The 57671-nt window shown below is 41.0% G+C and carries 48 protein-coding genes (2 of these 48 cut by a window edge); 27 read left to right on the top strand and 21 right to left on the bottom strand.

The window, feature by feature from the left end; translation table 11 throughout:
* From BV214_RS03830 to BV214_RS17110, 4 genes are all read left to right on the top strand, one after another.
* On the top strand, positions 1 to 268 hold the final stretch of the coding sequence (locus BV214_RS03830; RefSeq protein WP_086476164.1) for a gliding motility-associated C-terminal domain-containing protein. 887 nt of this gene lie to the left of the window's left edge; the window shows 268 of its 1155 coding nt (coding positions 888-1155); the start codon falls outside the window, past its left edge; it ends in the stop codon at positions 266 to 268.
* Positions 269 to 577: 309 nt separating this feature from the next.
* Positions 578 to 1312, top strand: a complete 735-nt coding sequence (locus BV214_RS03825; protein WP_086476163.1) for a M15 family metallopeptidase — start codon at positions 578 to 580, stop codon at positions 1310 to 1312.
* Between the two features lie 309 nt (positions 1313 to 1621).
* Positions 1622 to 2386 (top strand): M48 family metalloprotease, encoded by a 765-nt coding sequence (locus BV214_RS03820; protein ID WP_086476162.1) that lies wholly within the window; start codon positions 1622 to 1624, stop codon positions 2384 to 2386.
* Between the two features lie 134 nt (positions 2387 to 2520).
* Positions 2521 to 2688, top strand: coding sequence for a DUF6747 family protein (locus BV214_RS17110; RefSeq protein WP_317045160.1), 168 nt, complete (start codon positions 2521 to 2523; stop codon positions 2686 to 2688).
* 105 nt (positions 2689 to 2793) lie between these two features.
* Here BV214_RS17110 and BV214_RS03815 read toward each other — a convergent pair whose 3' ends face one another.
* A complete protein-coding gene (locus BV214_RS03815; protein WP_086476161.1) occupies positions 2794 to 3189 on the bottom strand; it encodes an ankyrin repeat domain-containing protein in 396 nt (131 codons plus the stop codon).
* Positions 3190 to 3415: 226 nt separating this feature from the next.
* On the opposite strand from BV214_RS03815, the gene gpmI reads away from it, so the two are divergent.
* The 3 genes from gpmI to BV214_RS03800 all read left to right on the top strand — a co-directional run bounded on the left by gpmI (position 3416) and on the right by BV214_RS03800 (position 6749).
* Positions 3416 to 4933, top strand: coding sequence for a 2,3-bisphosphoglycerate-independent phosphoglycerate mutase (gene gpmI / locus BV214_RS03810; protein WP_086476160.1), 1518 nt, complete (start codon positions 3416 to 3418; stop codon positions 4931 to 4933).
* Between the two features lie 78 nt (positions 4934 to 5011).
* Positions 5012 to 5830, top strand: a complete 819-nt coding sequence (map, locus tag BV214_RS03805) for a type I methionyl aminopeptidase (protein WP_086476159.1) — start codon at positions 5012 to 5014, stop codon at positions 5828 to 5830.
* Positions 5831 to 5975: 145 nt separating this feature from the next.
* The gene (locus tag BV214_RS03800; RefSeq protein ID WP_086476158.1) at positions 5976 to 6749 is read left to right on the top strand and encodes a class I SAM-dependent methyltransferase; all 774 of its coding nucleotides are present in this window, start codon (positions 5976 to 5978) and stop codon (positions 6747 to 6749) included.
* Here BV214_RS03800 and BV214_RS03795 read toward each other — a convergent pair whose 3' ends face one another.
* From BV214_RS03795 to BV214_RS03760, 8 genes are all read right to left on the bottom strand, one after another.
* Positions 6750 to 7781, bottom strand: a complete 1032-nt coding sequence (locus tag BV214_RS03795) for an FAD:protein FMN transferase (RefSeq protein ID WP_086476157.1) — start codon at positions 7779 to 7781, stop codon at positions 6750 to 6752.
* The gene (locus tag BV214_RS03790) at positions 7759 to 8118 is read right to left on the bottom strand and encodes a Na(+)-translocating NADH-quinone reductase subunit F (protein ID WP_086476156.1); all 360 of its coding nucleotides are present in this window, start codon (positions 8116 to 8118) and stop codon (positions 7759 to 7761) included. Before BV214_RS03790 ends, BV214_RS03795 begins: the two co-directional genes overlap by 23 nt.
* 102 nt (positions 8119 to 8220) lie before the next feature.
* Positions 8221 to 9528 carry an NADH:ubiquinone reductase (Na(+)-transporting) subunit F gene (gene nqrF, locus BV214_RS03785; RefSeq protein ID WP_086476155.1) on the bottom strand — a complete coding sequence of 436 codons (1308 nt, stop codon included), beginning with the start codon at positions 9526 to 9528 and terminating at the stop codon, positions 8221 to 8223.
* 2 nt (positions 9529 to 9530) lie between these two features.
* On the bottom strand, positions 9531 to 10271 hold the full coding sequence (nqrE, locus tag BV214_RS03780) for an NADH:ubiquinone reductase (Na(+)-transporting) subunit E (protein ID WP_086476154.1): 741 nt from the start codon (positions 10269 to 10271) through the stop codon (positions 9531 to 9533).
* Positions 10272 to 10295: 24 nt separating this feature from the next.
* Positions 10296 to 10943 carry an NADH:ubiquinone reductase (Na(+)-transporting) subunit D gene (locus BV214_RS03775; RefSeq protein ID WP_086476153.1) on the bottom strand — a complete coding sequence of 216 codons (648 nt, stop codon included), beginning with the start codon at positions 10941 to 10943 and terminating at the stop codon, positions 10296 to 10298.
* Between the two features lie 3 nt (positions 10944 to 10946).
* Positions 10947 to 11702 (bottom strand): Na(+)-translocating NADH-quinone reductase subunit C, encoded by a 756-nt coding sequence (locus tag BV214_RS03770; RefSeq protein ID WP_086476152.1) that lies wholly within the window; start codon positions 11700 to 11702, stop codon positions 10947 to 10949.
* Between the two features lie 2 nt (positions 11703 to 11704).
* Complete coding sequence (locus tag BV214_RS03765) at positions 11705 to 12973, bottom strand: NADH:ubiquinone reductase (Na(+)-transporting) subunit B (RefSeq protein ID WP_086476151.1); 1269 nt, start codon at positions 12971 to 12973, stop codon at positions 11705 to 11707.
* Between the two features lie 2 nt (positions 12974 to 12975).
* Positions 12976 to 14325, bottom strand: coding sequence for a Na(+)-translocating NADH-quinone reductase subunit A (locus BV214_RS03760; protein WP_086476150.1), 1350 nt, complete (start codon positions 14323 to 14325; stop codon positions 12976 to 12978).
* A gap of 150 nt (positions 14326 to 14475) precedes the next feature.
* Here BV214_RS03760 and BV214_RS03755 point away from each other — a divergent pair, with 150 nt between their 5' ends.
* The 3 genes from BV214_RS03755 to pruA all read left to right on the top strand — a co-directional run bounded on the left by BV214_RS03755 (position 14476) and on the right by pruA (position 18590).
* Positions 14476 to 15720 carry a type IX secretion system plug protein gene (locus BV214_RS03755; RefSeq protein ID WP_086476172.1) on the top strand — a complete coding sequence of 415 codons (1245 nt, stop codon included), beginning with the start codon at positions 14476 to 14478 and terminating at the stop codon, positions 15718 to 15720.
* A gap of 449 nt (positions 15721 to 16169) precedes the next feature.
* Positions 16170 to 16556, top strand: a complete 387-nt coding sequence (gene apaG / locus BV214_RS03750) for a Co2+/Mg2+ efflux protein ApaG (protein ID WP_086476149.1) — start codon at positions 16170 to 16172, stop codon at positions 16554 to 16556.
* A gap of 405 nt (positions 16557 to 16961) precedes the next feature.
* The gene (gene pruA, locus BV214_RS03745) at positions 16962 to 18590 is read left to right on the top strand and encodes an L-glutamate gamma-semialdehyde dehydrogenase (RefSeq protein ID WP_086476148.1); all 1629 of its coding nucleotides are present in this window, start codon (positions 16962 to 16964) and stop codon (positions 18588 to 18590) included.
* Positions 18591 to 18695: 105 nt separating this feature from the next.
* Here the strand turns inward: pruA and BV214_RS03740 are convergent, their stop codons facing one another.
* The 4 genes from BV214_RS03740 to BV214_RS03725 form a co-directional block, all read right to left on the bottom strand.
* Entirely contained in the window at positions 18696 to 19925 is a 1230-nt protein-coding gene (locus tag BV214_RS03740; RefSeq protein WP_086476147.1) for a multiheme c-type cytochrome, read from the bottom strand.
* 108 nt (positions 19926 to 20033) lie between these two features.
* Positions 20034 to 23342: a VCBS repeat-containing protein gene (locus BV214_RS03735; protein ID WP_086476171.1), complete on the bottom strand. Its 3309-nt coding sequence runs from the start codon at positions 23340 to 23342 to the stop codon at positions 20034 to 20036.
* A gap of 90 nt (positions 23343 to 23432) precedes the next feature.
* The gene (locus BV214_RS03730; protein ID WP_086476146.1) at positions 23433 to 25301 is read right to left on the bottom strand and encodes a RagB/SusD family nutrient uptake outer membrane protein; all 1869 of its coding nucleotides are present in this window, start codon (positions 25299 to 25301) and stop codon (positions 23433 to 23435) included.
* 11 nt (positions 25302 to 25312) lie between these two features.
* Positions 25313 to 28561, bottom strand: a complete 3249-nt coding sequence (locus tag BV214_RS03725) for a SusC/RagA family TonB-linked outer membrane protein (protein ID WP_245806739.1) — start codon at positions 28559 to 28561, stop codon at positions 25313 to 25315.
* A 609-nt stretch (positions 28562 to 29170) separates the two neighbouring features.
* On the opposite strand from BV214_RS03725, the gene BV214_RS17055 reads away from it, so the two are divergent.
* Positions 29171 to 29299, top strand: coding sequence for a hypothetical protein (locus BV214_RS17055; RefSeq protein ID WP_262483062.1), 129 nt, complete (start codon positions 29171 to 29173; stop codon positions 29297 to 29299).
* Here the strand turns inward: BV214_RS17055 and rsmG are convergent.
* Positions 29296 to 29931 (bottom strand): 16S rRNA (guanine(527)-N(7))-methyltransferase RsmG, encoded by a 636-nt coding sequence (gene rsmG / locus BV214_RS03720; protein WP_086476169.1) that lies wholly within the window; start codon positions 29929 to 29931, stop codon positions 29296 to 29298. The two genes, BV214_RS17055 and rsmG, sit on opposite strands and share 4 nt — an antisense overlap.
* A gap of 116 nt (positions 29932 to 30047) precedes the next feature.
* Here rsmG and BV214_RS03715 point away from each other — a divergent pair, with 116 nt between their 5' ends.
* Together BV214_RS03715 and BV214_RS03710 are read left to right on the top strand one after the other, a co-directional pair.
* Positions 30048 to 31148 carry a fatty acid desaturase family protein gene (locus tag BV214_RS03715; RefSeq protein ID WP_086476145.1) on the top strand — a complete coding sequence of 367 codons (1101 nt, stop codon included), beginning with the start codon at positions 30048 to 30050 and terminating at the stop codon, positions 31146 to 31148.
* 16 nt (positions 31149 to 31164) lie between these two features.
* Positions 31165 to 32349: a pyridoxal phosphate-dependent aminotransferase gene (locus BV214_RS03710; protein ID WP_086476144.1), complete on the top strand. Its 1185-nt coding sequence runs from the start codon at positions 31165 to 31167 to the stop codon at positions 32347 to 32349.
* 157 nt (positions 32350 to 32506) lie between these two features.
* Here BV214_RS03710 and BV214_RS03705 read toward each other — a convergent pair whose 3' ends face one another.
* Complete coding sequence (locus tag BV214_RS03705; protein ID WP_086476143.1) at positions 32507 to 33997, bottom strand: TrkH family potassium uptake protein; 1491 nt, start codon at positions 33995 to 33997, stop codon at positions 32507 to 32509.
* 1 nt (position 33998) lies between these two features.
* Complete coding sequence (trkA, locus tag BV214_RS03700; protein ID WP_086476142.1) at positions 33999 to 35348, bottom strand: Trk system potassium transporter TrkA; 1350 nt, start codon at positions 35346 to 35348, stop codon at positions 33999 to 34001.
* Between the two features lie 430 nt (positions 35349 to 35778).
* Between trkA and ubiE the strand changes: the two genes are divergently transcribed.
* On the top strand, positions 35779 to 36507 hold the full coding sequence (gene ubiE / locus BV214_RS03695; RefSeq protein WP_086476141.1) for a bifunctional demethylmenaquinone methyltransferase/2-methoxy-6-polyprenyl-1,4-benzoquinol methylase UbiE: 729 nt from the start codon (positions 35779 to 35781) through the stop codon (positions 36505 to 36507).
* A 96-nt stretch (positions 36508 to 36603) separates the two neighbouring features.
* Positions 36604 to 37311 carry a type IX secretion/gliding motility protein PorT/SprT gene (gene porT / locus BV214_RS03690; RefSeq protein WP_086476168.1) on the top strand — a complete coding sequence of 236 codons (708 nt, stop codon included), beginning with the start codon at positions 36604 to 36606 and terminating at the stop codon, positions 37309 to 37311.
* A 3-nt stretch (positions 37312 to 37314) separates the two neighbouring features.
* Here porT and BV214_RS03685 read toward each other — a convergent pair whose 3' ends face one another.
* A complete protein-coding gene (locus tag BV214_RS03685; RefSeq protein ID WP_086476140.1) occupies positions 37315 to 38040 on the bottom strand; it encodes a TrmH family RNA methyltransferase in 726 nt (241 codons plus the stop codon).
* 75 nt (positions 38041 to 38115) lie between these two features.
* Here BV214_RS03685 and tamL point away from each other — a divergent pair, with 75 nt between their 5' ends.
* The 10 genes from tamL to BV214_RS03635 all read left to right on the top strand — a co-directional run bounded on the left by tamL (position 38116) and on the right by BV214_RS03635 (position 50791).
* Positions 38116 to 40659 carry a translocation and assembly module lipoprotein TamL gene (tamL, locus tag BV214_RS03680; protein ID WP_317045159.1) on the top strand — a complete coding sequence of 848 codons (2544 nt, stop codon included), beginning with the start codon at positions 38116 to 38118 and terminating at the stop codon, positions 40657 to 40659.
* Positions 40660 to 40719: 60 nt separating this feature from the next.
* Positions 40720 to 41787 carry a class II fructose-bisphosphate aldolase gene (gene fbaA, locus BV214_RS03675; protein ID WP_086476138.1) on the top strand — a complete coding sequence of 356 codons (1068 nt, stop codon included), beginning with the start codon at positions 40720 to 40722 and terminating at the stop codon, positions 41785 to 41787.
* Between the two features lie 15 nt (positions 41788 to 41802).
* Positions 41803 to 42669 (top strand): acetyl-CoA carboxylase, carboxyltransferase subunit beta, encoded by an 867-nt coding sequence (accD, locus tag BV214_RS03670; RefSeq protein ID WP_086476137.1) that lies wholly within the window; start codon positions 41803 to 41805, stop codon positions 42667 to 42669.
* A gap of 183 nt (positions 42670 to 42852) precedes the next feature.
* The gene (gene rpsO, locus BV214_RS03665; RefSeq protein ID WP_086476136.1) at positions 42853 to 43122 is read left to right on the top strand and encodes a 30S ribosomal protein S15; all 270 of its coding nucleotides are present in this window, start codon (positions 42853 to 42855) and stop codon (positions 43120 to 43122) included.
* A gap of 235 nt (positions 43123 to 43357) precedes the next feature.
* Positions 43358 to 45589 (top strand): polyribonucleotide nucleotidyltransferase, encoded by a 2232-nt coding sequence (locus BV214_RS03660; protein ID WP_086476135.1) that lies wholly within the window; start codon positions 43358 to 43360, stop codon positions 45587 to 45589.
* A gap of 184 nt (positions 45590 to 45773) precedes the next feature.
* Entirely contained in the window at positions 45774 to 46637 is an 864-nt protein-coding gene (locus BV214_RS03655; protein ID WP_086476134.1) for a sigma-70 family RNA polymerase sigma factor, read from the top strand.
* A 347-nt stretch (positions 46638 to 46984) separates the two neighbouring features.
* Positions 46985 to 48220 carry a DEAD/DEAH box helicase gene (locus tag BV214_RS03650; protein ID WP_086476133.1) on the top strand — a complete coding sequence of 412 codons (1236 nt, stop codon included), beginning with the start codon at positions 46985 to 46987 and terminating at the stop codon, positions 48218 to 48220.
* Positions 48221 to 48338: 118 nt separating this feature from the next.
* Entirely contained in the window at positions 48339 to 48998 is a 660-nt protein-coding gene (gene rpe / locus BV214_RS03645; protein ID WP_086476132.1) for a ribulose-phosphate 3-epimerase, read from the top strand.
* Positions 48998 to 49990 (top strand): YpdA family putative bacillithiol disulfide reductase, encoded by a 993-nt coding sequence (locus BV214_RS03640; protein WP_086476131.1) that lies wholly within the window; start codon positions 48998 to 49000, stop codon positions 49988 to 49990. The genes rpe and BV214_RS03640 overlap by 1 nt, the downstream gene beginning before the upstream one ends.
* A gap of 234 nt (positions 49991 to 50224) precedes the next feature.
* Positions 50225 to 50791: a hypothetical protein gene (locus tag BV214_RS03635; protein ID WP_223883368.1), complete on the top strand. Its 567-nt coding sequence runs from the start codon at positions 50225 to 50227 to the stop codon at positions 50789 to 50791.
* 48 nt (positions 50792 to 50839) lie between these two features.
* Here the strand turns inward: BV214_RS03635 and BV214_RS03630 are convergent, their stop codons facing one another.
* Positions 50840 to 52363 carry a GH3 family domain-containing protein gene (locus BV214_RS03630; protein ID WP_086476129.1) on the bottom strand — a complete coding sequence of 508 codons (1524 nt, stop codon included), beginning with the start codon at positions 52361 to 52363 and terminating at the stop codon, positions 50840 to 50842.
* Positions 52364 to 52516: 153 nt separating this feature from the next.
* Here BV214_RS03630 and BV214_RS03625 point away from each other — a divergent pair, with 153 nt between their 5' ends.
* Positions 52517 to 53188: an ankyrin repeat domain-containing protein gene (locus BV214_RS03625; RefSeq protein WP_086476128.1), complete on the top strand. Its 672-nt coding sequence runs from the start codon at positions 52517 to 52519 to the stop codon at positions 53186 to 53188.
* Between the two features lie 75 nt (positions 53189 to 53263).
* A complete protein-coding gene (locus tag BV214_RS03620; RefSeq protein ID WP_086476127.1) occupies positions 53264 to 54139 on the top strand; it encodes a glycerophosphodiester phosphodiesterase family protein in 876 nt (291 codons plus the stop codon).
* Positions 54140 to 54203: 64 nt separating this feature from the next.
* Here BV214_RS03620 and BV214_RS03615 read toward each other — a convergent pair whose 3' ends face one another.
* The 3 genes in view from BV214_RS03615 to BV214_RS03605 are tightly spaced (at most 2 nt apart) and all read right to left on the bottom strand, a layout consistent with a single transcriptional unit that may run on beyond the window.
* Positions 54204 to 55649 carry a PHP domain-containing protein gene (locus BV214_RS03615; RefSeq protein ID WP_140157712.1) on the bottom strand — a complete coding sequence of 482 codons (1446 nt, stop codon included), beginning with the start codon at positions 55647 to 55649 and terminating at the stop codon, positions 54204 to 54206.
* A gap of 2 nt (positions 55650 to 55651) precedes the next feature.
* Positions 55652 to 57142, bottom strand: coding sequence for a sodium:solute symporter family transporter (locus BV214_RS03610; RefSeq protein ID WP_086476125.1), 1491 nt, complete (start codon positions 57140 to 57142; stop codon positions 55652 to 55654).
* Positions 57139 to 57671, bottom strand: the 3' portion of a protein-coding gene (locus BV214_RS03605) for a dihydrodipicolinate synthase family protein (protein ID WP_086476124.1). It continues 391 nt past the right edge of the window; the window shows 533 of its 924 coding nt (coding positions 392-924); the start codon falls outside the window, past its right edge — the gene reads right to left on this strand; the stop codon is at positions 57139 to 57141. The genes BV214_RS03610 and BV214_RS03605 overlap by 4 nt, the downstream gene beginning before the upstream one ends.

Below are 57671 nucleotides of genomic sequence, written 5' to 3'. Positions count from 1 at the left end.
TCCGAATGGGGATGGGGTAAATGATTTTCTTAAACTGGAAGGTCTAGAATCATCCAAAGACTACATGCTAAGGATCTTTGATAGGAATGGACTAAAAGTCTACGAAGAAAAGAACTATACCAACGGTTTTACGGGCTACTCCAATATTAACAACCTAGTCATTAATCGGGATCAAGGCCTTCCAAATGGTGTCTATTTCTACATTGTGGATATGAAGGACCTCAATAAAAGCCATCAGGGGTATTTGTATTTGGAAAGGGCAAGGTAGGTTATAGAGTATTGAGTACAGAGTAGTGAGTAGTGAGTGTACTTCCTAAACAATTTTCCCCTAAAATAAACCTGTCAGATCCCACATTGTTGGGTGGAGCCCGCGTTTCAAAAGCCATCCGCAATCGGGAACTTATCTCAATATAGTGAATCAACTCACTTAAGAATTTCCAGTTAAAACCAACAACTTTACCTTCAATCCAGCGTTTATTCTTAGGTATTGTTATATTTAGAAACTTAACGGACTATCTGGCAGTGTTATGGTGTTAGATAGCGTAGATAAATACAACTATTAAAACCGTATTGCCCTATGCAACGAAGAACCTTCATTAAAAAAACCGGGTATACTGGCTTGGCCCTTTCAGTGATGCCTGGTCTTACCCTTTCCCAGGATCCCGAATATTCCCTGGAAGAATTAATGGGAAAAAAAGACATACCCTTGTTTGGGAAGGATATTAATCTTAGAAAAGACGCCCACGATGCCTTTGTGGAAATGAGGAAGGCAGCCTATGGGGACGGAATAGATTTAAAAGTAGTTTCCAGTTTTAGAAGCTTCTACCGGCAAGATGCCATTTGGGAACGAAAATACCTTCAGAACACCAATGAAAAGGGTATGACAAACCTTGCAGCCATAGAAAAGATAATAGAATACTCTACCATTCCGGGTACTAGCAGACACCATTGGGGGACCGATGTGGATATTATTGACGGCTACCGTAAAACCACTGGTAGCGTACTAAGTCCCCAAAAATTTGAAGAGGGAGGTCCCTTTGCGCTATTTAAACAATGGATGGACGAAAATGCCAATAAGTTCGATTTCTACCTAGTCTACACCAACGATCCAAAACGCAAGGGTTTTAAATACGAGCCTTGGCACTACAGCTACGCCCCTATTTCCAAACCCATGCTAAAAGCATTTCGCAAAAAGAATATCGCCAAATTGATTATGCAGGAAGACATAATTGGAAAGGAACACTTTACCTCTGGATTTCTAAAAAGCTATATACAAGACCATATTTTAGATATAAATTCCGCCCTACTGTAACCATATTTTTCGTAAATTGTTACCTAAGCACCAGAACTATTTAGAGGTGAATATTCTATAGCGGCTTGCTATATGTATTCAGGCATTAAGGGCAATCTTAAGGAGCTGCTGGGTCGTTTTTTTCAAAGGATTTAAATACAATTGTAGGGGTTTCCCATCTACTAATGCAAGCTTCCTTTGGAGATCTACGGCAAGCACCGTGGGCAAGGGAATACTCAGAACTAGTAGCACTTAGATTATTTTAACGCCCTATCTGCAAAAGCAGGGGGAAGATCAGGATTGTTGTGGCGATATCAATGCTTGACAATTATGGGAAGGAATTGGAGATTCAGGATTTTAATTGGCGTGGCCATTGTGGCCTTCGCCTATATACAGCGCTGTACCAATAAGGAGGAAAATCCGTATACCGGCAGGGTGCAAAACATTAGCATGAGTACGGAACAGGAAATTGCAATTGGCCTACAAAGTGCCCCGGAAATAGCCCAGCAGTATGGCGGACTCTATCCCGATGATCAGTTGCAAAACTATGTGGATCAAGTGGGGCACAAATTGGTGAATAACAGTATTGCAAGTGAAACTCCCTACCGCTACGAATTTCACTTACTGGCAGATAACCAGACCATCAATGCCTTTGCGCTTCCCGGAGGACAGGTATTTATTACCTATGCCCTTTTTTCCAAATTGAACGAAGCCCAACTGGCTGGCGTTTTGGGGCACGAAATAGGCCATGTAATAGGCAGACATTCCGCCGAAAGGATTGCCGAGGGCAACTTTTGGAAAACCGTCTCCGTAGGGGCTTCCGTAGGAGCGGATGCCGGGGATATTGTAGGTCGTATAGGACAGAACACCTTGCTAACCAATGGTAGGGAAGACGAGCTAGAAAGCGATGATCTAGGAGTCCTATTAATGCTTCGCTCCGGATACAACCCACAAGAAATGATTCGCGTCATGGAGATCTTAAAGGAAGCCGCTGGCCCCAATAGGGTACCCGAATTTAAAAGTACCCACCCTGACCCGGACAATAGGATCGAAAAAATTAAAGCAGCGATTAAAAAACACCAAAACAAACTATAAGGGTGATGCATCCGTTGGGTTCCATGCAATAGTTTCTCAATATTTTTTTGTAACTTGCATAGATTCCCAAATACTTTACCCTTTACCAATTTAACCCTTATAGCTTTGATTATCACCAATCTAAAGACAACTATATGGGAACACTATTACACCTTAAGAACCTTTACGTAGGGGCATTTGAACAATGCAGGCCGTTAATTGCCGTATTCCTTTTAAAACTGTATTCCGTTTTTTGCTTCATTATGTTATCCCTGGCATTGTATGCCTTTATGTACAGATTATTTACAGGCTTTGATTTTTAGCATTCAAGGAGCCCTCTATTTGTACATTTAGCAAATTCTAGAAACCAAAAGGACCTATCGTTTCCTTACGATAGGTCCTTTTGGTTTTAGGCAACAGCCTACGTTCTATTTCATAGAATGGGCATTAATAACCGCCAGCGCTTCCTTGGCATTGGAAAGTTCGGCATGCTTTTTTGCATTATAGCCACTTTCGCACCTAATGCTTGGATCAGCACCATTGTCCAATAAGAGTTTTACTATTTCAGCCTTGTTGTAACGGGCAGCAAAAATTACCGGGGTTTTACCCAGTGATTTTTTATTCACATCCTCCCCCAAAGCTATTAGTCGTTTCACAGTTTGTATATCCCCTTTTATAATAGCCTTACAAAAAGAGTTCAGTTCCCTGGTGGTTTCCATCGGCAAGGAGCTGGACACCCCCTGTAAATCCATAGGTTTTTCGGCACTAAAGCCGGGTACTGCGCATAATATTGCCCAGGCAGCGATTACGATTGTTTTTCTCATGATGAATAAGATTTAATTAAAATAGTTTTTGATTGTACTTAATAGACCACACCTTTCTTATTTTGTTATCAATCGTTAACAAATAACATAATTTTAACATATTGAATACATCGGGATTACGATTGCATTTTCTTAAAAGATTGGGGGAGTATTTTAAAATTCCTATCGCAAATTCTAGCAATCCTTAGGCAATAGTTTTATTTTTGACCTGTATAACAATAATCATATGAACAAGAAAGTAATCCTAATGATTTTGGACGGTTGGGGAAAATCTCCTGACCCCAAAGTATCTGCAATAGAAAATGCCAACACCCCTTTTATAGACTCCCTTTACACCAAATATGCCCACGCAAATTTACTGACCGATGGTATGCATGTAGGCTTGCCGGAAGGGCAGATGGGTAATAGTGAGGTAGGGCACATGAATTTAGGGGCCGGAAGAATTGTTTACCAAGACCTCGCTAAAATAAACTTAGCCATAGAAGAGGACACCTTAAAGGAGGTACCAGTATTAAAAGAGGCCTTATTGCACGCCAAAACCAACAATAAAACGGTTCATTTCCTTGGGCTGTTGAGTGATGGGGGCGTACACAGTCATACTTCCCACCTAAGAGGTCTAATAGATGCCTGTGAAAGCTATGGCATTAAAAACAGCTTTATACATGCCTTTACCGATGGTAGGGATGTAGACCCAAAGAGTGGCGTTGGTTACCTAAAGGCGATCAATGACTACTGTGCCGATAAGAATGTACAATTGGCGAGCGTAATCGGACGCTATTACGCCATGGACCGTGATAAAAGATGGGAGCGCGTAAAAATGGCCTATGATCTTTTGGTAAATGGCACAGGTACCAAGACACAGGATATTGAAGCGGCTGTTCTAAACAGTTACGAAGAGGGAATTACCGATGAATTCTTAAAGCCCTTATCCATTACCAATGACCAAGGAGCACCCTTGGCAACCATAAAGAACGATGATGTAGTTATCTTCTTCAATTTCAGGACAGACCGGGGAAGGGAACTAACACAGGTATTGAGTCAGGTAGACATGCACGAGCATAACATGCACAAGCTAGACCTTTACTATGTTACCATGACCAACTATGACGAATCGTATCGCGGGGTAAAAGTAATTTACGATAAAGACAATATTGAGGAAACCTTGGGCGAGACCTTGGCCAAGGCCAACAAGAAACAAATCCGAATTGCAGAGACCGAAAAATACCCCCACGTTACCTTTTTCTTTAACGGAGGAAGGGAAACCCCGTTTGAGGGAGAGGAACGGATTCTTTGCCCCTCACCTAAAGTAGCTACTTACGATTTAAAACCAGAGATGAGTGCCTATGAGATACGCGATGCAATCATTCCCGAATTGGATAAAGGGGAAGTGGACTTTGTGTGTTTAAATTTTGCAAACCCCGATATGGTAGGCCATACCGGAGATATGCAAGCTGCTATAAAAGCCTGTGAAACTGTGGACAGCTGTGCTAATTCGGTGATTACTGCCGGACTCAATAACGGTTATACCACCATAGTGATTGCAGACCATGGCAATTGTGAAACCATGATTAACCCCGATGGAAGCCCCAATACGGCACATACTACCAATCCTGTACCTCTAATTTTGGTGGACAAGGATTTAAAGAACATTCAGGATGGGGTGTTGGGCGATATAGCCCCCACCATCCTTAGCTTAATGGGAGTAGATCAACCAAAAGCAATGACTGGGAAAAGCTTGGTTTAAATAACAGGTTTTGGGACCAGGTAGGTCCCAAAACCTGTTATTGCCCATTTTAAAAGTAATGTTTTACCTTTGCAGCCTATGATTATAATAAAAACACCAGAAGAGATAGAATTGATGCGCGAGAGCGCCTTGATTGTTAGTAAAACCTTGGGAATGCTGGCCAGTGAGGTAAAACCTGGCGTAACCACCCTACAATTGGATAAACTGGCGGAAACCTTTATTCGAGATCACGGGGCAGAACCCGGATTTCTTGGAATGTATGATTTCCCCAACTCCCTTTGTATGAGTCCAAATGCCCAAGTGGTACACGGAATTCCCAACGACACCCCATTAGAGGAGGGTGATATAATTTCCATAGACTGTGGGGCCTTGAAGAATGATTTTTACGGAGATCATGCCTACACTTTTGAAGTAGGTGAAGTTTCCCCTGAAGTAAAAAAGTTGTTGGAAGTAACCAAGGAATCCCTGTATGTAGGAATTCGGGAATTTAAACTTGGTAATCGCGTAGGCGATGTGGGCTATGCTATTCAAAAGTTCACAGAAGATCACGGTTATGGAGTAGTCCGAGAACTAGTAGGTCATGGCATTGGCAGAAAGATGCATGAAGATCCCGAAATGCCCAACTATGGAAAACGTGGTCGCGGAAAGAAATTTCAGGAGGGAATGGTTGTTGCCATAGAACCTATGACCAATATGGGAACTCGTAATATAAAGCAATTGAGCGATGGTTGGACCATACTTACCAAGGACGGAAAACCAAGCGCCCATTTTGAGCATAATGTCGCTATTGTAGATGGTAAACCGGAGATTCTCTCCACCTTTGCCTATATCTACGAAGCCTTGGGCATTAAAAGTAACGAGGAAGACGAATTCCGCCAAAAAGCACTGGTACTATAACAAACTATTTTAAGGCTCCTGTTTATACCAAACAGGAGCTTTTTGCATGCAATAACGATTCTTTTCAGCATCCAATTGGCAAAATGTCTGTCCACCCCCTAATAAAATTCACGCGCCCTATTCCTAGGAGCTCTAACATTTGAAGATGGCATTAAAAAAAGTTTTTAAGCTAGTCCTTAATACGGTCCCCAGACCGGTGCTAATTAAATTGAGCCTCATGGCCAGGCCGATATTGGAATTGTCTATGCGTGGCAGTAAGTACACCGACCCCATAGATGGGAAATCTTTCAGGAAATTCCTTCCCTATGGCTATGAGCATTCGCGAGACAATGTGCTATCGCCCTCTACCCTATCCCTTGAGCGCCATAGGCTATTATGGTTGTACTTAAAAAACGAAACCGATTTTTTTGATAGCCCCCTTAAGGTTTTACACTTTGCTCCAGAGCAGGCCTTTTACAAGCGCTTTAGAAAACTAGAAAACTTAGATTACACCACCACGGATTTAAATTCTCCCTTAGCAGATATCACAGCGGATATATGCGACCTTCCTTTTCAAGACAACACCTACGATGTGGTATTGTGCAACCATGTACTAGAACATATCCAGGACGACGAGAAGGCAATGTCTGAGCTCTACAGAATATTAAAGCCCGGAGGCTGGGGAGTTTTCCAGATCCCTCAGGATTTAAATAGGGCCCAGACTTTTGAGGACAACAGCATAACGGACAAAAGGGAACGGGCCAAAATATTTGGCCAGTACGATCATGTTCGCATCTATGGAAGGGACTACTTTGACAAATTAAGAGCAATTGGATTTAAGGTAACCGAGGTAGATTACACCAATTCCAAACTCAGTCCGGAAGAAGTAGATCGCTACCGATTAAGTCCTGGTGAAATAATACCTGTGGTCACCAAATAATTACTTTATAAGCATCTTTTTAAAGCCTTCCGTCATATACTCTTGTACCGCTCCGGCATCGTCCAGATAGATGATGTAACCTTCTAGCAATTGATCTGCCTCTAAAACCTCCTTGGAGCGTGTTAAGTCCATCGCCATTAAAGCAGTGGCATACGCATCTGCTGTGGCACAATCCTTGGCTACGACTGTGGCCGCTAGTATATTGGAGTTTTTGGTAAATCCGGTGAGGGGATCAATGGTGTGCACATATTTGGCACCCGTTTCCGGATCTATTTTAAACTTTCTGTAATTGCCGGAGGATGCCATGGCATTATCCTTCATATTGACCGTTTGCTTGGAGGTTCGCTCCCAATCCATTTGTGGATCGTCTATGGCTACCACCCATTGCTTTTTCCTGAGTGTATTTTCGCCCTTTGCCACCAGTTCTCCTCCAACTTCCAGTAGGTAGTTCTCAATGCCTTTTTCATCTAAGAATACCGCCAATCTATCTACCGCATATCCTTTTGCTATGGCATTAAAATCGAAATAGATATGAGGGTCTATCTTGGAGATGGTATTGTTGGGGGAAATATTGACCTTGTTAAATCCCACATAATGTAAAAGACTGTCTACACGCTCGGTATTCATCTCCAATTCCTTCCCTGGACCAAAACCCCAGGCATTAACCAAAACCCCTACTGTAGGGTCAAAATAGCCCCCAGTGGCGTTATATATCTTCTTAGAGAGCTCAAACACCTCCCGAAACATATGATCTACCACAACAGTAGTATCACCTCGGTTTATTTTGGAAATATCGGAAGTAGGGATATACGTAGACATAGACCGATTGATCACCTGAAAGATGGAATCGAATTGCGACTGATAATCCAACTCCTTTTCGGATATATAAATAAGGCTATAAGAAGTCCCTAGGGCCTCCCCCACGGCTACATTCTTTACCCATTTACCATTCCGTTGCCCACAGCTTATCACCAGTGAAGTAAGCACTAGCGCTAGCAAGCCTATAATCTTATATCTTAACAAGTCCTTCATAATCCAATATATAATCTTCATTTAAATAAACAGGCAAACTTTTATCCAGGGCGTTGTAGAGCCCTACCCCAGCATAATAGGCCTCTGCCTCATGCTTCTCTGCGTGGTCTTTCATCTTTTGCATAAACTCCTCATCGTATTTAGTAGGGTCTAGGGGATACGATATACTACGCACTACAATAAAGTGTAATCTCTTATCCTTTAAACATACAAATTGGGGGTTCTTTTTAGGCTTACTATTGATTCCCATAAACTCATACCCTTGGGCCTCCAACTCCTTTCCCACAATATTCATGGCCAGATTATGCAATTCCTGACTGGTTAATGCTCTCCTCATTGATACTAATAAAGTTAATTTATAGTAGTAAAAAAATAGACCTGTCTTGTTTATAAAACAGGACAGGTCCATAAAATAACTTAGATGAAAATCAATTTTGGATTATCCTCCAAAATCATCAAATCTAATATGCTCATCTGGGATTCCAAAATCCTCTCCCATTTTCTGTACTGCTTTGTTCATCAATGGAGGTCCACAGAAGTACAATTCAATATCCTCTGGGCTTTCGTGATGATCAAGGTAATGCTCTATCACACAGTTGTGAATAAACCCTACAAATCCGTCACCAGGAGCATCGATATTCTCTTTTACTTTCCAATCGTCTTCTTCTAACGGCTCAGAAAGTGCCATATAGAATTTGAAGTTTGGGAATTCTTCCTCTAATTTCTTGAAATGATCTATATAGAACAATTCACGTTTAGACCTACCACCATACCAATAAGTAACCTTTCTATTGGTCTTTAAGGTGTGGAATAGGTGATATAGATGCGATCTCATTGGCGCCATCCCTGCACCTCCACCAACGTAGAGCATTTCGGACTCAGATTCGTTGATAAAGAATTCACCATAAGGACCAGAAATGATACACTTATCGCCTTTTTTCAAGTTAAAGATATAGGACGATGCAATCCCTGGATTAACATCCATCCAATCGTTCTTTGCTCTATCCCATGGCGGAGTGGCAATACGAACGTTCAACATAATCTCTCTACCTTCTGCAGGGTAGGAAGCCATGGAGTACGCTCTTTCTACTGTTTCCGTGTTTTTCATCACCAACGGCCACAGGTTAAATTTATCCCATTCTGCCTGGAACATATCGGGGCTAGCGTGCTCCTCTGGGTGTGCAGTAATATCCATTTCGGAAAACTTAACCTCACACTCAGGAATCTCGATCTGGATATAACCACCAGCCTTATATCCCATATCTTCGGGAATTTCAACTACGAATTCCTTAATAAAGGAAGCTACGTTATAGTTTCTTACTACAGTTGCCTCCCATTTCTTAATACCAAAAACCTCTTCAGGGATGGTAATCTCCATATCCTGTTTTACTCTTACCTGGCAAGACAGACGTGCTCCTTCGCTTAATTCCTTTCTAGAGAAATGTGGCGTTTCTGTTGGTAAAGCTTCTCCACCTCCAGATAGAACGTGACATTCGCACTGAATACAGGTTCCTCCTCCACCACAGGCCGAAGGAAGGAAAATTTTCTGGTTTCCTAAAGTAGTCAATAAGGTATCCCCAGATCCTACTTCTATCTTTCTCTCCCCATTAATGGTGATGGTAACGGGTCCTGATGGGGATAATTTCTCTTTGGTGAACAGCAAAAGTGCCACCAACAATAACAATAGTATTAAAAACGCAATTACTGTTATCAGAATAGTTCCAAGTGTGCTTGTAGCTAATATCATCTCTAGTTGTTGTTATTTATAAGGTTGTTGAAGGAAACGGTGTTTTCTTTAACCTCTTCCGTTACTTTAAGCTCCTTTTCTTTTTGTGCCGTAGTATTCACTTCTTCTTGCGGTGCTTCATCCCCTCCGGTCAACATACCTCCAAAGCTCATAAACCCAATAGCCATTAGCCCTGTAATAATAAAAGTAATACCAAGACCTCTTAATGGGGCAGGCACATTAGAGTATCTAATTTTCTCCCTAATGGCTGCAATGGCCAAGATGGCAAGGAACCATCCAATTCCAGAACTAAGCCCGTAATTAAAAGCTAATCCCAAGGTTTGGATATCCCTAGACTGCATAAACAAAGATCCACCTAATATGGCACAGTTTACCGCAATCAGGGGCAAGAAAATCCCCAGGGAATTATAAAGGGCTGGTGAAAATTTCTCTACCACAATCTCTACCAATTGCACCATAGTAGCAATAGTGGCAATAAATAGGATAAAAGAAAGGAAGCCAAGGTTATAATCTGCATATTCTGGTCCTAACCAGGCCAAAGCCCCATCCCTAAGAAGGTACTGATCTAACAACCAGTTTAAGGGTACTGTAACGGCTAATACAAAAATAACGGCCGCTCCTAAACCTACTGCAGTAGCTACCCTTTTGGATACCGCCAAATAGGAACACATTCCCAAGAAGGTTGCAAACACCATATTATCTATAAATATGGATCTAAAAAATAACTCTATATGTTCTAACATAACATTCTATTATTTTGGTAACTACTAGTTTTCTTCAATTAAGTCCTTGTTTCTAGAACGTTGTACCCATATAATGAGTCCAACCACAATCAATGCCATGGGCGACAACAACATAAATCCATTGTTCTCGTACCCTATTGCATATAGTCCGGTTTTAGCGATGGGATCTCCCAATACTTTATAACCAAGTAAGGTCCCGGAGCCCAACAACTCTCTAAAGAATCCGATGATGATAAGGATAACCCCGTATCCGGCGGCATTCCCTATTCCGTCCAAGAAGGATCTCCAAGTTCCGTTAGCCAAGGCAAAAGCCTCAAAACGTCCCATAATGATACAGTTGGTAATAATTAACCCCACAAAAACCGAGAGGGTCTTACTAAGCTCATAGGCAAAGGCCTTTAGAACCTGATCCACAATAATCACAAGGGTCGCCACAACGACCAATTGCACAATAATTCTAATTTTTGATGGGATGATGTTTCGCATCAAGGAAATAACAACGTTCCCCATTCCCATTACAAACAGTACCGAAATAGACATCACGATGGACGCTTTTAATTCGGCCGTAATTGCTAGAGCGGAACATATCCCCAGTACTTGAATAGTAATTGGGTTGTTATCCGATAGCGGATCTAATATTAGACTAGTATCTTTTTTTGAAAGTAGTGCCATAGTTTAATTTTTAACTCTTATGGTTTCCAAATAAGGTTTATATAATTTTAAAGTTTCTCTGATCATGGCAGTAACACCATCCCCAGTAATCGTAGATCCTGCCAATGCATCTACTGCATTATCGTCTTTACGCTCATTGGTAGGGTCATTGTTTCCTTTGGTAACAGCAACTCCAACGTATCTACTTCCGCTAAGTACAGACTCTCCAATGAAATCGTCCATGAAATAACGCTGGTTAATGTTAGCTCCCAAACCTGGGGTTTCCCCTGCGTGATCGAAGAAAACTCCTTGCACTACCATATTCTCATCCAAGGACATAAAGCCCCAAATAGCATCCCAGAGTCCTTTACCTCTCATAGGAATAATGTAGTACTTCTGTCCGTCTTTTTCACCGATAAACAAAGGAAGCCTTCTTACCTCCCCTGCCTTGGCACGGGTTTCTTCTTTCTTAAGATCTATCAAATAAGCATTTTCGTCCTTAGTAACCTCTTCGCCTTCAATAATCAGCTGCTCAGTGATATATTTATTAAACTCGCCAGCAACCGTACTAGTGGAAACGAAATTCACACTTCCTTCATCATCCCCATTCTCATTTACGCCCATGGCATAAAGAATGTTCTGCTGCTTCTCTAATCTTTCGTTTTCACTGATCCTATCACTAAGTGATGAAGCCATAAAAGCCAAAAGAGATCCTACGATGACCACCATAATGGCGGCAAAAATTACCGTGTAACTATTCTTTTCTGTATCAAATGCCATGTCTATACTGTTTCTGCTTTTAATTCTTCTGCTTTTCCTTCACCATCGGTAGGTAACACCATAGCGTTTTTTGCACGCTTCAACCTTTTATTAATATTTCCTTTAACCACGTAATGATCAATTGTAGGAGCAAACACGTTCATCAACAAGATGGCCAAGAAAACGCCTTCTGGATAGGCAGGATTGAATACTCTAATCAAAACAGAGATAAATCCTATCAAAAATCCATAGATCCATTTTCCACGATTGGTTTGCGACCCGGTCACCGGATCGGTTGCCATGTACACAATACCAAACGCCAATCCACCTACAATTAAGTGTTTCCAGTACGCAAAGCTCATAAGGCCGTAAAATGTACTATACTCGGGAATCCAACCTGCAGCTACCACGCCATTGAAAATAAGTCCCATAACCAAGGAACCTATAACGGCACTAAGCATAATCCTCCAGCTTGCAATCTTGGTAAACAATAAGAACAATCCTCCTAGTAGTATCAACAAAGTAGAAGTTTCACCTACAGACCCGGGGATAAACCCAAAGAACATATCTGCTACTGAATAAGACATCTCTGCCCCTCTTCCTTGCGCCAAGTAACCTAGAACGGTTTCTCCAGAAATTGCATCCGGACCACCAGCCAAGTCTACTGCTTGGTGTACCCATACCTTATCACCACTCATCCAAGTAGGATAAGCAAAGAACAAGAAGGCTCTAATGGTTAGTGCAGGGTTAAGGATGTTCATCCCTGTACCCCCAAAAATCTCTTTTCCAATGACCACTCCAAATACAACGGCCACAGCCAACATCCAAAGCGGCGTATCTATAGGAACGATTAATGGAACCAGCATCCCTGTTACCAAGTAGCCTTCCTCCACCTCGTGCCCTTTAATAACGGCAAAGATAAACTCGATGGTTAAACCCACCCCATAGGAAACAATTACCAATGGCAATACCGTCCAGGCACCCATGATAAAGTTTTCCCAAGTAATAAAATTCCCGAAAAGGGAAGCTTCCCTAGCTATTCCCTTGGCTGCGTCTACTGCAGCATAATGCTGATACCCAGCATTAAAGATTCCAAACAACAATACTGGAATCAGGGACATAATTACCGTATTCATGTTTCGCTTTAAGTCGTCCACCACGCGAATATGGGATCCGGAATGGGTTGTTTCGTTAGGCGAATACAAGAAAGTATGCAAGGCATTGAATGCGGGCGCCATTTTTTTACCCTTATACTTCTCCTTAAGTTGATGTAAATTATTTTTTAAGCTCATCTTTATCCTATTTCTTTATATAATAAATCCAACCCTTCCCTAATAATCTGCTGATGGGGCTGTTTAGAGACGCAAATAAATTCTGTAAGTGAAAAATCTTCCGGAGCTACTTCATAAAGTCCCAGTTGTTCCATCTCATCCAAGTCTTGCACCATACAAGCCTTTAACAATTGCATTGGGTAAATATCCAGGGGAAACACCTTCTCATAGAATCCTGTAAACACAAAGTTTCTATGCTCCCCATTGGTATTGGTATCCAAGTCGTACTTCTTATTAGGCTGTAACCAAGAGAAGGTTAGCGACCTAGTAGCGGAAATCTTATCAAAGACCGGCTTATTCCATCCGAACAACTCATAATCGTCCCCTTCAGGAATTACGGATACTGTATTATTATAGAAGCCTAAGTGGCCGTCTGGCTGTGTCTTACTGCCGGTAAGCACATCGCCATTGATAACCCTAAAATTATCTGTATTTACTCCGCTTGCATAAAGAAAAGTAGAAACCTCCGCACCAATCTTAGTGGTGTAATATTTAGGCGCCTTTACAGACGACCCCACCAAGGCAACTACACGCTCTGGATTATATTTTCCGGTTAACAACAATTCTCCGATTACCACAAGATCCTGCGGGGCAATGGTCCAAACAACCTCTCCTTTATTTACGGGATCTATCTTATTGATCTGAGTACCAACAAGTCCTGCCGGATGGGGCCCAGACACATTATGCAGCTCCACCCCTTCCATTCCAGAGAATAGGGATTGCGTGCCTTTGCCAATTGAAACATGCACCTTGCCGGGGGTTAATTTACCCAAGGCAGTCAATGCCGCCTGAATTTCCTTTTCCTTACCTTTAAGGGAATACTCCAAGTCTGCAGCTAATGGACTGGTTACGTAGGCCGAAATAAAAATAGCCTTGGGAGTCCTCTCAGGATTTGCCACCATATCGTAGGGACGTTGTTTAATAAATGGCCAACATCCTGATTTTAACAGCAACGCCTTAATGTCCTCTGCATTAGCACTTGGTGCTACTGGGGCATGCTCAATGGATTCCTGATTCTTATCCGCCAGAATTTTCAACGTTAGTATTCTTCTCCTGGCACCTCTTTCCACCTCAATTAATTCTCCACTTACGGGCGAAACAAAGAGCATATCCTCCACGTTCTTATTAAAGAACAATGGTTCTCCTGCCTTTACCTCGGCACCTTGTTTAACTAACATTTTGGGAGTAATTCCGTGAAAATCTAGAAGATTGATCGCATAAACATTACTCTCTACTGCCTTGGAAAGAGACTTTTCAGCCTCCCCAATAAGATTAATGTTCAAGCCTTTCTTAATTCGAATGTCTTTTGACATATTTAGTAGACCTTAGGTTATCAAAATTTCGTGCAAATTTAGCACTTAATAAAACGTATTCATAATAATTACCAAATTATTTAGCGTTTAGACCGTGCAATGGACATTGGGGTGAGTTTTTGTTTAACTTTACCCAAAAAACTGGTCAAAATGCGTCGTATCGTCAGTCTTGCTTTCATCCTTCTCCATAGCCTTTATCTACAGGCCCAGGTACAGGAGGAAATAAATGCCCCCTCCCATATTAAGTCCGTCGTTTTTAAAGGCAGTACGGAAGACCAATTCCCCATAGTTCCTTTAGGCGCACCTATTTACCTGGAATTTGATGACTTATTTGCCAGCGAACAGGACTACTATTATAAAATTGTTCACTGCAACTATGACTGGACCCCTTCCACCTTATTAAAGTCGCAATACCTACAGGGTATGGATAATGAACGAATAACGGATTATCAAAATAGCTATTCTACCTTACAGCCATACTCCAACTACAAACTCACCATCCCCAATGCATACACCCAATTAAAGGTGAGCGGCAATTACCTACTAGAAATTTACAACAGCTATAATGAAATTCAATTTTCAAGAAGATTTTTGGTCTATGAAGACTTGGTGAAGGTAGGAGCTACCATAAAGCGATCTAGAGACTTTAACCACATAGACGAAAAACAGGTGGTCCATTTTAACATCAACACAAGCAACTACCCAGTATCTAACCCCAAAAGGGAAGTAAAGGTAGCCCTTATACAAAATTATCAATGGACTACGACCATCGGAAATATCCCCCCTCAATTTACCTTGGGCAATGAACTGGTCTACAAATACGACCAGGAAACCAGTTTTTGGGGAGGAAATGAATATTTTAATTTTGACACCAAAGACCTAAGAGCCCCCAGCTCCTCCATTTCCAAAATTGCCCTGACCGACCTCTATAACCACTACCTTTTTACGGACTACTATAGGCACAACCGCCCCTATACCTACTACCCGGATATCAATGGGGATTTTGTGATAAGAACCCTTCAAGGCACGGACTCCTCCAAAGAAGCCGAGTATACCTACGTACATTTTAAACTTCCCTATACAGAGTTGATTGGACTGGACGAAGTGTACGTTTACGGGAAATTTAACAATTACGCCATAAGCCCAGAGAACAAAATGACCTACAATGAGGAGACGGGAAATATGGAAGCCACGCTTAAGATGAAGCAAGGGTTTTACAATTATAAATATGTATTGGTAGGCCAAGACGGCAGCCTGGACCAAAACACCATATCCGGAAATTTCCACTTTACCGAAAACAATTATTTAATTTTGGTTTATTACAGGAAGTTTGGAGACCAGCACGATAGCCTCATTGGGTTTGGTTCCGTAAACTCTAGGAACATCACCAATTAAATGGCCGACCAGGCCCACATCCCAATAAAACTACCTCCTATTTACTTTTCCCGCTCATTTTAAATGAAAGTCAGGCTAGTTTCCTTGGGGATAAAGCCCCCAGCTCCATCGGCTTAGATGTTGAAATCTTGCAACTAAATCCATGTTTTTTATAATTACATCGAATAAATATGCCCAAATCTCTCAGTTGATAAATTCTTATTTATCTTGTTGTACTATAGCATTTTAACAATTACCTGTGTTAAAACTCAAGGCAGGTATAGTTTTATTCGTAATTTTACGTTTTTAGATTTAAGATAGCTGCAGATGAATAGTTTTATTGAACCATCTGCTACTACAAAAGAAAAAAATACGATTTAGGCAATTGGCCTACTTATAGGACCATTTGGAGCATTGCTAGTTTCCCCCTCAGAACCAGCTTATTTATAAATTAGTCAAAAGAGATCCTTATGATAACACAGGTAACCAAAGGAATTAAAATTTCGGTAAGCACCAATTTTGATGGGACATTTTTTAAGAATTACAAAGTGCATTTTGCCTTTGGATATACGATTACCATAGAGAACCAGAGCAAAGACCCAGTACAGCTTACCTCCCGTCATTGGCAAATTTATGACTCCTTAAACGAACTGGAGCTCTTGGATGGGAAGGGTGTTATTGGTCTTCAACCGGTGATACAACCTGGTGAATCCCATACCTACAGTTCTGGATGCCTTTTGGCCTCTACTATTGGTGCCATGAAGGGACATTATAATATGGTAACCTTGACCACTTCGGAGAATTTTAGGGTTTATATCCCCACTTTTAAATTTAGCGCCCCTTTTGCCCTAAATTAAATCCCTTAAAATCTTGGTTTCCCCATGCCATGAGCGATTTGCCCTGTGGTCTTAATTAGTGTTCATTCCTAGGATCAGCCCAGCAGATGCTTGTAACAAAAAAAAAGGAAACATGGACTTACTCCTTAAATAGTTGTTTACAGATGTCACCTAAATAAAAACCGATAGACTCCCAGGTAGGGGCTCCATCAATTACACAATAAAGGATATCCGCTAAAACCAGTGGGGTTGACATAGGCATGTAAACTCATCCTCACCCATAACAATCCCCCGAAATTAACTTCCCAAGCCTCCAGTTTCCTTTCTTGAAGGGCCTCATTTCCCCCATTCAGAATCTCGATATTTCCTACTTTATTTTCGCAGATGCTTTTAGTATCTTTGCGTAAATTATAACATATAATAATTATGGGTAAAGGTTTTTTTCAAGTACCTACTGCATATAACGAGCCAATCAAGAGCTACGCACCCGGATCTCCAGAACGGGAAGAGGTATTAATTCAGTACAATAGCTATTTCAACAACCAGGTAGATATACCTATGTACATTGGTAGCAAAGAGGTAAGAACGGGCAACACTGCCCCGATGTCACCTCCGCACGACCATCAGCATATTGTAGGTCATTATCACCTAGCAGAAAAGGAACACGTCTCGGAAGCCATCGCGAATGCTTTGGAATCCCGCGAAAAATGGGCCAATTTACCTTGGGAGCAAAGAGCTGCCATCTTTTTAAAAGCAGCCGATCTGATTGCAGGTCCTTACAGGGCTAAAATCAACGCTGCCACTATGATCGCTCAATCCAAAACCATTCATCAGGCAGAGATTGATGCAGCCTGTGAATTAATAGATTTCCTCCGCTTTAACGTGGAATACATGTCACAAATCTATGCGGAGCAACCAGAATCTTCCGAGGGGGTTTGGAACCGCGTTGAATATAGGCCATTAGAAGGCTTTGTATACGCTATTACACCGTTCAACTTTACCGCCATTGCAGGTAACCTTCCTGCCAGTGCCGCTATGATGGGGAATGTAGTATTGTGGAAACCTAGTGACAGTCAAATTTATTCTGCCAAAGTAATTGTAGACATCTTCAAAGAAGCCGGTGTACCAGACGGGGTTATCAACGTAGTTTACGGAGACCCCGCTATGATCACCAAGGTAGCCCTAGAGAGTCCAGATTTTGCTGGAATCCACTTTACTGGATCTACCCAAGTTTTTAAGGATTTATGGAAACAGATAGGGAACAACATCCACACCTATAAAACCTACCCAAGAATAGTAGGTGAGACTGGTGGAAAGGATTTTATCCTTGCCCACCCTACGGCAAATCCAAAACAGGTATCCACCGCTATTGTGAGGGGTGCCTTTGAATTTCAAGGACAAAAATGTAGTGCTGCCTCTAGGGTATACCTTCCAAAATCTATCTCTAATGAGATCTTAGATTTAGTAAAGGAAGACCTAGCATCCATCAACGAACCAGGATCTCCAGAAAACATGGGGAATTTTGTAACAGCCGTTATTCATGAAGCCTCTTTTGACAAACTGGCCAAGTATATAGACCAAGCAAAAAAGGATAAAAATGCCACCATCGTTGCCGGTGGTAACTACGATAAGACCAAGGGCTATTTTATTGAGCCAACGGTAATCCTTACCACGGATCCTAACTACACCACCATGGAAACTGAGCTTTTTGGGCCTATAGTTACCGTATATGTGTATGAAGACAAGGACTGGTCTGAAACCTTGAAGTTGGTAGATAGCACCTCGGAATACGCCCTTACGGGAGCCGTAATCTCCGGAGATCGTTACTCCATAGACGAAGCTACCAAAGCGCTTCAAAACTGTGCTGGAAACTTCTACATCAATGACAAACCTACCGGTGCCGTTGTAGGACAGCAGCCGTTTGGAGGTGCAAGAGCTTCTGGAACCAATGACAAGGCGGGATCTGCTCAGAACTTATTGCGTTGGGTTTCTCCAAGATTAATCAAAGAGACTTTTGTAACACCAACAGATTATAGGTATCCTTTCTTAGGGTAGTCACCTATGATCATTTAATATAAAATCCCGTAGCGAGCAGTTCGCTACGGGATTTTTCATTTGAAAAGGTCTTTTCTTAAGTATCACCAAGAGTCGATCCTCTATTTATTCCTTCCACAAGGATTCCGCATAGATTCCAATTAAATGGGATCTTATTTTAAAAGAGGTCTCCACACTATCTGGAGTCAATTGCACCATCATAGCCTTGGAAGGCTTGGAGGGCATATGACAACTTATACAATTATCCTGCATTTCGGTAGAAAGCTTTGCGTCTACGCTATAGTGCTTTTTCATTTCCCCATGACACGCAATACACTTCAGTATAAAAGACGCTATATCCCCTCGTTCTTTCTTATGGGGGTTATGGCAGGTGTTACAATCCATAGTAGGCGTCTCCTTAAAACATTCGCTTTGAATTAATAACCCATATTGATTCCCATGCACATCCAAGGTTTCCTGGGGTTTTCCAGAATCTATATTTCTGGAATGCTGATTTAGGTCTTCCCCAGTAAAATATGAAAACGCATCGCCCTTTAGTTGTACATCCCTTGGGCCGGAGTGACATTGCGCACATAGATCCAAACGCTGTTGCCTTAATAAGGTATCTATTTTAATAACGAATTTGGATTCACCCGCTTCTGGATGTTTTTGTTGATAGGCAACGTGTTTCAATGAAGGACCATGGCATTTTTCACAGCTTATCCCTAAAATCATCTTAGACCGGTCAAAGGAATTTCCCATGACTGACTCCCCTTTTTTCTCCGCATGGGTTACATGACATTTTAAACAGGCACTGCGTATAGGTCTTTTGGTATGATAGGATGGATACCCCGGACTATTCACCCAATTATCTGACTGTGAGTGGTAAGACACCTGGAGTTGGTATAAATCGTTTTCTTCCCAAGACAGATAAGACTGCCCTCTAACACCAGATCCAACAACCACATCGAAGGGCGTGGGTGGGAGTGCTATACTTCTATTTCTTATTTTTATGTACTGAAACAAAGAATCCCCTTCCTGCGTCATGGTAAAAGAAACATCGGCCAGATCTAGGCTATTGGCCCCAACCATAAAACTTCCTTTTACAGTGCTAGTATCTGCCACTGAGGAGGTATTGTAATGAGCGGTTTCCAAATAACTGTCATAGATATCGGCATGACATCCCATGCAGGTTTTAGAACCTACATAATGCTCCCCATTGGCATGCGTTGCCAAAATAGGCAGACTAAGGTAGTCTGACTCTTTATTAGCATTTTTACAATTAAACACCAATACTCCCAATCCCAGACCGGCTAATCCAAGTATCCAGCTTACCAATTGCTTCCTATTCCACATCTAGGTTCTTTTAAAAGGCGTTTTTAAAAACAATCCGGTGCATCCTTTAAGAGAATGCCCCACCAAAGACCAGGGAGTTGCGCTTGGTGGGACATGCTACAGCCAATCTTAAAGATTAACTTTTATCAATTGAAGGTAATCATCATTTTTAGCAACTAGAATATGCTTTTCTCCGTTGATGGTTATTGTTTCCATTCCACGAACATCCCCAACAATTTTAAGACCAGATTCTAACATTGTATTCGCTTTAAAATTCCCATCACCTAGCCCATTAAGAAACAACCCAAAGCTAGCATCGTTCCTAGGGGTTTCTACCTCGGAATTGTAAAGGTTCCCTGCCAACACTACATCCATATTCCCATCGTTGTCCAAGTCTTCCACCACAAACCTATTAATACTGGATATTTGTGATAGCTGTGGTAATTGTTTAGCAGTAAAAACACCTCCGTTATTCTCCAAATAAACATGCTTAAAGGAGGTTATTTCATAACTCAAGGACTCCTCCAACTTTTTATCCGTATAAATCTGATTAAGGGAGGCACTCGCAAAGGAATTGTAATCCTGAAACTTTGCCTTGATGGCGGGCATCTGTTGTGAGGAACATTGGCGCCCCCTAACCGGAAATTCCGTTTCCCCACTTTTATAACTCAACACAATATCTGGAGTGTTATTGTCATCAAAATCGTTTAAATACACCCTAAATGGAGTTTCCTCACTCGCTTGGTACTTATAATTCATTCCCAAATTTCCAATAATAATATCTTCATCTCCGTCATTGTCAAAATCGGCCTTCTCCATGGCAAACCACCATCCGGACGAAGGTCCATCATACATTTTACTGGAAACATCCTCGAACACGCCACGGGTATTTTTAAAGAATTTAATAGGCATCCACTCCCCTACTACCACTAAGTCTTCCCAACCATCGTTATCAAAATCGATCCAAACGGAAGCCGTAACCAATCCAAGGGATTTAAGTTCCGGAAGCACTTTTTCTGTAGCATCCCTAAATTTTATACCGTTTTCCGTACTTACATTTTCTAAAATATAGGAATCTGTGGGATACGGGTATTTTTTAGGCATCAACCTACCTCCTACAAACAGATCCAAATCCCCATCCTTATCATAGTCTGCTACGGAAACATTCATTCCACTGATTTTAAGATCAGGAAGCGCCTCCTTGTTTCTAACAAATTTATTATTTCCTAGGTTTTCATAGATTCTATCCTCATACCCTAGGGAATTAGGTTTAAATTCATTTCCTCCACTAGCAATATAAAAATCCATATCCCCATCGTTATCGGGATCAAATATGACAATACCCAAATCCTCATAGTATTTATCTTTTACTAGATCTGGGATTTCCAACTCTTCAAAGCTACCATCCCTGGTTTGTAAAAACACGGCTGCCGGTTGCCCAACGGCACCTCCAACAATATAATCGTCCAAACCGTCTCCATTTAAATCCCCTACCGCCAATGCCGGTCCTAAGGTGGAGTTTTTGTGGGGCAATAACACTTCAACCTCAAAATCATTGAACACATTTTCCTGATGCTTAAAAATATTAGGAGTATCAATGGTTTCGAACTTAGAAGCAACTACATGCGGCGAACTACCGATGGCCTCCTTTTTATCCTCCTTATAAGCTACCACAAGGCGCTGATTTGCCGCAATATCGTTTAGCTTGGTGATTGCGCCATTTGGCCATTTTACCACTAAACTATCCACTTGTTCCACATCTCCAAGTCCAAAATGCAACAAAGGTGTTACCGAGGACATATACCCTCTTACCGTATTATGTTCTTGCGCCTGCATTCCCTGCTTGGTATAGATAAAAACCCTACTACCATTGGGCAACACTTCGCCTCCGCCGTTCAGGTCTACGGTTAAATGGTTCTTCTCACTGGTGTTGTTTCTATAAACACTAGCAATATCTTCTAGGTTATTAACAATTAAATCTAAGTCGCCATCATTGTCCAAGTCGGCAAAAGCCACCCCATTAGAAAATGTTTTCTCTCCCAATCCCCATGCCTCGGATTTGTTGGAAAATGTAAGGTCTCCATTGCTATGGAACATATAGTTACTAAGCTTTTCGGAGGGCAGCTGCTCTAAATACTTTAACAACTTAACCTCTTCTTCTTTGTTCTTATAGTTGGGATCATTCTCCATTTTATCGAAAAACTCCCGGTGTTTGGCATAAAAGTCTTTATTATTTACATCCCTACGGATACCATTTGTCACAAATAAATCTTTCCATCCATCATTATCAAAATCGGCCATGAGTCCGCCCCAACTCCAATCCGTGGAAGACACTCCTGCCATTCTAGCGACATTGCTAAACAAAGGAAGTTCTCCCGCTCCATTACCATGGTTCAATTGCAGGGAGTTCTGCATATATTGATGGTGCAACCCTAGATCTACTGACCTATAAAAAGCATCCGGGTCCATGGAAGACATATTTGCTTTGGATCTAAAATTATCTTCGGCAGACATATCCAACTGAAAAATATCGAACAGGCCGTCGTTGTTAAAATCGGCTATATCCGCTCCCATTCCGAAAAATGAAGTTTGCTGTAAACTGGTATCTATTTGATTGGTAAAAGTCCCGTCCTGGTTATTAATGAATAAAAAATCGGGCGCATTAAAGTCGTTCGACACAAAAATATCTATATAGCCATCGTCATTAACATCGGAAGCCACCACGCCCAAACTTAGGCCGAATGAACTTAGGCCCGCTTCTTTGGTTACATCCGTAAACTTACCGTTATCATTTCTATAAAGCCTATCGGAATCCTTATGTTCGTGGTTGGTCAACATATAGTGATAATACTCTACGGGTGCCGTAAAACTGGTAGGCGGGTAGTTTATAACATATAGATCTAAGTCGCCATCATTATCATAATCAAAAAAAGTAGCGTGCATACTTATACCATCACAATCCACCCCGTATTCTGCACCCATTTCTGTAAAGGTATTATCCCCATTGTTGATATAGAGCACGTTATTATTGGGACCATATTTACCTCCCACAGCAATATAAATATCCACAAAACCATCTTGGTTTATATCTACAAAGGATGCCCCTGAATACCAACGATCATCGCCTTTTAATCCGGCAGATTCAGTAATATCCTCGAATTGCATATTGCCTTTATTGAGATATAGTTTGTTTTCTACCATATTCCCGGTAAAAAACAAATCTTCCAGACCGTCATTATTCACATCTCCAACGGCAACCCCACCTCCCAGGTACATATAGGGATAGGTAAAATAGTTATAGGTATGGGTTTCCGTAAGCTTATTATTGAAATCGATCCCCGTCTCACTGGAGGCTAACTTGGTAAACAAAGTATCGGATTTTGGCGTACAGGCCGCAACCAACAATCCCAAACAAAAAAGGTAAACAATTCTATGCATAATTAGTAGGTATTCTCTATAGGTCATTAAAATAAGAAAAACCCCGCACAAAAGTGCTAAGGGTCATTCTTAATACTTCATCAATGTTTTTTAATATCCTGGATTTTGGATAATAGAGGGGTCCTTATCGATCTCCTCTTGTTTAATTGGCATGAAATAAACATGATCTTGCCAAATTCTATTTTCAAAAACGATATCCGTAGGCTTATAGGTATAATCAAAAAGCGCGGTATCTTTTCTATAATCGGTTACCGTGGTCCCTGGTTTTTGAGTACCCTTCACAAGTATTTGCTGTACGGGTTTATTCAAAGACTGAGGGCCTTCTAACCAACGCTTCATATCGAATAATCTGGCATCTTCATTCACCAATTCCTTATCTCTTTCCCTTTTGTAGAGCTCCATTAATTCTGCTCCGGACACTGTAACCGCCGGCAAACCATTTCTAAATCTAAGTTTATTTAACCAGGTAATTGCTTCCCCTTCTTCCCCTAGATTAATATTTGCCTCTACATAGTTTAACAGCACCTCTGTATATCTAATATAAGGAGCATCTACCTTTTGCAGGTTGTTTGGCCAAGAGGCTGGTTGTCTAGGATCGGAAAATTTTCTAAAATAGTAGCCCGTTCTTGAACCATTCCAATCTTCTATTGGACCTTGACGCGTGTCTACACCATTGATAATGGTACCATCGGTAAGGGTATAAAAGCCAGTTTGAATTTCGTTAAAATTATCATATTTCACTACATCATCCGTTCTTTGCTTCCAAGGAGCTCCGTCATAAAGGAAGGTAGAGTAAAATCTTGCTTCCCTATCATCATAAGGAGCAGCTGCATGGTCTGGGTTATCCCAGTCAAACTTGGTACCATCTGCAAAGTCGTACTTAGATACCAAGGCTTCGGTAGGAGTGGTTCCTGCCCATTCGTGATATCCATTGGGACCGTGGTACAAAGCCACCATTCCTGGACCTTGAGACCAGCCATCCCCTCCTGGGTACGTTCTAGATCCAAAACCAAATTCTTCTACCAATCGGCCCCAAATAAAGTCTTGGTTCTGATCTCCTTGAAGCCAAATGTCCTCGTAATTCTGAATTGCTTCCTCCTGTGAAGCAGGTGCGGTATAGTCTAACTTATACCCCGTAGTAGCATCCAACAAGGCTTTTGAAGCTACTTTTGCCGCCTCCCATCTATCTAACTGGGACCCACTGGTCCAGCCAATTAATTCTGGATGACCATAGGAAGCTATGGTAGAAACATGCGAATTTTTTGATGGATGATATAAATCACTGGCAACATGGGTCAGCACTCTGGACTTCATAGCCAGGGCCGTGATCTTATGTGCCCTTGCCGGATCTATGGGAGCATCCTCCAATAAAACAATCGCCTGATTTAAATCGGCAAGAATCTGATTTACGGTCTCCTCAAAAGTTGCTCTGGGGTTATTGGCTTCGCTATCTAAGGTTAAAGGCTTGGTTAACAATACCACACCTCCAAATTGCCTCATTAGCTGCGTATAGAAATACCCTCTCATAAAATGGGCTTCCCCCAGCAAACGCTTTACCAATCCGTCTTCTATTCCAGCTTCATTAATGGTAAGTTTCTCGATGGCAATATTAGCACTCCTGATGAATGGATATAGTTGAGGCCAGCTCATCCATTGCATATCCATAAAGTTTCCAGCGGGGTTCATCTTTCCTTCGGTATACCCATCTACCCCTCTTCCGGGGTGGGTAAATACCGCTTGATCTGTAAAGGCGTCCGTAGTTTCCTCACGGGTCAGGGTACCAGCCCAAGTCCCTTGATAGAGGTCCAATACAGCTGCTTCTGCCAATTTTTTATCGGACCATACGTTGTCTTCCGCCACTTCACTCAATGGGGTTGTTTCCAGGAAGTCCTCGTTACATCCCACAACCAGAAATCCGAAGACCAACAATGTTGTAATTTTTATAATATTCTTCTTCATTTCAGTATTTTTTAAAATGTTATTTGTAATCCGGTCATTATTGTTTTCAACATGGGGTAGGCACCTCCATTATTTACCGCTCCACCGCTAGCATCCCTAGTGGATCCTACGCTTACTCCGTTCTGCGTTACTTCCGGATCAAATGGGAAATCGGTAATTGTAATCAGGTTAGTACCTGAAACGGAAACCCTGAGGCTTTGGATACCGAACCTACCAATTACATCTTCATTAAAGTTATACCCTAATTCCAAATTTTTCAATCTAAAGAAGTCTCTAGTAATAAGTGCATAATCGGTTTGACCAGAATACCATTGATCTCCCCTATCTGCCAACCTAGGAGCAGGGGCATCCGGGTTATCTATGGACCAAGCTCTATCCCTAACATCTCGCTGAACATTAGCTAAGGTTCCGGACATAAAACTCCACTCGTAGGTATTGTACCCTCCTGCTGAACCGGTCCAGTACATACTAAAGTCAAAGTTCTTATAGTTCATAGCGGTGTTCCATCCAAACTGGGTATCGGCAAAGGCACTGCCTCCTACCCTAGTCTTATCTTCCGGACCAATTTTCCCATCTCCACTGATGTCTACTACTCTAGCATCACCTGGCTTAAGTTGCGGAGTAACCCCACTATAATCCAAGGTTTCTGCATCAATTTCTGCTTGGGATCTAAATACACCGTCGAACTTATAACGAAGCGGTCTTCCTATTTCACCACCAGTTTGACGTTGCCAAGGGCGGTCGTCCAAATCTGGTTCATCAAAGAACACCAATTTATTATCGGAATCACTAAAATTGAAAGTAATACTATAATTAAATCCTGAAGGATCACCTCCGTTAAGTCCCAAACTAATTTCGTATCCCGAATTCTCGAACTCCCCAATATTTATCGCCGGAGCCGCAATTCCACTATACTCTGGAAGGGTTTTTTGTGGGGTAGTCAAAATATCGGATCTTGAATTCTTATAAAGGTCAAACCCTACTACCACCTTATTATTAAAGGTTCTTAAGTCGAAACCAACATTTCTGGAAGTAGCGGTTTCCCATGAGATATTTGGGTTGGCCACTTTATTCTCATAGGCCGTGGTAACTACGGAACCAAGCCCCGTTGCAGACAATTCGTAAGAAGCTATGTATTGAAAAGGCTGTACATTATCATTTCCTAACTGTCCGTAGGAACCTCTTAGCTTAAAGAAATTGATAAAGGGCGCTGCCTTCTGGAAAAATGGCTCCTCGGATACTACCCAACCAGCGGATACACCAGGAAAGAATCCAAATCTATTGTTCTCCGGAAATAAATAAGATCCGTCATATCTAAACAGGCCTTCCAATAGATACTTATCCTTGTAGGTATAGTTTAGACGACCGTAATAGTTTAAACGAGCAGTCTCATACCCATTACCATAACTATTCTGCCCTTCATTTCCTCCCACATCCAATTGAGCAAGGTCACTGGAAAGGAAAAATCTTCTAAAGGCACCAAAGAAACTCTGTTCGGATTCTTCACGGGTAACCCCACCAAGTAATTTAAAATAATGATTCCCAAATTCCTTTTCATAGGAAGCATTGAAAGATGCAGTGAAATCTGTTAGGGTAGTGTGTTCCTGAGTTAAACTTGGATCACCTGGACCTCTATCTGCAGCAGTTAAACCAGAGGAATCTCTATTAACCCCATCCCAGGTATACAACTGCCATGGGCGTTGCCACTGCTTAAAGTCCATATTCATTTTATCATAGGACATATTTGCCATTAACTCTAGCCCCTCTATTCCAGGCACTTTCAAGGTTACTCCTATGTTACTCTGTACAAAATTGGTACTCCTGTCGTTATATCCGGGCAAGTCTGTAACCCTTATAGCAGGGTTATTTCCGTTTTCTATATCCGGACCAAATTCACCTGTTGGCCAATATGCTGGAAACCAAGGATACTGTCTTACCAAATCGTTAAAAACATTCCCAGGGGTATTGGTAGCAGTATAATTCTCTTCTTGCCTAGAGTATAGGCCTACGTTCATTTTAAGGTAATCATTGATATCAGCATCTAGATTAAGTCTCAAATCATACTGAGTATATCCTTTTGGTGCATTCTTAAAATTCACGTCCTGTCTTAAGTGCCCCAAAGACGCCATATACCTAACACTCTCGGTACCTCCAGAGACCTGGATCCCTTGACGTTGGATAGGCGCACCAGAAGTAGTCACCTCTTCCATCCAATCGGTATCAGGAAAAGCCCATGGATCATCGCCCGCAGCTGTTTTCCTAATTCTTTCGGTGGTATAGGTAGGGTTTAAAACCTCTCCATTTGGACGTGTAAAAGGCTCCCCCCTAACTGCATTTGCCGCTGCCCATTCATTGGTGGGAAGCTTATATACATTTAGTAGGTTAACCAAGTCCATATATTCGGCACCTGTTAACATATCCGGTGTTGTTGTAAAGCTTTGCAAACCATAGCTACTTGTAATTTTCACTTGTGGTTTTCCGATCTTTCCTCGTTTTGTGGTTACCAAAATCACCCCGTTTGCAGCTCGCGCCCCATAAATGGCCGCCGAAGCATCCTTCAATACCGAGATACTCTCGATATCGGCCGGATTGATTCTGCTAATCCCTCCTGCACGATCTGGAATCCCGTCTATTACTACCAGTGCCGAGGAATTGTTAAACGTATTGGTTCCACGCACCCTGATACCAGTATTCTCTGCACCAGGAGCAGCATTCCCCGTATCAATATACAGACCCGCCACTTTACCGGCTAGTGCTGTACCTAGGTTTGGAGAAGATGATTTTTCCAGAGCTTCCCCATCAACGGTCGCAACCGATCCTGTAAGGGTTGCCTTTTTCTGGGTTCCATAACCTACTACCACCACTTCTTCTAACTGGCTGGCATCTTCCTCCAGCGTAACGTTAATAGTAGTTTGTCCGTTTACCTGAATCTCGGCTGTTTTATAACCAATATAACTAAAGACCAGCACGGCATCACTAGGAACTCCTGAAATAGAGTAATTTCCATCAAAATCTGATTGGGTACCATTAGTGGTACCTTTTACCACTATACTAGCCCCTGGAAGCGGCCCAAGACCATCCGTTACGGTTCCGCTGATTTCCTGCTGCGGGGATACAGGAAAATCTTCATAAAAATTAAAGTTCGCATACCCTTGTAGGCTGCACAGTGTCATAGCAAAAAGCAGTACTGATAGCCCAAACCTCGGTTTCTTTTTAAATACGTATTCTCTAAGAATAGTAAGCCTGGAATTCTCCTCCATAATGTTCAATGTTTAGATGGTTATTTTTTTCCCTCTTTCAGAGAAATGGTTTTAAACGCAGCGGTGCATCCATTAAAAATCAGCACTCTTAGATCAGTTGGCATACAAGGGTACACCGTAAAACCCATTATGGATATAAAAGGAACACTGAACAAAAAGAACAATTGTAATTTCTACACTTACACCGTAAATGTAGAAAAAAATCACAGAAACTGTTAACGTATTGTGAAAATTAATGAAGAGAATTTGAAAAAAAGCTTTAAACAATACTCCCTAAACCTCGACCAATAAATCTATAATAACTCACCCAACAGCCTATAAACATTGGCCATAACCATCCAATCAAGAATAAAAAAAGAAACAGCATTACGCACACCTCACCCTTTTTAACAAACTGCGCGACTTTTGTTAAAAAAATCACAACCACAACAACCTATACTATGGCAACTATTATTCTCCCCAATAAAAAACCCGTAGCGAACAATTTGCTACGGGTTTTATTTACAGCTGTCATCAACCTTATTTTATACCTCTCCTAAACGCAATATTTTAAGAATTGAAACGTTACATTTACATACCAACCACCTTAACACTTAAAATAATCTTCGTATGAGACAACCATTAAACCACCACAAACAAAGCTTAAATCCCATTTCTTGGGCCATCAACTTATTAACTGCCATCAAGGAATACGGAAGGCGCTGTAGAGAGTCCTATAAATCCCTACTACACATTTAACCCCTATATTTCACAGGAAGATAAACCAGCTTTTTGGTCTCAAAAAATTCCTCCTCGAAGTAATCTGACAAAGGATACACTTCCACGGTGCGATATTCTTTAAGCTCCTCTTCCAAATCACCTCCTTTAAGATAAAGGATTCCGTTCCTTATATTGTGGACAGAATCTTTTTTTATCTTCCCCTTCACCCAATGCACAAAGGTAGGCATGGCTGCTACGGCACGACTCACAATAAAATCGAACTGCTGATCTAACTCTTCCACTCTGGTATGCATGGCCGTTACATTGGTGATTCCTAATTTGTCTATCACCTCCTGAACAACTTTAATTTTTTTACCAATGGCATCTACCAAAACAAATTGGGTTTCTGGGAAAAGAATTGCCAAGGGAATCCCGGGAAAACCACCCCCCGTTCCTACATCCAAGACCGAGGAACCGGGCGCAAACTGATGAAACTTAGCAATTCCCATTGAATGCAATACATGACGTATGTAAAGCTCATCGATATCCTTTCTGGAAACCACATTGATTTTTGTATTCCAATCCTGATATATATCTTGCAACTTGGAAAACTGTTCCTTTTGTAACTCTGTTAGCTCAGGAAAGTATTTATAGATAATAGAAAGGTCCATATGTATATTAAAATTATTGCCAAAAATAGCACTTTCATTCACATCGGCTAGGTTTAACCCCCCTCTAATTCACAAAATAAATGTTCTTTTGCCGTATATTTACAAAAAATTAAATCATGGAAAATAAAACCATTAGATTTTCTAGAAAAGATTCAGCTCAATTTTTTAAAACACTGAATAAAAGAGTCAACGATTATTTCAAGGAAAACAACATAAAGAAAACCGGAAACTGGAAATTACATGTAAAAACAGCCATTATGTTCGCGCTGTTTTTAACGCCCTATTTCCTTATTTTAACCCTAGGACTTCCCAATTGGGCCAACCTCCTTCTTACCATCGTAATGGGAATTGGCATGGCGGGGGTAGGCATGAATGTGATGCATGATGGAAATCATGGATCCTACTCCAATAAAAAATGGGTAAATAAAATTATGGGGGGTAGCATCTATATCCTTGCTGGGAACGTCTACAACTGGCAGGTACAGCACAATGTGCTTCACCATACTTACACCAATATACACGAACACGACGAGGATCTAGAAGCAGGACGCATCCTGAGATTTTCCAAGCACGCCAAATGGCATAGATTTCATAGGTTTCAGCATTATTACTCCATATTCCTTTATGGATTGCTAACCTTTAACTGGGCAATTACAACCGATTTCCAACAAATGTACCGGTATACTAAAAGAAAATTATCTTATGGAAAATTTCCCAGTCCCATTTTAAACTGGTCTATGTTGGTAGTCACCAAACTAATTTATCTAACTATTTGGATCATCCTCCCAATGCTGATTCTTAATATAGCTTGGTGGAAGATTCTATTGGGCTTCTTCATTATGCATTACGTAGCTGGGGTAATTCTTAGTGTAGTTTTCCAATTGGCACACGTTGTAGACCATGCGGATACGCCTTTACCTGCCGAAGACGGTAGCATGAAAAACACATGGGCCATCCATCAATTGTTCACCACGGTAAATTTTGGAACCAATAATCGCATTGTAAATTGGTTTACGGGCGGATTAAATCATCAGGTAGAGCACCATATATTCCCCAATATTAGCCATATACATTACACAAAAATTGCCAAAATTGTGAAAGAGACGGCAAACGAGTTTAATTTGCCTTACAACGAATATGAAACTACAAGAAAAGCCATAATTTCGCACTTCAAACATTTAAAAGAATTGGGCAAAAACCCATCACTACAATATTAGTAAATCGAGAATAGCAATGAAGAACCATTTATCCGACAGGATCAACTCCATGTCAACTTCGGCCACTTTAGCTATGGCCGCAAAAGCAAGGGAATTAAAAAGTGAAGGAAAAGACATTATCGGTCTAAGTTTGGGAGAGCCGGACTTTAACATTCCAGAGTTCATTAAAGAGGCTGCCAAGGAAGCCATAGACCAGAACTACAGCAGCTATTCCCCGGTAGATGGGTATGCAGACCTAAAGGAAGCAATTGCGAACAAATTTAAAAGAGACAATGGCCTTACCTATGGTTTAAGCCAGATTGTAGTCTCTACGGGAGCCAAGCAATCCTTGGCCAATGTTGCCATGGTAATGTTAAACGACGGGGACGAGGTTATCTTACCAGCACCATATTGGGTAAGTTACAGCGACATCGTAAAATTGGCAGGCGGCGTTCCGGTTGAAGTACCTACCAGTATAGATACCGATTTTAAAATGACCCCCGAGCAATTGGAAAAGGCCATCACCCCAAAAACAAAAATGATGTGGTTTAGCTCCCCTTGTAATCCAAGTGGATCTGTTTACAGCAGGGAAGAGCTAGAAGGCTTAGCAGCCGTACTTAGAAACCACCCCGATATCTTTGTGGTATCTGACGAAATATACGAACACATCAACTTTAAAGGCAGCCACGTAAGCATAGCCAATATAGATGGTATGTACGATCGTACGGTTACCGTTAACGGAGTATCTAAAGCATTTGCCATGACTGGATGGCGTATTGGTTACATTGGAGGCCCTGAGTGGATTGCAAGGGCTTGTAACAAGTTTCAGGGACAGATTACCAGCGGTGCCAATGCCATAGCACAGCGCGCAACCATTGCTGCTATCAATGCCCCGGTATCCTCCATTAAATATATGATTGATGAGTTTCACAAAAGAAGAGACCTTGTCTTAGAGCTGTTAGGTGAAATTGAAGGTTTTAACCTAAACGTACCAGAAGGCGCATTTTATGTGTTCCCAGATATCTCCAGCTTCTTTGGAAAGACTATTAACGGTACCGAGATCAATAACGCTTCGGACTTCTCTCTTTACCTTTTGGAGAATGCCAATGTTGCTACCGTAACTGGTGAGGCCTTTGGAAACAAAAATTGCATTAGGATTTCCTATGCAGCATCTGAAAAAGAATTAAGAGAAGCAATAGCAAGAATTAAGGCGGTTTTATAATACCTTTTATTAAGCCCCTAGAATTACAAATGGACATCCTAACCGATGTCCATTTTTATTTAATATATTTTATAAAAATAAGTAAAGCTTCAAAACATCACAGGAACCATCCACCTTCAAAATTCCTAATAAGATACTACCACCTTAAAGAGGCCACCTAGGTTCTTTTCCAAAAATGGGGCGAAAACAGTATCAAGACCGTAAATAGCTCTAATCTCCCAAGTAGCATTAATATACCGCACCACCATTTACCTAAGCTGGGTAAACTATTGTAATTGCTTACTGGGTTTAAGTCCCCAAAAGCAGGTCCCACATTCCCTAATGAGGAAGCCGCACCCCCAATAGCACTTACAAAATCGAGCCCAAGCGCCCCTAGCACCAAGGACCCCACTACAAATAACAACATATAGAGCACTAAAAATCCTATAATATTGTATACAATATGCTCTTGTACCGTCTTATTATTATAACGCACTGGAATTATTGCATTGGTATGCATGGTACGTTTAAATTCTAGCAATCCATTTTTAATAATAAGGATATGCCGCATAACTTTAATTCCGCCAGAAGTAGACCCCGAAGACCCTCCCAAAAACATCAAAATAAAAAAGAGAATGGTTAAAAAGGGGGTCCACGATGTAAAATCTGCCGTTACAAAGCCCGTGGTAGTGATTACTGACACCACCTGAAACAAGGCATGCCTAAATGCACTTTCGGCCTCCCCAAACACCATGGGATGAAACTCGGATACCGGAACATTGGCTTTAAGATAGATTACTACGGCGGCAAGGACTACAAAGCAGCCTGTAAAAATGGCGTAAAACTTAAATTCTTCGTCCTTAATTACTTTTTGAACCTTTCCTTTAAAGGCATAATAACTAAGTACAAAGTTGCTTCCTGCCAAGAACATAAACAAAATAACAATATACTGTATTAAAGGCTGATCATTCCAATACGCCATACTGTCATTTTTGGTAGAAAATCCGCCTGTAGAGAGTGTAGCTAGGGAGTGGTTTATAGCGTCAAAAAAGTTCATCCCCGCCAATTTCAATAAAATGGTTTCGGCCACGGTATAGGCAAAATATATTAACCATAACCTTTTAGCAGTATCCGTAATCCTAGGATGCAACTTATCCCCGCCGGGACCAGGCGCTTCCGCCGCAAACAACTGCATCCCCCCAATTCCCAATAGCGGTAAAATAGCAATAGCCAATACAATGATCCCCATTCCCCCTATCCAATGGGTTAAACTCCGCCAGAATAGGATACCCTTTGGCAAGGCCTCAATATCGTCTACTATAGACGCGCCGGTGGTAGTATAGCCAGATATAGTTTCAAAAAAGGCATTGGTAACCCCGGGAATTGACTCGGAAAAAAGATAGGGCAACATTCCAGAAGCAGACATCACCAACCAGCCAAAAGTAACAATGATATAACCTTCACGCCGCTTCACCTCCTTGTCGTGCTCCCGCGTATAAAACATGGACAACATCCCCAATAACATGGTAACAATAGCAGCAAGGGCTATATCTAGCGTTACGCCATCTTCATAAATACCACTCACAATAGCAGCCAAAACCATAAAGCCTCCGTTACATAATAACAGGAGACCCATTAAGTGAAAAATTATCCGGAAATTCAGTGCCATGTTATAGGAAAAGCTTTTCTATTTTACGGATAGCATTGGGTAAACAACACACCACTACCCTATCGCCTTCGGCAATCTTAAATCCACCTAAGGCAATTATTCCTTGATTACCCCGTATTACACCACCAATGGTAGCCTCTTTAGGAAAATTTAGATCCCTTATATATTTTCCGTTCACTATAGAAGTAGGCTTAACATTAAACTCCAAAATCTCCGCATTTAAATTATTAAGCCTGGTCATAGCCACAACCTCCCCTTTCCTAATGTGCCTAAATATATGGTTGGCGGCAAGCAGTTTTTTATTCAGCAGAGTATCTATCCCTATAGAGTGGGACAATTGAAAATAATCCATATTTTCTACAAGGGCCATGGTTTTCTTCACATTTTTAGACTTTGCCACCAAACAGGACATAATATTGGTTTCAGAATTACCAGTAACAGCAATAAAGGCGTCCATTGCTTCCAATCCTTCCTCTTCTAGCAGCTCTACATTTCGTCCATCCCCATTAATGATTAAAGCGGAGGACAATTCATCTGCAAGTTCAAATGCCCGCTCCTTGTTTTTTTCTATTAACTTAACCTTAAAATTATTTGCGCAAAGATCCCTAGCCGTTTTAAAGCCTACATTACTACCTCCTAGAATCATTACATTTTTAATCTCCCGCTTCACCTTTCCGGTAAGCTTGTATAGATCATCCAAGCCTTCCCTATTGGTAACAAAATACACCTGATCCCTTTCTCTAAAAACGGTACCACCTCTTGGCACTATGGTATATTGGGTTCCCATCCTTTGCAGGGCGATGGGCATAAAGTGGAGTTCTGGAAATATTTTTGCGGCCTCTTGTACGGTCTTCCCTACGAAAGGTGCCGTTTTTGGAAGGGAAACCCCCACCATAATCAATAACCCCTCTTCAAACTCGTAGGTATTATTAAATGCAGATTGATTTAAAAGCAATTGAATTTCCGCGGCCGCTAGGGCTTCTGGAGAGATAAGCTCGTCTATCCCAAGCTTATCAAATCTAATAAGGTCCTTATTATGTATAAACTCTGCATTGGAAATACGCGCAATGGTACGTTTGCATCCCAATTGCTTGGCCAACATACACAGGGTAATATTGGTAGTCTCGGAGGAAGTTACCCCAATCATTAGATCAGACCTCCCCACCTGTGCTTCCTTTAATATAGATATTGAGGTGGCATCCCCTTTTATTACCCTAATATCCAAATGGGTATCGGGGTATGCGAGGCTCTCCTTGTCACAGTCTATGAGGGTAATATCCTGGGCTTCATACGACAGTAATTTTGCCAAATGAAAACCCACTTCACCCGCACCCGCAATAATAATTTTCATTGATATCCTATATTAATTATATAATTAAAGGTAATGTAAATATTTGCCAACCCACAAGTCTTAAGCTTCTTCCGTACAAAATTACAAGTGTGTTTTGTTCATTATCGTTAAACCATAGGAACTTGAAAGTTGTACAGTAGACCGAACTTACCAATACGGCAACCTTCCCAACCTATACAAATAATGGTCCAACCTATGCTTTTTAAAATTTAAAAGGATCAAAAGAGGATTTATCCTTTTTTAAAGATTACGACCATTGGCCTAATACCAAGGAATCAATATCTCTTAAAAACCGACGCAAAACTACATAATAAAATCTGGTTGACTTCCACTTTCAACAACTTAAAAATGACCTTATCACCCCGATCAAACAAAAAATAAACCCATATCTATTTCACTATATAGTATATTTACCAAAAATTTTACGCTTATGACTAAGAAGGTTACCCCATATAAAGATTCCGACCTAGGAAAGAAGGAGCAGGTAACAAAAATGTTTGACACCATTTCTGGCAAGTATGACGGATTGAATAGGGTTATTTCCTTTGGAATAGACGTTAAGTGGAGGAAAAAAGTGGTGGCTATTGTTGGTAAAAACAAACCTAAATCCATCTTAGACATTGCCACTGGTACAGGGGACCTGGCTATTAATATGGTAAAGACAGGAGCCGAAGAGATTACAGGGCTAGACATTTCCCCTGGCATGCTAGCAGTAGGTCGAAAGAAAATTGAAGCCAAAAAACTAGAAAACACCGTGAAAATGGTGGTAGGGGACAGCGAAAACCTTCCTTTTGAGGACAATTCCTTTGATGCCATTACCGTTGCTTTTGGGGTACGGAATTTTGAAAACCTAGAGAAAGGCCTTTCCGAAATTTACAGGGTGCTAAAGAAAGACGGAACTTTTGTGGTTTTGGAAACCTCCAATCCGACCAAAACCCCCTATAAGCAAGGTTATAAATTCTACACTAGATTTATATTGCCCACCATTGGAAAATTATTTTCCAAAGACCGCAGCGCCTACACTTACCTATCAGAATCTGCAGCCGTTTTTCCCCATGGTGAAGCTTTCAACAATATTTTAAAAAAAATAGGGTTTATAAATGTAGAGAACAAACCACAAACTTTTGGCGTGGCATCCATTTATGTTGCCAATAAGTAAAAGCAGGTAGGGAATTGCTTTGTAATTTACACCAACGTACAATTTATCTATAGTCTAATTTTTGTAAATTCATTAAAACCATACATGGCCAAGCAGATGAAAAAAAATATAATCCTTTGGATGGGCAGTATGCTTTTGGGCACCTCTTTATCTGCACAATTTAACGAGAGGCCCGTTATAAATTTAGAGAATGAAGACAAGCACCTCCTTAATTGGGGCTATTTCCTAGGCTTCAACCAATACGATTTTAAGTTTGACTATTTAGCGTATAAGGGAGACAACACAGATATTCTAGTGGATAAATCGCTTGGTTTTAATGTAGGTCTAATAGGGGAACTGCGCATCAACGACCACTTAGACCTTCGTTTTGAACCTGGCTTACATTACAATCAACGAAGTTTGGACTTCCCAGGTAATATCGCCAATGGAACGGACTCAATAAGAGAAGTGAAATCCACCTACATCAATTTCCCTCTACTATTAAAAGTAAGTACTAAACGATTGGGTAACTGGAAACCATTTATTATTGGAGGTATCTCTACCTCTTTAAACCTTGGGAGCAACGAAAAAAGCATGGAGGAGATTTCGGATGGTAAATTCAGGATGAAAAAGAACACCTACTATTACGAAATGGGCTTTGGCATCGATTTCTACCTGGAGTATTTTAAATTTTCCCCCTCCATCCGAGGTGTTTTTGCCCTCACTGACGAGTTGATACGCGACACTGCCCCTGACACCACATGGACAGACAACATTCACAGCATGAAAACGCGCGGATTATTTGTGAATTTCACCTTTGAATAGCAATTAGGAGCTCCTTCTTATTTCGCTCAATAAGATGGCCGTGGCCGTAGCCACATTTAAACTCTCGGCAGTTTTAGGGCCAAATTGGGGAATACTGATTCTTTGTTGAACCATATTTTCTATTTCTGATGATATGCCATTGGCCTCATTTCCCATCACCAATATCCCGGAGGTTGGCAATGTAGTTCCATATATGGTTTCCCCATCCATAAATGTCCCGAAGGCCGTAGCCCCCGATTCTGCCAAAATGGCCTGTAAATCCTGATATACAATATTCACTCTACTAATAGACCCCATAGTTGCCTGCAAGGTCTTAGGGTTATAGCAATCTACCGTTTGTGGGGAACAAATAAGGTCTGTAATCCCAAACCAATCGCACAACCTAATGATGGTGCCCAGATTTCCGGGATCGCGCACATCATCCAAGGCTACTACCCAACCAGAATAATCTATTCTCTTGGGTTCTGGATAATGAAATACACCAAGCGCCTTATTTGGGGTAGACAAGCCACTCATTTTTTTAAGATCGGCTTCGCTTACCTCTTCCACCTCCTTAAAGTCGTCCTTAAAAATGGAAGCATCCGTTACGTACACTTTGTACGGTTTTAAAGTAGAATCCAAGAGCTCACTAACTGTTTTCACCCCTTCTACCACAAACAAGCGATTCTGTAATCGATACTTTTTTTGCTGTAAACTTTTTATAAATTTTATTTGGCTTTTTACAACCATACAAATAATGTATTTTTGATCTCCATAGGGACGCGATCGTTTATGAAATTTAACGCTACGAAAATAAGCTTATTATTGCTAGTAATTGCAATGACCTCGTGCAATGCATTGAGGAGAGTGGGAGACAATGAGCTTTTATTGACTAAAAACACGGTCTATGCAGATAGTGCAAAAGTAAACAACGAGGATGTCCATAGTCTTATCTATCAGAAACCCAACAGCACCCTGCTGGGATACCCTTTGCGATTAAACCTTTACAATTTAGCCAAGAAAGACCCCGATTCTTCCTTTAACGCTTGGCTACACAAGAAAGAAAAGAGAGAAGAGCGACTCATAAAATTCCTTTCCAAGAAACAGGTAGAACGATTGGGAGAGTCCTTTTTGGTAAAGGGCGCAAGCATTTGGCTCAAAAATATTGGGGAAGCCCCAGTAGTTATTGACACCTTTAGAACTAGACGCTCCCTACAGCGATTAAGTGCCTACTATAAAAGTAAAGGTTATTTTAACAACAATACCACTTTTATTGTGGATAGCAGCAACCGCAAGCAACGGGCAGCAATCCAATACCATATAGATTTGGGCACCCCCTATAAAATAGACTCGCTATTGCGCCGTATTAGCTCTCCCCAACTAGATTCTATCCACCAGCTCTACGTGGCCGACTCCTACCTAAAGTCGGGCAGCCAAATAAACCTCCAAGATTTAAATATGGAACGGGAACGGCTAACGGAATTATACAGGAACACCGGAGTTTACAACTTCCAGGAAAGTGCTATTTCCTTTGACCTTATTGGTGATACCACTAAAGTAGGCAGCAATAAAAAACTAGACATCCAACTAAACATAGAAGACTTAAAAAGAAGGACGGATAATGCAATCACCACCGAGGAATACAAGGTACATTCCTTTGATAAGATCAACATTTACACAGATTTCACCTTCAACGGTGAGCAAGACAGCCTACAATCTGTGGAATACAAAAATTTCACTATCTATTACAAAGATAGACTTCGTTATAAGCCCAAGGCATTGACCGATGCCGTCTTCTTAAAAAAGGACAGCATTTACAAGGAAATAGACCGTATTAGGACCCACCGTCAAATTACCAACCTTAACAACTTTAAGTACCCCAATATTGAATTCGTGGCAGATACCACGGAGGCAAAATTGACCGCCAACATCTACCTTTCCCCACGACCGAAATACTCTTTGGGGACAGATTTTGACATCACTCACTCTAACATACAGTTTTTAGGACTGGGCTTTAGCCCCTCCCTACAGGCAAGAAATTTATTTAAAGGTGCCGAAAACCTCAGTATTTCTGGCAGAATCAACATGGGAGCCTCCAAGGACCCCAGTATAGTGGACAATCGGTTTTTTAATATTCTGGAATTTGGGGGCGATATCAATCTTAATCTACCTAGGATTTGGATGCCTTTTTTTAGCACCTCTAAAATAATCTCTAACTACATGCTTCCACAGACCAAAATATCTATGGGAACCAGTTTTCAACAGAATATTGGTTTGGACAAGGAGACCTTTAATGCCATTTTAGGATATAATTGGTCGCCCACAGACTTTAAGAGAAATACGGTAGAACTGTTAAACGTGCAATTTGTGCGCAATGTGAATCCCAGTAGATTTTTTAAGGTTTACCAGAATACCTATAACAAACTGGATAGGATAGCCGATGACTATCAAGACAATCCGGCCTTGACCGATTATTTTGAAACTCCCGAGGACGGCACCGAGCCTAGATTGATAATCCCTACTGGAACCACCGGCTTTACCAATGCCATTTTAAATAGGGAAGTGACTTCCTCTTCTTTAGACTTTAACGAAGTAAGCAGTATTGAGGAGCGAAGAAAGCGCCTTTCCGAGAACAACCTGATCTTCACTAGCAATTACACCTACACAAGAAACAATAAAATTGGCATTACGGACAATGATTTTCACCAATTTCGTTTTAAGGTAGAAAGTGCAGGTAATTTATTATCGGGCATCTCCAACATAATTCCTTTTAATACCAGCGAAACCGATAAAAAACTGGTGTTTGGGGTTCCCTACTCCCAGTATATAAAAACTGAATTCGATTACATCCAACATTGGAGTTTCCCCAGAAACACCGTACTGGCACTCAGGAGCTTTTTTGGGATTGCCATCCCATATGGAAACTCGGACAATATTCCATTTGCTAGAAGTTACTTTGCAGGAGGCTCCAACGACAATCGTGCATGGCTTCCCTACTCTTTGGGCCCAGGAAGCACCCAGGGTCTAAACGATTTTAATGAGGCTAACTTAAAACTGGCCTTAAATGTAGAATACCGCTTTCCCATAGTGGGGAATATTAAAGGGGCCTTATTTGCCGATGCAGGCAATATTTGGAATGTATTGGATAATGTTAAGGATGACGCTGCCACCTTTGAAAACTTGGAATCACTTGCCGATATCGCCTTGGGTACAGGACTGGGAATCAGATACGACTTTTCGTATTTTGTTTTCCGACTAGATATGGGCTTTAAAACCTATAATCCGGCCGAAGAATCTGGCAAAAAGTGGTTCCGAGACTATAATTTGGCCAACGGGGTATTTAACATCGGAATTAATTATCCTTTTTAACCCTAATATTTTTATTTACTTTTGTCGCATCTATTTAAACCATTACAATAAATTAAAATTATGGCACACAATATTAAACCAGGAGTTGCAACTGGAGATGACGTTCAGAAAATTTTCAATTACGCAAAGGAGAAGGGATTTGCACTACCTGCTGTCAATGTTATTGGTTCTGACACAATAAACGGCGTTTTGGAAACGGCCGCAAGTCTAAATGCACCTGTCATTATTCAGTTTTCCAACGGAGGCGCACAATTTAATGCAGGCAAAGGCTTGTCTAACGAAAACCAACAAGCTGCCATATTAGGAGCTGTTGCAGGTGCCAAGCACGTACACGCATTGGCAGAAGCCTATGGCGCTACCGTTATATTGCACACAGACCACTGTGCCAAAAAACTATTACCTTGGATAGACGGGCTATTAGACGCCAGCGAACAACACTTTAAAGAAACTGGAAAGCCCTTGTATAGCTCACATATGATTGACCTATCCGAGGAGCCGTTAGAAGAAAATATCGAAATCTGTAAGCAGTACCTTGCTAGAATGAGCAAAATGGGAATGACCTTGGAGATTGAACTAGGGATCACAGGTGGAGAAGAAGACGGAGTAGACAATACCGATGTAGACGTTTCTAAACTGTACACCCAACCAGAAGAGGTAGCTTATGCCTACGAAGAGCTTTCCAAAGTAAGCCCTAAATTTACTATTGCCGCGGCATTTGGTAACGTACACGGAGTTTACAAACCAGGAAATGTAAAGCTTACTCCTAAAATTTTAAAGAACTCTCAGGAATACGTTTCTGAAAAATTTGGAGTGGAGCACAATCACATAGATTTTGTTTTCCATGGTGGATCTGGTTCTTCCCTAGAAGAAATTCGCGAGTCCATTGGCTACGGAGTAATAAAAATGAATATAGACACCGATCTTCAATATGCCTTTATGGAAGGGATCAGAGACTATATGAAAGACAAGGCAGACTACTTAGGTTCGCAAATTGGAAATCCAAACGGGGCGGACGAGCCTAACAAAAAGTATTACGACCCACGTGTTTGGTTAAGAGAAGGAGAGAAAACCTTCGTTACACGTTTAAAGAAGGCCTTTGAGGACCTTAACAACGTGAACACACTATAACTTAAAAAGTAACTTATGTCATCTTGGTTCAAAAGAAAGGAAAAAGGAATTCAGACCGCTACGGATCAGAAGAAAGATACCCCAAAAGGGCTATGGTACAAGTCGCCCACTGGAAAAATAGTGGAATCGGATGAACTGGCTAAAAACTTTTATGTTAGTCCAGAGGATGATTATCATGTGCGCATTGGCAGCAAGGAGTATTTTGAAATCTTGTTCGACAACAATGAGTTCACGGAGTTAGACGCTAAGCTCTCCTCCAAAGACCCATTGAAATTTGAAGACACCAAAAAGTATGTAGATCGCTTGGCCGCCGCGGAGAAAAAAACAGGTTTAAAGGACGCTGTTAAGACCGCTGTGGGAAAATCACTAGGAAAAGATTTGGTGATTGCCTGTATGGACTTCAGTTTTATTGGTGGATCCATGGGAAGCGTTGTAGGAGAGAAAATTGCAAGGGCTATAGATTATTCCATTAAAAATAAGATTCCATTTTTAATGATATCCAAATCTGGTGGGGCCAGAATGATGGAGGCCGCCCTGTCCTTAATGCAATTGGCTAAAACCTCGGCTAAATTGGCACAACTTGCCGATGCCGGCATTCCTTACATTTCCCTATGTACGGACCCTACCACTGGAGGGACCACCGCATCTTACGCTATGTTGGGGGATATTAACATATCCGAACCTGGGGCCTTAATTGGTTTTGCAGGACCACGAGTGGTAAAAGAGGCGACTGGCAAGGAACTACCAGAAGGTTTTCAAACAGCCGAATTTCTTCAAGAACACGGATTTTTAGACTTTATTGTCCATAGAAGGGACCTTAAAAAGAAGATTAATCTCTATATAGATTTAATAGAAAACAATCCAGTAAGAAAGGAAGCATAAAGAAACTAATGCTAAAGGCCCTGACTAATAAAGATAGGGCCTTTTTAGTTTTACTATTTCGTCCAAAAATGAAAACTTCCTAAAAATCAAAAAATCATGCGCGCTGGATATAAAAAATAGTCTATCTTTGCAGCCTGGTTGAAAAACAATCACATACATAATAATCATTAAACAAATATTGGAATGTATTTAAGTAAAGAAGTAAAGGCCGACATTTTTAAAAAACATGGCGGTGACGCAAAGAATACAGGTTCTACTGAGGGACAGATAGCCTTGTTCACCTATAGAATTCAACACTTATCTGAGCACCTTAAGAAAAATCAGAAGGATTTTAACACCGAGCGCTCCTTGGTTAAATTGGTAGGTAAGAGAAGATCCCTTTTAGATTATTTAATTAAGACGGATATTGTTAGATACCGTGCGATAATTAAAGAATTAGGAATTAGAAAATAATTTGAAAAAGGGGAAACGTTTTACTTTCCCCTTTTTTTATATATTGCCAATACTAATATTTAATCAGTATTGTTTTTTTTTCCAAGTCCCTTTTTTTTTTATTTTAGGGCAATATAAAAAGCTTACATCTAGTTTTTCATTGGTCAACAACAACTACAACACAACAACGTCGTCTAAACAGACGAAAGACCATTGTTTAACAAGCCTACAGCTAGGTAGGTTTTAATTCGTATTTATGATACCAAAAGTATTTAAAGAGGTCATTGACCTCGGGGACGGTAGAGAAATTTCTATCGAAACCGGTAAATTGGCAAAACAGGCCCATGGTTCTGTTGTTGTGAAGTCTGGAAATTGTATGTTATTATGTACAGTTGTTTCCAATTACAAACAAAGTGATGTGGATTTCCTTCCACTAACGGTAGATTACCGTGAGAAATTTGCAGCCTCTGGACGTTATCCAGGAGGTTTTTTTAAGAGAGAAGCAAGGCCAAGCGACGGTGAAGTATTGACCATGAGGTTGGTAGACCGCGTTTTACGCCCACTTTTCCCATCCGATTACCATTCGGAAACTCAAGTAATGATCCAGTTGATGTCTCACGATGCGGATGTTATGCCAGATGCTATGGCAGGATTGGCCGCTTCTGCAGCTATCCAACTATCCGACTTGCCTTTTGAATGTGCTATTTCTGAAGTAAGAGTAGGACGTATTAACGGAGAATTTATCATTAACCCTACCAGAACCCAATTGGAAGATTCCGATTTGGATATGATCATTGGTGCATCTGCAGATTCTGTAATGATGGTGGAAGGAGAAATGAAAGAAATTTCCGAAGAGGAAATGGTTGAGGCCATTAAATTTGCCCACGAGCACATTAAGGTACAATGTGCCGCCCAAGTTAGATTAGCCGAGGCTTTTGGCAAGAAAGAAGTTCGCGAATACGAGGGTGAGAGGGAAGATGAGGAGTTGGCCAAGAAGATCCATGAAATGGCTTACGACAAGGTGTACGAGGTTGCTAAAGCAGGTTCATCCAAACACGAAAGATCAGCTGCCTTTGATGCCATAAAGGAAGAAATTAAAGCTAGTTTCTCTGAAGAGGAACTAGAAGATTATGGAGACTTAATCTCCAAATACTACTATAAGGCAGAGAAAGCTGCCGTTAGGGACCTAACCCTAAACGAAGGCCTTCGTTTAGATGGTAGAAAAACTGATGAGATTAGACCCATTTGGTGCGAGGTAGATTACCTACCCTCTACCCATGGTTCTGCTATCTTTACGCGTGGGGAAACCCAAGCCTTGGCTACTGTTACCTTAGGAACATCTAGGGAAGCCAATCAGATAGACATGCCGTCCTACGAGGGAGAGGAAACTTTTTACCTTCACTACAACTTCCCACCGTTCTCAACGGGTGAAGCAAGACCTATTAGAGGTACTTCTCGTAGGGAAGTAGGTCATGGTAACTTAGCGCAACGCGCCCTAAAGGGAATGATTCCTGCAGATTGCCCTTATACTGTTCGTGTAGTAGCGGAGGTATTAGAATCTAACGGATCCTCCTCCATGGCTACCGTTTGTTCTGGTACTATGGCGCTAATGGATGCTGGAGTTCAGTTGAAAAAGCCTGTTTCCGGAATTGCCATGGGATTAATTTCCGACGGTGAGACTGGTAAATATGCAGTATTATCCGATATTCTTGGTGATGAAGATCATTTGGGAGATATGGACTTTAAAGTAACCGGTACCGCCGATGGTATTACTGCTTGCCAGATGGACATTAAAGTTAAAGGATTATCCTATGAAATCTTGGTAAACGCTTTAAAACAAGCCGCTGCCGGACGCTTACATATTTTGGACAAACTAGTGGAAACCATTGCCACCCCCAATCCAGATGTTAAAGCCCATGCACCAAAAATGGTTACCAGAGTTATTCCAGGCGAATTCATTGGAGCGTTGATTGGACCTGGAGGAAAAGTAATCCAAGAGTTACAAAAAGCTACCAACACTACTATTGTGATCAACGAAGATCCAGTTACTGAAGAAGGTATCGTAGAAATTCTAGGAACCTCTCAGGAAGGAATTGATCAGGTACTTGCAAAAATTGACTCCTTGATGTTTAAACCAGAAGTGGGAAGCATCTATGAGGTTAAAGTTATAAAAATGCTCGATTTTGGAGCGGTAGTAGAATACACGGAAGCCCCAGGGAACGAAGTACTATTACACGTATCCGAATTGGCGTGGGAAAGAACCGAAAATGTTTCCGATGTTGTTAATATGGGCGATGTTTTTGATGTTAAGTACTTTGGTATAGACCCAAGAACCAGAAAGGAGAAAGTTTCTAGAAAAGCTATTTTGCCCAAGCCAGAAGGCTTTAAGGAAAGAGCTCCAAGAACAGATCGTGATAGAAACGATCGAGGAAATGATAGGAGAAACGATAGAAATAGAGATCGCGATCGTAAACCTAGAAGAGACTAGGTAAAACCTCATTCTCTTAATTATCAGCCACGTATTCCAATTAAACTGTGAATACGTGGCTTTTTTTATGCCAATAAGCCAAAAATGAAAAATAAAGGGGTCTCTTTGTAACATTTCCAACATTCCTACGTATAACTAATGCAGCATATGATTAGCGCACTTAATTTAGAAAGGAAATATTTAGATGAGACAGCTTAAAATTACTAAACAGGTTACCAATAGGGAAACCGCTTCTTTAGACAAGTACCTACAAGAAATTGGAAAGGTAGACCTGATTACTGCAGATGAGGAAGTTGAATTGGCACAACGAATCAAGGCTGGTGACCAGATTGCCCTTGAAAAGCTAACCAAGGCCAACTTGCGATTTGTGGTTTCCGTTGCAAAACAATACCAAAACCAAGGTTTAACCCTTCCCGATTTAATAAATGAAGGAAACCTTGGCCTTATAAAGGCTGCCCAGCGTTTTGATGAAACACGTGGATTTAAATTTATCTCTTATGCAGTTTGGTGGATTAGACAGTCCATTTTACAGGCTTTGGCAGAGCAATCCCGTATTGTAAGATTGCCATTAAACAAAATTGGCTCCATCAATAAAATCAACAAAACTTTTGCCTTCTTGGAGCAGGCACATGAAAGACAGCCATCCCCAGAGGAAATTGCTAAGGAATTAGACATGACCGTGGAGGATGTAAAGCAGTCCCTTAAGAACTCTGGACGCCACGTCTCTATGGACGCTCCATTGATAGACGGGGAAGACTCTAACCTATACGATGTATTGCGTAGTGGGGAATCTCCTAATCCGGACAAGGATTTATTACATGAATCCCTAAGGACCGAAATTGAAAGAGCTTTGGAAACACTAACTCCAAGAGAGGCAGATGTAATCCGCCTATACTTTGGCCTAGCCGGACAACACTCTATGACCTTAGAAGAGATAGGGGAAACCTTTGACCTAACTAGGGAAAGAGTACGACAAATTAAAGAAAAAGCTATCAGAAGATTAAAGCATACCTCAAGAAGCAAGATTCTTAAAACGTATCTTGGGTAGCCTAATCAATTTTAATTTTAACGCTAAAACCCACTCAAATTGGATATTACGCGTAAAAATTGTAGATTGTGACCATTAACAACAGTTATCATGACTGTTCGTTTTTTGATTGATGAATAAACTCCGGCTGATTACCGGAGTTTTTTCATTTTAGGGGTTGGGAAGTGGTTCCTAAAAACCTTTATTGAGGATTGTAAAACACCCTATGGAATATTATAAAAAACATTGGACCATCTTATATCCTTTTAAAATAAAAAATCACATACCCTAGAGTAAACTACCTAAAAACAAAAACAATAGCTACCAATTTAACCGTATTTTTGTATCCGTATTATTAAACAACTTGCATGAATTTCAAGGAATTAAAGCTTAACAAACCGCTTTTAAGAGCTGTCGCCGAAAAAAACTACAACGCCCCAACCCCAGTGCAGGAGATAACCATTCCCTTGGTTTTGGAGGGTAAGGATGTTATAGTATCTGCGCAAACGGGAACCGGTAAGACCGCTGCTTATGCACTTCCCATCCTTCAGCGGCTTTTCCACAAACAGGAAAGCACCAAAAAAGGACGAAAAATTAAGGCATTAGTGGTATGTCCCACTAGGGAATTGGCCATTCAAATCCATGAAAACTTCTTGGATTACGGTACCCACGCTAGCTTAATTACTGCTGTGATTTACGGTGGCACCGCCATGGAGCCACAGATTGCGGAGCTAAGAAAAGGAGTAGATATTTTAGTAGCCACCCCAGGCCGACTCCTAGATCTGCATAAACAAGATATTGTAAATTTAGACTATGTAGAAACCCTGGTCTTGGATGAGGCAGACCTCATGTTAGATATGGGCTTTGTAGAAGACGTAAAGAAGATAGAACGCCTCTGCCCCACAGGAAAACAAACCCTACTTTTCTCTGCCACCATTCCATATAAAGTAGTACAATTGACTAATAGCATTTTACAGAATGCCATTAAAATTGAAATAAGCCCTACTTCCTTGGCGGCTGCAAGAGTACATCAATTGCTTTATTACACTCCAATACACGAAAAAATTCAGCTTTGTTTGCATCTTTTAAAACACAGTATAAAAGGAAATGTACTTATTTTTAGGAGAACCAAATACGGGGTAGACAAGCTAGAGCAATCCCTACTCAAGAACCAGTATAAGGTAGAAACCCTGCATGGAGGAAAATCCCAAGAGGAACGTCTGGAAGCCTTAAACCGATTTAAGAACAAGGAAGCAAGCATCTTAATTGCCACAGATGTCGCTGCTAGGGGAATAGACATTGAACAACTAGACAATGTTATAAACTTTGATCTTCCCAATATTCCCGAAACCTATGTACACCGAATAGGGCGGACCGGAAGAGCAGGACAAAGTGGTATTTCTTACTCTTTATGCGCAGCAGAAGAAAAAGAATATGTGGCAAGTATTCAAAAGCTAATGCAAAAGCAAATAGTGGTGGTAACGGACCACCCCTTCCCCTTAGACCCCACTGCAAAACCTATGGTACACAAAAAGAAGGGTAGTAAATACAGGAAAGGAAGAAAGTCCGAAGCCTCTAAAAAGAAAAAGAAACGCTGGTACTAACAGCTAGTAATAGGTAACCGGAATAAATTTATTACGGTGATTCCCATGCCCATGAATACGCAGTTTTAGTAGAACCTTTCATTTAATTATATTTGCACCAACTCTCAGACACATTCCTATGGATAAAAAAATTATTGCACCTTCCGTTTTAGCAGCCGATTTCGCCAATCTACAGCGAGACATAGAAATGGTGAATAGAAGCGATGCAGATTGGTTCCATATAGACATTATGGACGGGGTCTTTGTTCCCAATATCTCCTTTGGCATGCCTGTATTAAAATCGATTACTGCCCATGCCACTAAGACAATTGATGTGCACCTGATGATTGTAGATCCAGATAGGTATATAAAAACATTTGCGCAATTGGGAGCTGATAATCTTACCGTACATTATGAGGCATGCCCGCATTTACACAGAACAATTCAGGCTATTAAGGATGAGGGGATGACCGCAGGGGTTGCCATAAATCCGCATACCCCAATAAGTCTCTTGGAAGATATTATCGGTGATTTGGATTTGGTGTTAATCATGAGTGTAAATCCAGGTTTTGGAGGCCAATCCTTTATAGAAAACACCTATAAGAAAATTAGGGATGTAAAGGCTTTAATTAACCAAAAGGAGTCGCATACCCTGATAGAAATAGATGGCGGGGTAACTTCGGAAAATGCCAAACAATTGGTTGATGCCGGAGCGGATGTATTAGTGGCCGGAAGTTTTATTTTTAAAAGTGATGACCCAACCCAAACAATTAAGAAATTAAAAGAAATCGTGGGATAATGAAGGATTTTGATATTATAATCATCGGTGGTGGCCCCATCGGTATTGCGTGCGGACTGGAAGCCCAAAAGAAAGGATTGTCCTATACAATTCTGGAAAAGGGATGTATTGTAAATTCACTTTACAACTACCCCTTAAATATGCAATTTTTCTCATCTTCCGAAAAGTTGGAGATAGATGATATTCCCTTTATCAGTATAGAGGCAAAACCCAAACGAAACGAAGCTTTGGAATATTACAGGAGAATTGTAACCTCTAACAACTTAAATATACAACTCTTCGAAAAGGTGAATTCTGTTCAAAAGACCGAAGATCATTTTCTTGTAAACACTACAAAAACCGACTATCGTGCAAACAATGTAATTGTAGCCACCGGATTCTATGATATACCCAATAAGATGAATGTCCCCGGAGAGGATTTGGATAAAGTATCCCATTACTACAAGGATCCACACTTTTATTCTAATCAGAAAGTGGCCGTTATTGGCGCCAGCAACTCCTCTGTGGACGCTGCTTTGGAATGCTATAGAAAAGGGGCCGATGTGAGCTTAATAGTTCGCGGTTCTAGCATAGGTGAACGAGTTAAATATTGGGTAAGACCCGATATTTTAAATAGGATTAGTGAAGGGAGTATAAAGGCTTACTACAACAGTACGGTAGAAGAGATTAGAGAGGAGGAAATTCTTATTAACACTCCCGAGGGAAGCGTACCATTGGCCAATGATTACGTTTTGGCCCTGACCGGTTATATGCCCAACTTTGGCTTTTTGGAGAAACTGGGCATTCACTTATCCGAGGACCCAAAAAGACTACCCAGCTACAACCCGGAGACCATGGAAACCAATATAGCAGGCATCTATTTGGCTGGAGTAATTTGCGGCGGGATGGAAACGCATAAGTGGTTTATAGAAAACTCTAGGATACATGCTCCTATGATTATCAATCATATTGAAAGTAAAATAAAGGAGGAGAAACCTACCGTTGCAAACTAAGATTTCAGTTATTAGGTTTAGTATTCATGCAGGGTATCTTTCCCTTAGGCTAGATAAGGCGTAAGGTTAGTGCTTCTATGCTTTAAGTGGCACCCTTTTATCCCATTTCCAACAATTTTTAATGGAATTGCAAAGGCCATTTCATACGCGTACTAATTTTTTATAACTTATAGCTTATCAGAATGACAAGCATTAGAAACGCAGATGAAAATCCAATTAATCGCAATACTATTCATGAGTTTAGTTTCCTTAAATGCCCAACACATAGCACCCAAATCCATAAAGAAGGAAGTAGCTACGGCACTATCCTATTATCCGGAATTGGAAAACACCCCGATTACCGTAAAATTCAAGAAAAACATCAAAAAATCTACCATGATGGCCCAGCCAAATTTCTGGAGTCTTTTTGGGTCTAGAAAAAAAAGGAAATATATTATTCTGATTAGTGAGAAATTTAAAATTTCAGGGACAGAGTTTCATACCAAATCCATAGATCCCAAAATTATGATTGGCTGGTTAGGTCATGAATTGGGGCATATTATGGATTATAAAAACAGGAGCAGTCTTAACCTACTTTGGTTTGGGGTTAAATATCTTTTTTCCGGATCCTACATCGTAGAAGCAGAGCGCGCCGCAGACACTTATGCAGTAGCTCAAGGGATGGGAACTTATATTTTGGATACCAAGAACTTTATATTGGATCATGCAGAAATCCGACAGGAATATAAAGACAGAATTAAAAAGTACTACCTATCCCCGGAAGAGATTATGGTCCTTGTAGAAGAAATGGATAAAAGGTAAAACACTAGGCCTACCCCTATTATAAAGAGCAATAAATTAGGTTGATTTCTACAAATTTTCTTTTACGAATTCTTCCCATTCCGCAAATTTCTCCGTATCCATTACCCGTTCCATCTTTACTTGTCCGCCTTTCTTCTTATTAACAGCATTCCATTCATGGAAGATAGCCACTGGTACCGGGCTTACCTTTACCCCTTTCAAAGCTTTTGAGCGAGCCACCTTATAATTCTTATTGGCATCCTTTAAATATTCGTCCAGTTTTGCCGCTATTTCATTCTCATCCATTGTGGCATCGGTTCCCAAATACCAACAATGGTAAAACTCGCCGTCTATTTTTTTAGCACACAGGGTATACTCGGGAATTTTCATGGAAAATGCATCTTCCAATCGGTTTACAGCATCGTCCATTTTATTTACGGACAGCTGGGACCCAACCACATTAAGGAAAAACTTGGTCCTCCCGGTAATCTTTATCTCGGCCCGTTCTAAATCCGTAAATTTAATGGTATCCCCTATAATATAGCGCCATGCACCCGCTACGGTACTGATCACCAGCACATAGTCCTGATTCAACTCCACCTCAGCCAGGGATACACATGGAGCATCTTTCACTAAGGCACCATTTTGGTTAATATAGTCTGGATTAAACGGCACAAACTCGAAATATATTCCCCCATTGGTCACCAACTGCATTGCTTCGGTTTCTGGTCTCGCCTGAAACGCAATAAATCCTTCGGAAGCCAAATAGGTATCAATAACTGTAATGGGTTTTCCCAAAAGGGCATTAAAGCTCTTTTCGTATGGGGCAAAAGCCACCCCTCCGGAAGTGTACACCTGTAAATTGGGCCATAACTCATGAATATTTTTAAGCTGATGTCTTTCTATTACTTGTTTTAACATAAGCTCCATCCAAGAGGGTATGCCACTAAGTGCCCCAACATCCCAATCGGCCGCTTTCTCCACAATACGATCAACCCGCTTGTCCCAATCATCAATCTTGGCAATTTCTTCTCCTGGTTTATAATAGCCTCTAAACCATGCCGGGATCTGGCTAGCACTAATTCCACTGATTTCCCCTTCCAAATGCTGATCTACACTCTCCAAATCTGTGGAGCTTCCCAACATCATAATATCTTTCTCAAAGAAATCGGCAGGAAGGTCAAAATTGCTTAGGGCATACACCTGTTCTAAACCCGCCTCCTGTATAGCCTTAATCATGTCATTAGTAACGGGGATACGCTTACTTGTTTTTCCCGTAGTACCAGAACTCAACGCAAAGTAATCTGGCTTTCCCGGCCAACTAACATCCGGAGTGCCCTCATGGATTTTGCACCACCACTCGGCATTCATTTTATCATAATCAAAATAAGGGATGGTTTCAGCAAAAGTTCTTACTAGATTGGGCGATTTCAGGATTTTTGAAAATTGATAGTGCTTGCCAAAATCGGTGTTCTTGGCCTTTTCCAAGAGCATTTTCAACACCTCCTTTTGGGCCTCTACCGGATTTTTATCACTCACCAATCGATCTCTCAAATCCAAAAACCCTTTTACGATACTTCCTACTATTGGCATTTTTTCTTTAAAAATACAGGTCTGCCTTATTTATAATGAATCCTTATCATAAATATATTGATGCAAACAACCTTAGCTGAGCGCTTCTCCTACGACAGCCCCCCTCTTCCCATTGACGAAAATGATCCTTAACTTTACCGAAAATGATAAAAAATGAAGACTTTTTTCTTGATGGGATGTATGCTTCTCATCGGAGTATCCTGCGCTCAGAGCAAGGGACAAAACACAATGAAAAGCACCTTACTACTTAGGGCGGCTGCCAACAATGATACCCTCTCCCTAAAGAAGGCGATAGCGAATGGTGCTCAGCTAGACTTAAAAGACACTAAGGGACGTACTGCCCTTATGCTTGCTACCTATGCCAACCATGTAGAAGCTGCAAAAATTCTTATAAAAGCAGGAGCCAATGTCAATGCCCAAGATCATATGCTTAACTCTCCTTTTTTATATGCTGGCGCCGAAGGCTTCACAGAAATTGTAAAAATCTGCATGACTGCTAATCCAGATTACGGGGTACTAAACAGGTATAAAGGAACGGCCCTAATTCCCGCCAGTGAGCATGCCCATTTAGAGGTGATAAAGCTCTTACTAGACGACCCCAATTATCCCATAGACCACATCAATCGCCTGGGATGGACGGCCTTATTGGAGGCCATTATCTTAGGGGAAGGCAACCAAGGTTACCAGCAAGCTGTATCCATGCTTATAGCTGCAGGTGCCAACGTTAATATTGCCGACAATAACGGTATCACTCCCTTACAGCACGCAAAACGTCGTGGGTTTAAAGAAATTGCCCAACTACTGATCCTAGCCGGTGCAGAGTAAGGAGAGCCAAAATAATTTCCTAACTTAGGGAAGCTTATAATTACTGGCTACCGCGCCAGTTTATTTATTTTTGAAATGAACAACCACCTATCACCACACCCAAAAAAGCTTCTCTTAGTGCTATTGTTATTTCTCTATGTAGGATTAGCAGCACAGGAGTCCAACTTGGATCGTATTTTAATCGATTTTAAAAACAATCCCGAACAAATATTAGTTGCTGCCCATAGAGCCACCAATGATTATTACCCAGAAAATTCTTTGGCTGCCATTAAGGAAAGTATCCGTATAGGAGTAGATATCGTGGAATTAGATATTAGACAAAGTAAGGATGGAGTGTTGCTGATAATGCACGATCGCACTTTGGATAGAACCACCAATGGTAGTGGAAATGTGTCCGATTTTAGCTTAGACCAGCTAAAAGACCTACGCCTATTATTTAAAGACAGTATCACTACAGAGCGTATTCCCACCTTTAAAGAAGTACTGCAATTGACTAAAGGAAAAGTCCTTTTAGACATCGACTTTAAATTGGAGGATATGGCCGCTGTTGAAAAAGCCTATTCCCTTATTCAAGAATTCGGGATGGAGAACCAAATATTATTTTTTCTGTACGATTATAAGGAAACCCCCAGGCTGCAAGAAATGGATAGTGAAATACGAATAATGCCTAGGGCGTATTCTAGAAGAGAAGTGAGGGCGATTCAAAAAATGGACCTGATAGATATTATCCATATTGATGAAAGCTTTTACAAGGACCGTAAGATGCGCAAGATTATAGACTCGGGAACAAGGGTATGGATCAATGCCTTAGGAAAATATGATAGCATGGAGCGGTTAGAGAAAGATGCTGGGTTTGATGCCCTTTTGAGCAAAAAATATGTAAATGTAATACAGACAGATTTGCCGGAAGCTCTTTTAAATTATTTAAGAGCGCGTAAGCTTCACCGTTAAAGATGGTAAATGGCCACCCGTAGAAGGCTGGATATAAAAATGAACAGCAGGCTTTTACCTCAGACTATATTTTCACTCTAAAAAAACGACGACGGATTAAGTAGCCCGCGTATAGGATATATATGCCCCCAATTGTCAACAAGAGGGTACCGTATTCAGCATACAAACTACTATACCCCTGCAGCGTCTGGTCCTTTAAATAATAAATTACGCCCAAGATCAGCATAAACGTTGCGCTTAGGCCTCCCCCTAATGGCAAAGCATCTTCCCAATACATTAGCCAACTCCTTCCTACAACAAGAAACAACTGAAAAATAGCCCACCAAACTATCCAAGATGCCACTTGATAGCCATTGAGCGTTCTAAAATAATATAGGGCGTTAATAGGTGGACTAATCAAAGGAGGGATCCCCTCGTAAAAAGGCCTATCCCTGTACATAAGTACCTTAAGCTTAGACTGATCCCTATCCCGTAAAATCTGTAGTATGGCACTTTCTTTTGCTTTTGGGTTCATTTTGTGCCAATTGGGAATGGTGAAAGCATTCCAAAGGGAACATCCCCTTCCATATCCGTGATAGTCTAAGCCGCCCACCATGATAAGTCCGTTTTCCTCACAGTGTTCTTTAAGATTCTTGAAAACTAACCGATTGTAGTATAATTTCTTGCCTACATTTTCAATTTCAAATCCATCTACTCCCATGGCCGTATAGAATTCTTTTTCCTTTCCTTTCCCATCAAACCAATGGTTAACGATTACTGCACCCCCATGCCTGTGGGTTAAGTCCACAATTTCTGCATCTGTTTTTCCTTTGGTCACAAAGCTTCCGTTTAACCCCAAAAGACTCATATGGTTAGAGCCAGAATACTCCTGCCCTACCATAACCAATGGATCCATAGGAAATTTACTATTGCGCTGTTGTCTTGAAAACTCTAGGGTTTTATGATGATGGGCATGTTCGGTAATAAACAAGGCGTCAAATCCATTTCTTTTATGCCATTCCCACAATTGTATTGGAGAGATTAATCCGTCATGGCTGAATTCGGAATGTGCATGGGTGGTCACCAAAATATCGTGCTCGGAATTATTGACGATGGTATTGGTTGGCAATGGAATAAAAAGGACTAAAAGAAAGTAAGCAAACCCCATTCCCAAAATCAAAGGTAAATTGCTTAGTTTCCTTAAAAAGTATTTTCCCCCTCCAGATTTATCCTCCATTTTTTTGTACTTCCAAAACCCATGGAGCAGATAGATCACAAGCCCCCACAGGATTGCCATTGGCACTTCCTGCAGTGGGTTTATAGATCTTTTAAAATAAAGCAAAGGACCCAAAAAGGGTTCAAAGACCGTTCTCCAGAAATGTATCTGAATACTGTAATCTGCTAGGGGTTGTAAGCTTAGGGCATCTATGATAGTTATAGAAAATGGGAAGAAGAGCAGTAGCATTAAAAGAAGTAATGGGGGCAGAAGCACCCTCCCTATCTTAATCCATGCCTGTTTCCCCAGTTCCAAAATTATGCGTACTCTTTAGTTTTGCTTTTATTATACAGCATAAAGACCAAGGCCATAGCAATTAATCCTGCCGTAGAAGCCGCACCAATGATTATTGGATCCATGGTACACTCTAACCAGCTGTAACCTTTGGGCAGGTCTCTAAAGAAGGTACCCCAAACAATAATTAGAATACTAAACAGTACGGATAGAATCCCTTGTGCCCGACTGATACCTACGTTAAATAGGGCCAAGAGAAACAATCCGAGGATACCACCCCCAAAAATCCCTGAAATTTGCCACCAGACATCCAATGCGCTTTTGGCATTAATCATAAGCAGGGCAAATCCCACTCCCAACACTCCCCAAATGATGGTGGTAATCCTAAGAAAATTTAGGCTGGACCGTTCGGACCCTTTGGGATTGAGGTACTTTTTATAAAAATCGATATACAGCACCGTAGCCGAAGAGTTGAGGGCAGAATCTACCGTACTCATAGAAGCCGCCATGATGGCTGCAATCATAAGGCCTTTAATGCCTACCGGGAGTTCTGTAGCGATAAAATATGGGAAGACCTCATCGCCTTTGGTAATGGTTTCATTTAAAACATTTGCTTCTGCTCCGTAGTAAGCAAATAAGGCCGTTCCTATATATAAAAAGATAAGGGTTAATGGCAGGTAGATGAGCATGGCAATCCAAACCGATTTACGCGCTTCCTGGGTGGTGCCCACCGAGCTATATTTCTGGGTGTAATTTTGATCGGCAATAAGATTCCTAACATTTTCCGATATTCCGTAAATAATCATTACCCACAATGTTCTATCGCGCAGTGAAAAGTCTGTATCCCCAAGGCTAAATTTATTGTTATCAAAAGCCTTTTGCACCAAATAATCGGGCTGGGAAAAAATCTCCATACTAAGTATAACAGCTACAAAAAGGATTCCCCCGATCATTATTATGGATTGCATCACATCCGTCCATATGACCGCTTCCATTCCTCCCATTAAGGTGTAGATAATGGTCACGACACCAATACATACAATAACCATTTCTATATCTAAGCTCACAAAGGAGGTAAGCAACAGGGAAGACAAGTATAGAATTACAGCTACCCGCCCTACCATAAAGAGGAGAAAGGAGAAAGCAGCATAAATTCTACCCCAGCCCCCAATTTTTTCTTCGAGATAGTTATAAACGGAGATGATATTATTTTTTCGGTAATGGGGAATTACATAGGAAGTTACAAACCAGGCTACTGGAATGGCGCAGATGGCAAATACAAGGGGGTGCCAATTATCGTCAAAGGCTTTTCCAGGAACGGCAATATAGGAAATGCTACTAGTATAGGTACTCATAACCGCAATACCTGCGGCCCAGGCGGGTATCCCCCTACTGGCTACCATAAACTGTTCCGAAGTTTTGCTCCTCTTAAAAAAGTAGATTCCCATGAGGACCAAGACCAGTCCATAAAGCACTATTATGGTCAGGTCCACAGTTCCTAATTGGTAATTCATAATGCAGGTTTGTAGTGGTTGGTATATTTAAACGCTACAATATACTCTTTAATTTTATTACGTTGTTCCTCATTAAATCTGTGCAGGGGTTCTGCTACATAATCCTTGCAAATATTCATGGCTGCTAAGGCTGCTTTAGTCCCTTTTATGTGCCGTGAGGAATATTTTCCAACCTCATAAATGGTATGATGAATCTTAATTACCTCTTGGCGTAGTTCTTTTGCCTTATCAAAATCTTTCTTAAGCATAGCTTCATAGAGGGCCACAAAAAGCCCTGGAAAAAAATTGGCACCCCCTGCCACGGCCCCATGTCCGCCATTCATGATTGTTTCTGGCAGAAATAATTCCGTCCCCGTAATGATAGCGAATTGGGGGTCGTTCTTAAACGCTTCGATCAGCATATACAAAAACGAAAGATCACCAGAGCTATCCTTGATGCCTATAGCTCCCAACGCTCTCGCTTTTTTAACTATTTTCATTGATACGCTTAGCTTGGTACAACTTGGCATATTGTACAAAAGGAAAGGTA

Origin of the sequence: Arenibacter amylolyticus (assembly GCF_002150785.1) — a bacterium.
GTDB lineage: Bacteria > Bacteroidota > Bacteroidia > Flavobacteriales > Flavobacteriaceae > Arenibacter > Arenibacter amylolyticus.
Note: the sequence above shows the minus strand (reverse complement) of the source record. Positions and strands in the feature narration are given on the sequence as shown.

What these genes read in the sequence shown, in the direction of transcription:
- apaG (WP_086476149.1), top strand. Translation starts at nt 16,170, where the DNA reads ATGATAACACAGGTAACCAAAGGAATTAAAATTTCGGTAAGCACCAAT.
- rpe (WP_086476132.1), top strand. Translation starts at nt 48,339, where the DNA reads ATGGATAAAAAAATTATTGCACCTTCCGTTTTAGCAGCCGATTTCGCC.
- BV214_RS03725 (WP_245806739.1), bottom strand. Translation starts at nt 28,561, where the DNA reads ATGGAGGAGAATTCCAGGCTTACTATTCTTAGAGAATACGTATTTAAA.
- BV214_RS03755 (WP_086476172.1), top strand. Translation starts at nt 14,476, where the DNA reads ATGCGTCGTATCGTCAGTCTTGCTTTCATCCTTCTCCATAGCCTTTAT.
- BV214_RS03715 (WP_086476145.1), top strand. Translation starts at nt 30,048, where the DNA reads ATGGAAAATAAAACCATTAGATTTTCTAGAAAAGATTCAGCTCAATTT.
- BV214_RS03655 (WP_086476134.1), top strand. Translation starts at nt 45,774, where the DNA reads ATGAGACAGCTTAAAATTACTAAACAGGTTACCAATAGGGAAACCGCT.
- BV214_RS03610 (WP_086476125.1), bottom strand. Translation starts at nt 57,142, where the DNA reads ATGAATTACCAATTAGGAACTGTGGACCTGACCATAATAGTGCTTTAT.
- BV214_RS03710 (WP_086476144.1), top strand. Translation starts at nt 31,165, where the DNA reads ATGAAGAACCATTTATCCGACAGGATCAACTCCATGTCAACTTCGGCC.
- BV214_RS03815 (WP_086476161.1), bottom strand. Translation starts at nt 3,189, where the DNA reads ATGAGAAAAACAATCGTAATCGCTGCCTGGGCAATATTATGCGCAGTA.
- fbaA (WP_086476138.1), top strand. Translation starts at nt 40,720, where the DNA reads ATGGCACACAATATTAAACCAGGAGTTGCAACTGGAGATGACGTTCAG.
- BV214_RS03760 (WP_086476150.1), bottom strand. Translation starts at nt 14,325, where the DNA reads ATGTCAAAAGACATTCGAATTAAGAAAGGCTTGAACATTAATCTTATT.
- BV214_RS03625 (WP_086476128.1), top strand. Translation starts at nt 52,517, where the DNA reads ATGAAGACTTTTTTCTTGATGGGATGTATGCTTCTCATCGGAGTATCC.
- ubiE (WP_086476141.1), top strand. Translation starts at nt 35,779, where the DNA reads ATGACTAAGAAGGTTACCCCATATAAAGATTCCGACCTAGGAAAGAAG.
- BV214_RS03740 (WP_086476147.1), bottom strand. Translation starts at nt 19,925, where the DNA reads ATGTGGAATAGGAAGCAATTGGTAAGCTGGATACTTGGATTAGCCGGT.
- BV214_RS03635 (WP_223883368.1), top strand. Translation starts at nt 50,225, where the DNA reads ATGAGTTTAGTTTCCTTAAATGCCCAACACATAGCACCCAAATCCATA.
- pruA (WP_086476148.1), top strand. Translation starts at nt 16,962, where the DNA reads ATGGGTAAAGGTTTTTTTCAAGTACCTACTGCATATAACGAGCCAATC.
- BV214_RS03825 (WP_086476163.1), top strand. Translation starts at nt 578, where the DNA reads ATGCAACGAAGAACCTTCATTAAAAAAACCGGGTATACTGGCTTGGCC.
- map (WP_086476159.1), top strand. Translation starts at nt 5,012, where the DNA reads ATGATTATAATAAAAACACCAGAAGAGATAGAATTGATGCGCGAGAGC.
- accD (WP_086476137.1), top strand. Translation starts at nt 41,803, where the DNA reads ATGTCATCTTGGTTCAAAAGAAAGGAAAAAGGAATTCAGACCGCTACG.
- BV214_RS03765 (WP_086476151.1), bottom strand. Translation starts at nt 12,973, where the DNA reads ATGAGCTTAAAAAATAATTTACATCAACTTAAGGAGAAGTATAAGGGT.
- BV214_RS03775 (WP_086476153.1), bottom strand. Translation starts at nt 10,943, where the DNA reads ATGGCACTACTTTCAAAAAAAGATACTAGTCTAATATTAGATCCGCTA.
- BV214_RS03730 (WP_086476146.1), bottom strand. Translation starts at nt 25,301, where the DNA reads ATGAAGAAGAATATTATAAAAATTACAACATTGTTGGTCTTCGGATTT.
- BV214_RS03640 (WP_086476131.1), top strand. Translation starts at nt 48,998, where the DNA reads ATGAAGGATTTTGATATTATAATCATCGGTGGTGGCCCCATCGGTATT.
- BV214_RS03650 (WP_086476133.1), top strand. Translation starts at nt 46,985, where the DNA reads ATGAATTTCAAGGAATTAAAGCTTAACAAACCGCTTTTAAGAGCTGTC.
- gpmI (WP_086476160.1), top strand. Translation starts at nt 3,416, where the DNA reads ATGAACAAGAAAGTAATCCTAATGATTTTGGACGGTTGGGGAAAATCT.
- BV214_RS03705 (WP_086476143.1), bottom strand. Translation starts at nt 33,997, where the DNA reads ATGGCACTGAATTTCCGGATAATTTTTCACTTAATGGGTCTCCTGTTA.
- rpsO (WP_086476136.1), top strand. Translation starts at nt 42,853, where the DNA reads ATGTATTTAAGTAAAGAAGTAAAGGCCGACATTTTTAAAAAACATGGC.
- rsmG (WP_086476169.1), bottom strand. Translation starts at nt 29,931, where the DNA reads ATGGACCTTTCTATTATCTATAAATACTTTCCTGAGCTAACAGAGTTA.
- nqrF (WP_086476155.1), bottom strand. Translation starts at nt 9,528, where the DNA reads ATGATATTAGCTACAAGCACACTTGGAACTATTCTGATAACAGTAATT.
- porT (WP_086476168.1), top strand. Translation starts at nt 36,604, where the DNA reads ATGAAAAAAAATATAATCCTTTGGATGGGCAGTATGCTTTTGGGCACC.
- nqrE (WP_086476154.1), bottom strand. Translation starts at nt 10,271, where the DNA reads ATGTTAGAACATATAGAGTTATTTTTTAGATCCATATTTATAGATAAT.
- BV214_RS03800 (WP_086476158.1), top strand. Translation starts at nt 5,976, where the DNA reads ATGGCATTAAAAAAAGTTTTTAAGCTAGTCCTTAATACGGTCCCCAGA.
- trkA (WP_086476142.1), bottom strand. Translation starts at nt 35,348, where the DNA reads ATGAAAATTATTATTGCGGGTGCGGGTGAAGTGGGTTTTCATTTGGCA.
- BV214_RS17055 (WP_262483062.1), top strand. Translation starts at nt 29,171, where the DNA reads ATGAGACAACCATTAAACCACCACAAACAAAGCTTAAATCCCATTTCT.
- BV214_RS03660 (WP_086476135.1), top strand. Translation starts at nt 43,358, where the DNA reads ATGATACCAAAAGTATTTAAAGAGGTCATTGACCTCGGGGACGGTAGA.
- BV214_RS03630 (WP_086476129.1), bottom strand. Translation starts at nt 52,363, where the DNA reads ATGCCAATAGTAGGAAGTATCGTAAAAGGGTTTTTGGATTTGAGAGAT.
- BV214_RS03790 (WP_086476156.1), bottom strand. Translation starts at nt 8,118, where the DNA reads ATGAGGAGAGCATTAACCAGTCAGGAATTGCATAATCTGGCCATGAAT.
- BV214_RS03820 (WP_086476162.1), top strand. Translation starts at nt 1,622, where the DNA reads ATGGGAAGGAATTGGAGATTCAGGATTTTAATTGGCGTGGCCATTGTG.
- BV214_RS03685 (WP_086476140.1), bottom strand. Translation starts at nt 38,040, where the DNA reads ATGGTTGTAAAAAGCCAAATAAAATTTATAAAAAGTTTACAGCAAAAA.
- BV214_RS17110 (WP_317045160.1), top strand. Translation starts at nt 2,521, where the DNA reads ATGGGAACACTATTACACCTTAAGAACCTTTACGTAGGGGCATTTGAA.
- BV214_RS03770 (WP_086476152.1), bottom strand. Translation starts at nt 11,702, where the DNA reads ATGGCATTTGATACAGAAAAGAATAGTTACACGGTAATTTTTGCCGCC.
- BV214_RS03795 (WP_086476157.1), bottom strand. Translation starts at nt 7,781, where the DNA reads ATGAAGGACTTGTTAAGATATAAGATTATAGGCTTGCTAGCGCTAGTG.
- BV214_RS03735 (WP_086476171.1), bottom strand. Translation starts at nt 23,342, where the DNA reads ATGCATAGAATTGTTTACCTTTTTTGTTTGGGATTGTTGGTTGCGGCC.
- BV214_RS03620 (WP_086476127.1), top strand. Translation starts at nt 53,264, where the DNA reads ATGAACAACCACCTATCACCACACCCAAAAAAGCTTCTCTTAGTGCTA.